Consider the following 56,680-nt stretch of genomic DNA (forward strand, 5'->3'; position numbering starts at 1 on the left):
GTCCAGGTCTGGCCGGCCAGCCAGTGGTTCCAGCTGACGTAGGCATGACGCAGGGTCAGCGCATAGGTGTTGGTCGAGGTCTCGTTGCCGGCCAGCGTGTTGCTGCCGCCACCGAACATGTCCGCCTCGATGTACGCCTTGAGCTTGTCGCCGTTCTCGGTGACGGTATCCATCGAGACGTTGAAGCGCGAGAACTGCGCGTGGAAGTCGGTGTAGCCATCGCCGCCGTCGGCGCCGGCACCGCCCACCGGAATGGAGGCCGGGACGTAGAACAGGCGGCCGGCCGAGCCGTCGGTGATGCGGCCATCGGAGGTGTCGGTGTACATGCCATCGAACTTGATGAAGCCACCGAAGGTGAAGGTGGTGTTCGGCATCGCGCCGGAGACGATGGACTGGGACTGAATCGGCGCCTTGCCGGCTGGGGCCGTGGCCACCGAGGTGCGTACCTGGTCGATCTGGGTCTGGGCCTGGGTGACCTGGCCCTGGGTCTGGGTCAACTGCGACTGCTGCTGTTGCTGCGCATTGAGCAGCGCCTGGACCTGTGCCTCGAGCTGGGCCACACGGGCCTCCAGTTCCTTTTCTTTCTTGGTGTCAGCCAATGCAACGCCAGGCAGCAGCAAGGCGATCGTCAACGCAGCCGTCAGCGGCCGGCGCGACATCGAAGCGATGCGTGTGGTCATGTCCCTTCTCTCCCAGGAAGTCCGCGTCGTACACGGTTGGAACGTCCTTTCCCCGAGGACGTGGGCGCAGACTGCGCGTGCCCCATGACCGCAACCATTCGTCTTTGGTCGAAACGCGTCTCACTTTAAGACCAAGGTCTAACGGGCTTGCTGCGTTGCGCAAACCACTGATCGGTCAAACTTGTGGACGACGAAAAGGCTGGCCGGACCCCACCCCGGCTTGTCCATATCCACCGTGTTGAGAAGGAGGTAGTTCCATGTCCGATCTGTACCCCGTCGATCCCGCATTCGCCAAGCAGGCGCTGGTGGATGCCGACACGTATGCGCGGGATTACCGCGCCTCGGTCGAGGATCCGGAGGCGTTCTGGTCCAAGGCCGCCCAGCGGCTGGACTGGATGAAGCAGCCCACTCAGATCAAGGACGTGAGCTACGACCTGGAAGACTTCCGCATCAAGTGGTTCGCCGATGGCGAGCTCAATGCCAGCGTCAACTGCCTGGACCGGCAGCTGGACAAGCATGGCGACAAGATCGCGCTGCTGTTTGAGCCGGACAGTCCGGATTCGGAAAGTTACGGGGTGACCTACCGCGAACTGCACGCACGCGTGTGCAAGCTGGCCAACGCGCTGCGCAGCCTGGGCGTGGTCAAGGGCGACCGGGTCACCATCTATTTGCCGATGATCCCCGATGCGGCCGTGGCGATGTTGGCCTGCGCGCGCATCGGCGCGGTGCACTCGGTGGTGTTCGGCGGCTTTGCGCCCAATTCCATCGCCGACCGGGTGATCGACTGTGGCAGCAAGCTGATCATCACCGCCGACGAGGGCCTGCGTGGCTCCAAGAAGATCCCGCTGAAAAGCAACGTCGATGCCGCGCTCAAGCTGCCGGGCACCAACAGCGTGGAGACCGTCTTGGTGGTCAAGCACACCGGCGGCGCGGTGGACATGCAGGCCCCGCGCGACCGCTGGTTTCATGACGTGGTCGACAGCCAGCCGGCGACCTGCGAGCCGGAGCGCATGAACGCCGAGGATCCGCTGTTCATCCTGTACACCTCTGGCTCGACCGGCAAGCCCAAGGGCGTGCTGCACACCACCGGCGGCTACCTGCTGTGGGCGGCGTACACGCATGAGGTGGTGTTCGACCTCAAGCCCGACGACATCTACTGGTGCACGGCCGACGTGGGCTGGGTCACCGGCCACAGCTACATCGTCTACGGGCCACTGGCCAATGGCGCCACCTCGCTGATCTTCGAGGGCGTGCCCAACTATCCGGACAACTCGCGTTTCTGGCAGGTCGTGGACAAGCACCAGGTCACCCTGTTCTACACCGCACCGACCGCGATCCGCGCCCTGATGCGCGACGGCGAGGCGCCGGTCAAGAAAACCTCGCGCAAGTCCCTGCGCCTGCTGGGCACGGTCGGCGAGCCGATCAACCCGGAAGCCTGGCGCTGGTACTACGAGGTGGTCGGCGACAGTCGCTGCCCGATCGTGGACACCTGGTGGCAGACCGAGACCGGGGGCCACATGATCACCCCGCTGCCCGGCGCCACCGCGCTCAAGCCCGGCTCGGCCACGGTGCCGTTCTTCGGCGTGCAGCCGGCGCTGGTCGATGCCAATGGCGCCGAGCTGGAGGGCGAGGCCGAGGGCAACCTGGTGATCAAGGACTCCTGGCCGGGCCAGATGCGCACGGTCTACGGCGACCACCAGCGCTTCATCGACACCTACTTCCGCACCTATCCGGGCACCTACTTCACCGGTGACGGCTGCCGCCGCGATGCCGACGGCTACTACTGGATCACCGGGCGCGTGGACGATGTGATTAACGTCTCCGGCCACCGCATCGGCACGGCCGAGGTGGAAAGCGCGCTGGTCTCCCACCCCAAGGTGGCCGAGGCGGCCGTGGTGGGCTTCCCGCACGACATCAAGGGCCAGGGCATCTACGCCTACGTCACCCTGGTGGCCGGCGAGCAGCCCAGCGAGGACCTGCACAAGGCGTTGATCGCCCACGTGCGCAAGGAAATCGGGCCGATCGCCTCGCCCGACCACCTGCAGTGGGCGCCGGGCCTGCCCAAGACCCGCTCGGGCAAGATCATGCGTCGCATCCTGCGCAAGATCGCCGAGAACGCACCGGATCAGCTGGGCGACACCTCGACCCTGGCCGATCCTTCGGTGGTGGATTCGCTGGTGTCCGAGCGCAAGGTCCAGTAGGGGGCATGGGCACCGTGGCCAGTGACGCGTCGAAAGCCGATCGCCTGGTCTGGCACTATGCCAGCCGGGCCACGTACGAATCCCCGGCGCATGCGCGCGACGGGGAGACGCACCGGCCCGACCCCCACACCACGATCCCCGCTTCCATGACCACACTGCTGATTGCCGACGACCATCCTCTGTTCCGGGAAGCCCTGCGCGGCGCCGTCCAGCGCGTGCTGCCCGGCGTGCACCTGCACGAGGCCGACAGCGTCGATGCACTGTACACCCTGGTGGAGGCCAATCCCGATGCGGACCTGCTGCTGCTGGACCTCAACATGCCCGGCGCACACGGCTTCAACGCCTTGGTCCACCTGCGTGCCCTGCATCCGCAGCTGCCCGTGGTGGTGGTGTCCGCGCGCGAGGAGCCGGCGGTCATGCGCCGGGCCCTGGACCACGGCGCGATGGGCTTCATTCCCAAGTCGGTCGATTCGGACACCATCGGCGAGGCCATCGGCCAGGTGCTCGACGGGGAGCGCTGGGCACCCGAGGAGGCGCACAACGCGCCGGCCATCGGCCGCGACGAACACGAAGTCGCCCAGCGCCTGCGCGACCTGACGCCCCAGCAGTTCCGCGTGCTGCAGATGCTGGGCGCCGGCCGATTGAACAAGCAGATCGCCTACGACCTGGGCGTGTCCGAAGCCACCATCAAGGCGCACGTCACCGCGATCCTGCGCAAGCTGGGCGTCACCAATCGCACCCAGGCCGTGCTGATGGCCGGGCGCCTGTCGGTGGATCCCGATGGCCTGATCCCGCCCCCGGAAGACCAGGAATAAGCGTTCCTCGGTGGGAGCCGCCATGGCGGCGATGATGCCCTCCCGGAAACGCCCTTCGCCGCCGTGGCGGCTCCCACGAGGTCTGTGGCATGGATGATGCCGCCACCTACGCCGCGCTGATCGACGAGGCCTTCGCCGACTACCACGCGCGCTTTGCGCACATCACCCGGTGCTTTGCGGGCACCGAGGCCGGGAACACGCCTGTGGGAGCCGCCATGGCGGCGATGACGCCTTCCCGAAAACGCCCTTCGCCGCCGTGGCGGCTCCCACGAGGTCTGTGGCATGGATGATGCCGCCACCTACGCCGCGCTGATCGACGAAGCCTTCGCCGACTACCACGCGCGCTTTGCGCACATCACCCAGTGCTTTACGGGTACAGAGGCCGGGAACACGCCTGTGGGAGCCGCCATGGCGGCGATGACGCCTTCCCGGAAACGCCCCTCGACGCCATGGCGGCTCCTACGAGGTCTGTGGCATGGATGATGCCGCCACCTACGCCGCGCTGATCGACGAAGCCTTCGCCGACTACCACGCGCGCTTTGCGCACATCACCGGGCGCGCGAAGCTGCGCTTTGCGCAGCGCGACTGGAATGGCGCGCGCGACGATGCGGTCGAGCGCATCGCGCTCTACGACGCCTGTGTGGACGAATGCCGGCTGCGCCTGCAGGCGGTGATGGGCCCGCGCGCATTCGACCGCACGCTATGGCATGCCATCCGCGAGCGCTACGCGACGCTGATCGACGCGCAGATCGACCGCGAGTTGTACAAGACCTTCTACAACACGCTGACCCGGCGCTTCTTCCGCACCCAGGGCGTGGATGCGCAGGTGGAGTTCGTGGCGCTGGACATCGCGCCCACCGAGGCCATCACCCATCCGGTCGCGCGGCACAACTATCTGGTCTCGCAGACCCGGCCGGTGGACACCTTCGCCCGGCTGCTGGGCGACTACGTGTTCGCCGTGCCCTATGCGCACCAGGCGCGCTGCGCGGCCGCCATCGCCGTGCGCCTGCACGACGACCTGGCCGGCTGGGGCGAGCCGGTGCGCGCGGTGGAGCTGCTGGACACGGTGTTCTATCGCGAACGCCGCGCCTACCTGGTCGGCCGGGTGCTGGGCGAGACGCGCTTTGCGCCGTGCATGATCGCGCTGATCCACGACGAGGCCGGCCTGCGCGTGGACGCGGTGCTGACCCGGCGCGCGGACGTGGCCCAGTTGTTCGGCATCTCGCGCAGCTACTTCCACGCCGACCTGCCCACGGTTGGCGATGCGGTGGTCTTCCTGCGCACCTTGCTGCCGCACAAGCCCATCGATGAGCTGTACACCGTGCTGGGCCGCGCCAAGCAGGGCAAGACCGAGCGCTTCCGCACCTTCTATCATCACTTTGGCGATCACCCTGGCGAGCAGCTGGTCCAGGCCGAGGGCACGCCCGGACTGGTAATGGCGGTATTCACCCTGCCCAGCTATCCGTTGGTGTTCAAGCTGATCCGCGACCGCTTCGCCGAGACCAAGCAGGTCACCCGGCAGGAGGTGCAGGAGCGCTATGCCCTGGTGTTCAACCGTGACCGGGTGGGGCGCTTGCTCGACGCGCAGCCGTATCGCGCGCTGCGCTTCCCGGTCGCGCGCTTCGCCCCGGCGCTGCTGGCCGAACTGCGCGACACCTGCGCTGGCAGCCTGACCTTCGAAGGGGACGATGTGATCATCGCCCTGTGCTACGTGCAGCGCCGGCTGCGCCCACTCAACCTGTACCTGCGCGAGCAGCCGGCCGAGGCCGCGCGCGCGGCGGCGCTGGACTACGGCCAGGCCATCGTGGACATGGCCCGCAACAACATCTTCCCTGGCGACATGCTGCTGAAGAACTTCGGCGTCTCGCGCCACGGCCGGGTGGTGTTCTACGACTACGACGAGGTGCGGCTGATCACCGACTGCCAGTTCCGCGACTGGCCCCAGGCGCAGAGCTACGAGGAGCAGATGGCCGACGAGCCCTGGTTCCATGTCGCTCCGGGCGACGTGTTCCCCGAGCGCTTCGTCCAGTTCATGGGCTTGCCCGCCGCGCTGGCCCAGGCCGTGCGCGCGGTGCATGGGCAGCTGTTCGACCCGGCCTGGTGGCGCGAATTGCAAGCCGCGCTGGCGCAGGACCGCTATCCCGACACCCCTCCCTATCCGCCCTCGCTGCGCGTGGCCTGAACGCCGCGCACACCTGCCATACGCCGCCACAAAAAAGTGGTTGACGCCTTCTGGATGCAGGCACAGACTGCCGCCCGCCCGGCGCAGCCACAGCGCGTCGGTTCCTTTGGTGAAGCGCCCTTCCTCATGCCCAGCGACCCTTCCAGTCGATCTTGTCTGCCGTCAACGGTGGCTGCGCGCTGAGTCCTGATCGGGTTCGGCCAGGCGGCCGTTGCGGCTGCCCAACCAGGCCGTTCCGATGAACCTGAAGCACTTCTCCTTCAAGACCACCGATGCGGTGGCCGCCCAGCTGGACGCGCTGCGTCCGCTCAACACCGCCGACGTGGTCGAGCGGCTCAACAAGCTCAAGCCCGCCCTGGCCGACGCGACCTTCGCCCGCCTGTCCGACGCGCGCGCGATCAATGTGCTCGAGGCGCCCGAGCTGCTGCGCGGCCCGCAGCTGCTGCAGGCCCTGCAGCGCCCGCGCCGGGCGCGCGTGCTCGAAGGCATGGCCGACGACCGCGCCGCCGACCTGGTCCAGGCGCTGGAGTTGACCGACCAGGCCGCAGCCCTGGCCGACTTGGCCGCGCGCGCGCCGGCCAGTGCGCACGCGGTGCAGAAGCTGATGCGCTACCGCCCGCGCACCGCCGGCGCGCTGATGACCACCGAGTACGTCGGGGTGCCGGCCGACTGGACCGTGGCCCAGACCCTGGACCACGTGCGCGAGGTCGAGCGCAAGCGCGAGACCGTGTATGCCATCTACGTGCTGGCTCCCGGCAGCGACGTCCTGCAGCAGGTCGTGACCCTGCGCCGGCTGATCACCGGCCAGCCTGGCGACAACATCCTCACCGTGGCCCAGGTCAATCCGCCGGTCACCGTCTCGCCGCTGACAGACCAGCAGGAAGTCGCGCGCCTGATCCGCCGCCACGATCTGCTCTCGCTGGCCGTGGTCGACGATGCGCGCCGCATGCTGGGCATCGTCACCGTGGACGACATCATCGACACGATGATGGAGGAAGGCACCGAGGACGCGCACAAGTTCGGCGGCCTGGAGGCGCTGGACGCGCCGTACATGCAGATCGGCTTCTGGCGGATGATCCGCAAGCGCGCGGGCTGGCTGTGCGCGCTGTTCCTGGGCGAGATGCTCACCGCCAGCGCGATGCAGCACTTCGAGGGCGAACTGGACAAGGCGCTGGTGCTGACCTTGTTCATCCCGCTGATCATGAGTTCGGGCGGCAATTCCGGCTCGCAGGCGACCTCGCTGCTAATCCGCGCCCTGGCCCTGGGCGAGCTGCGCCTGCGTGACTGGTGGAGGGTGGCCCTGCGCGAGCTGCCCACCGGCATGCTGCTCGGCGCGATCCTGGGCGTGATCGCCATCCTGCGCGTGGTGGCCTGGCAGCGGCTGGGAATCTACGACTACGGCCCGCACTGGCCGCTGGTGGCCCTGACCGTGGGTGCGGCGCTGGTGGGCATCGTGACCTTCGGCTCGCTGACCGGCTCGATGCTGCCGTTCGCGCTGCAGCGGCTGCGCTTCGACCCGGCCAGCGCCTCGGCACCGTTCGTGGCTACCCTGGTGGATGTCACCGGGCTGGTCATCTACTTCAGCATCGCTCTGCTGATCCTGAGCGGGACGCTGTTGTAGGCCACCGCCGTCGATGGAAGCCGCTATTGGTGGAGATGGGAGCGGCGGTGGGAGCCGCCATGGCGGCGAGGGGCTTGACTGGTAAGGCCTCATCGCCGCCATGGCGGCTCCCACCGCGGCTAGCTGGGTTCCGATGAGCTCTACCAGGCCTGCGCTCGCGCAGCGCGTCATGCGAGGGCATCGCCCCGCCGTGTAACGTGTGGGGCGATGTCCCGCTTCCAGATCGCCGCTGCCATCGCATGAGCACCTACCGCCTCAAGTCCGTGTTCGCGCCGACCTCGATCGCCATCGTCGGCGGCAGCCCGCGCGATCGCTCGGCCGGGCGGGCGGTGGTGCGCAACCTGCGCGCGGCGGGGTTCCCTGGGCGGATCGCTTGGATCAATGCGCGCTACAAGCGCATCGACGAGGTGGACACCGTCCCGCGGCTGTCCGACCTGGACTACGTGCCGGATCTGGTGATCGTCACCGCCCCGGCGCGGACCGTGCCCAAGGTCGTGGCCACCGCGGCCGAGCGCGGCGTGGCCGCCGCGATCATCCTCACCGCCGGCCTGGGCCAAGGCCCCGGCTCGCTGGCCGAAGCCACCGAGCGTGCCGCGCGCGCGCATGGCCTGCGCCTCCTCGGGCCGCATTGCCTGGGCGTGATCGCCCCGCACGCCAGGCTCAACGCCAGCATCGCTGCACACACCCCACTACCCGGCGACCTGGCGCTGATTTCCGAGTCCTCGGCCATTGCCGCGGCGCTGGTGGAATGGGGTGTCGCGCATCAGGTCGGGTTCTCCGCGGTGGTCTCGCTCGGCGACGCGCTCGATGTGGATTTCAGCGACCTGCTGGACCACTTCGCCACCGACTACCGCACCCGCGCGATCCTGCTCTACGTCGAATCCATCCGCGACGCGCGCAAGTTCATGTCCGCCGCGCGTGCGGCCGCGCGCGGCAAGCCGGTGGTGGTGGTCAAGTCCGGACGCGGGCGCGAAACGGGCGGCACGACCCACACCCAGACCCTGGCCCGCCCCGACGCGGTGTACGACGCCGCCTTCCGACGCGCCGGCCTGCTGCGCGTGGGCGCGCTGGACGAGCTGTTCGCCGCCGCCCAGACCCTGGGCCGACTGGGCACCTTTCCTGGCCGGCGCCTGGCGATCCTGTCCAACGGCGGCGGCGTGGGCGCCCTGGCCCGCGACCAGCTCGGCGCCCTCGGGGGCACCCTGGCCGGGCTGTCGGAGGCCACCGTGGCGCGCCTGGACCAGGCCCTGCCGGACTGGTCGCGCGAGAACCCGGTGGACATCGTGGTCGACGCCGACGGTGAGCGCTACGCGGCCGCGGTCGAGGCCCTGCTCGCCGACGCGGAGAACGACGCGGTGCTGGTGGTCAACGTCCCCACCGCCTTCACCTCCTCGGCCGATGCGGCGCAGGCGCTGACCCAGGTCGTGGGCCAGCGCCCCCGCCACAGCCGGGCCAAGCCGGTGCTGGCCGTGTGGCTGGGCGGTGGCGAGGCCGCCCTGACCACGCTCAACGCCGCGCACATTCCCAACTATGCGACCGAAGCCGACGCGGTGGCCGGCTTCATGCACCTGGTGCGCTATCGCGAGGCCCAGACCGCGCTGATGGAGACGCCGCCCAGCCTGCCGCAGGATTTCGTGGTGGATGTCGGCGCCGCCCGCGCCATCGTCGAGGCGGCGCTGGCCGATGGCCGTCAGTGGCTGGACCCGATTGCCGCCACCGGCGTGCTGCGCGCCTACGGCATCCCCACCGCGCGTATCTGGGCCGCGGCCGACGCCGAGGCCGCGGTGAAGCTGGCCCAGCCATTGCTGGACGAAGGCCTGCCGGTCGCGGTCAAGGTGCTCTCGGCGGACATCCCCCACAAGTCCGACGTGGACGGGGTGCGCCTGAACCTGGTCTCGGCCGAGGCGGTGCATGCGGCCACCACCGCGCTGATCGAGCGCGCGCGCCGGCTGCGCCCGGAGGCGCGCATCGACGGCGTTGTGGTCCAGCCCACGGTGCTGCGCCCCAAGTCGCGCGAGCTGATCGCCGGCATCGCCGACGATGCGGTGTTCGGCCCGGTGATCGTGTTCGGCCGCGGTGGCACGGCGGTGGAGGTGATCGACGATGTGGCCCTGGCCCTGCCGCCACTGGATCTACGCCTGGCCCACGAGCTGATCGGCCGCACCCGGGTCTCGCGCATCCTCAAGGCCTACCGCGACGTGCCCGCCGCCGACGAGCGTGCCGTGGCACTGGTCCTGGTCAAGCTGGCCCAGCTGGCCGCCGACATTCCCGAGATCCGCGAGCTGGACATCAATCCGCTGCTGGCCGACGCCAGCGGCGTGGTCGCGGTGGACGCGCGCATCGCCGTGGCGCCCTCGCGCCAGCTGCACAAGGGTCGCGGGCATCCGCGTCTGTCGATCTTCCCCTATCCCAAGGAATGGGAGCGCCACATCACCCTGTCCGACGGCAGCGAGACCTTCGTGCGGCCGGTGCGGCCGGAGGACGACGCGCTGTTCCGCGCGTTCTTCGCCCGGGTCACCGACGAGGACCTGCGCCTGCGCTTCTTCCAGTCGGTCAAGCATTTCAGCCACGAGTTCATCGCGCGCCTGACCCAGCTGGACTACGCGCGTTCCATCGCCCTGGTGGCCATCGACCCGGGCAACGGCGAGATGCTCGGCGCGGTACGCCTGCTGGCCGACGCCGACTACGACCGCGGCGAGTACGGCATCCTGATCCGCTCGGACCTCAAGGGCGCCGGCCTGGGCTGGCAGCTGATGCGGATCATGATCGACTACGCGCACTGGCAGGGGCTGCGTCAGGTCGAGGGCCAGGTCCTGCGCGAGAACCGCACCATGCTGGCCATGTGCCGGCAGCTGGGCTTCACCCTCAAGCCCGACCCGGACGATGCCTCCATCACCAACGTGACCCTGCCGATCCACAGCGCCCGGGGGCAGCCCTGAGCGGCAAAACGGGCCCGGGGTCACCTTCCGGACACTGGCCCCTGTCGCGGTGCATCAACCGCGCGTTAGGCTCGACCCATGCGCCGTCGGCGCGGACTGGGCAACAGGGGGCGTCACGTGGTGCGGGTCGCGATCGTAGGCTCTGATCTTCAAACCGAAGTGGCGCTGATGCGCCGCCTGCAGCGCATTGCCGCCCTGCCCGCCAACGGCCTGACGCTGGTCCACGACCTGGACGACTGCGATCTGTTGGTGCTGCGCGAGGTGCCGGCGGCGCTGCCGACCGACACGCGCCTGGCCCAGGTGCGGTCCGACCGACCGCTGTGGCTGGTCGATGCCGGCGGACGCTTGTCCGACCCGAGCCAGGGAACGGCACCCCTACACGAGCAGGCAATCCGACAGGCGCTGCAGACCCTGCACGCCCCGCATGCCGAGACCAGCCGCACCCCGGCCGGCCCCACGCGCCCCTTCGCCGAGCAGATCCGCGAGCAACTCCGTGCCCGGTCCGCACAGGCGGTGCTGTCCCTGGATGGCGTGGACGTGCTGCATCTGGATTTCGTCGCGGGCCAGGCCGTACCACTGCACAGCGCGCGCCAAGCGGTGGACATCGTGCCGGGATTGCTCGGGCCGGGCTTCGACCGGCTGCTGCTGCGGGAGACATCGACCGCACCGGCCGATCAGGATCCGAGCATGGCGCTGACCCCGCTGCTGTGGCAAACGGCGCTGCGCATGCGCATGGTGCCGCAGCTGATCGCGCCGCTGACCGAGGCCACCACGCTGCGCATGCGCCAGTGGCCAGATTTCCGCGTGCTGGCCCATCGCCATGACGACTTCCGGCTGTGCACGCTGCTGCTCAAGCAGGCCAGTACCGCCAGCGAGGCGGCGGCACAGCTGAAGATGGACACCGGCGCGGCACGCGCCTTCTTCAACGCCGCCTACCTCAGCGGCCACGCCGTGCTCGAGGGCGAGGCGGACGCGCTTGGCGATGCCGCGGCCGATGCGCCCATGCCCCCGCCGCCCACCACCACGCGCCTGTCGCGGCTATGGCAGCGCCTGTCGCGGCTATGGCAGCGCCTGCGCGGCGGTGCCCGCCGTCGCGCCAGCGACTGAGCGCTCGGCTGCGCAGCGCAGGGTGCTGATGGCGGCTTGCCGAACGGCGCAGCAGCGGCGCGGTTGGTCTCGTTGGGCATGCCGACGGTAGAGACGTGGCGGGCGTAGGCAAATGGCAAGAAGCGCCTGACGCCATGCCCCCGGCGGGAAAGCGCCGCCGGCGTCTGCAGACATGCTTCTGCAACCCGCTGCAGCGACGCGACGCCACCCCAGCTCACGACACCTGACCGCCCCAGGCATTCACTTTGGTCTACTTCCACCGGCGGGCGCTTGGCGGGACATTTCGTTTCCGTCCAGCTCGGGAGCATCGCCTTGAACATCTCCGCCTTGTCGCGCTGGAGCGGGCTCTTGCTGCTCCTCGCCTCGACCTGGGCCGCGCATGCCGCGGATGTGCCCGACCCGCGCGTGCCGCTCAACGGCGTGCAGGTGCCGCTGTCGGCCTATGCCTCGCCCGAGGCGCGCGAGCGCCTCCAGGCCATGCTCGATGCGCACGCGCGCGGCGAGGGCCCCGGCAAGGACATCGCCGCGGCGCGCGCGTTCTACGACGCGCAGAACAGCGACCGCGTCGCGCGCATGCGCAAGCGATGGCCGGTGCGCACCAGCGAGGCGCGCTTCGACGGCGTGCTGGCCGACGTGGCCGAGCCGGCCGACGGCATCGCGCCGGCCAACAAGGCGCGTGTGCTGATCAATCTGCATGGGGGCGCGTTCCTGTGGGGCGCGCGCAGCGGTGCGCTGGCCGAGGCCATTCCCATCGCCGGCGTCGGCAGGATCAAGGTGGTCTCGGTGGATTACCGGCAGGGGCCGGAGCACCGCTTCCCGGCGGCCAGCGAGGATGTGGAAACCGTCTACCGCGCGCTGCTGCGCGACCATCGCCCGCAGGACATCGGGATCTACGGTTGCTCGGCCGGCGGCTATCTCACCGCACAGGTGGTGGCGCGCCTGATTTCGAAGAAGCTGCCGCTGCCCGGCGCGGTCGGCACCTTCTGCGGATCGGTGGCCGCGCCCGATGGCGACTCCATCTACACCTCGGCCGCGCTGGAAGGGCAGCAGGTGCCGGCCGGCCCGCCCAGGCTCTCGGACTATCCCTATTTCCGCGGCGCCGACCTGTCCGACCCGCTGGTGTTCCCGGCCAACTCGCAGGCCATCCTCGCCCGCTTCCCGCCCACACTGCTGATCAGCGGCAGCCGCGACTTCGCCTTGAGCTCGGTCCTGCGCAGCCATGCGCTGCTCGACGCGGCCGGCGTGGACGCCGAGCTGCACGTGTGGGACGGCATGTGGCATGCGTTCTTCGTCGACCCCGAGCTGCCCGAGTCGCAGCAGGCCTACGCGGTGATCTGGCGCTTTTTCGATCGTCATCTTGGCCACGCATCGGTCGCTGCCCGCCAGGCGCGCTAGGACTTGCCCGTCGCGCCGAGCGATGGGTATGGGAACTCCCGGCGCATGGGGCCAGTTGCCGCAGGGTGCACGGGACGCGCGGCTGCGGGCCCATCCCCGGCAGCGCCGAACTCCCGCCGAGCCCGCTCGGAATCGTGCGGACACGCGCATCGCCTCGGCCAGCGTGGGTTTAACGCGCGGCTGCTAGCGTGGGCGGGTGATCCTTGCCGGCCCACTGGTCAGACGGCCCTCACCGCGCAACGGACACGCACTACAAGGTCCGTCGCCATGAAATCCATCGCCGTTGCCTCGCTGTTGCTGCTCTGCGCCCCGCTTGCCGCGCTGGCCCAGACCCAGCCGCTGAATCTCAAGCTCAAGGACGACACGCGCTTTTCCGGCGCGGGCGATCCGCCAGGCACCTATTACGGCGACCACAGCGGCCCGGCCGTGGAAGCCGACCCGGCCAGTCCCGCTTCGGAACTGGACGATGGCAAGGCCCACCTGCATGGCACGTTCACCACCGGGGTCGGGTATTCCAAGGGTTACGGCAGCAGCACCTACAACGCCGCCGACCTCAGCGTGGCCAAGGCCTTCACCAGCGACGAAGGGCGTACCAGCGTCATGCGCATGGACATCCACGTCAGCAAAAGCGACGGTCCCTTCGGCGGCGGCCCCTATGAGGGCTACTACGGGCGGCCTTACCCGGGCCCGCGCTCGGCCTCGGGCGCGGCGATGCATTGGTCGGCACAAGACGAGGCCCCGTGACAATGTGGACAGATCGGCCCCGATCTGAACGCCCCGCTCAGCCTGGACGTTGACCCAGCGCGCGCCGCGCCGCGACAATCGATGACAGAAGGGGAGTAGCTCCCACGCGCTGAGATCGTCATGACGGGCCCTGTGCCCCGGTCCAGCGGCAACCGCGCCGTGATCCACGGCCGGCTGTGAGCGAGACCTTCGCCGCAACGGCGAAGGTGTGTGCCCCGGAACTTCCCCTTGGAAGACCTCCTCCGCGCAGACTGGCGCCCTCGCGTTCCCCCTTGGCTTACGCGTGGAGAAACGACATGCAGACGATTGCAAACCCCTGGCTCTGGGGCGGATTCGTGGTGGTGGTGATCGCCGCCCTGCTGGCCGACCTGGTGCTGATGCGCCACGGCGGGCCGCACAAGGTCACCTTCAAGGAGGCGGTGTGGTGGTCGCTGGGCTGGGTCGCCCTGGCGTTGGCCTTCAACGGCGGGCTGTGGTGGTACCTGCGCGAGGCGATGGACATCGCCAGTGCCAATCGCATCGGTCTGGAATTCCTGACCGGCTACTTGGTCGAGAAGTCCCTGGCGGTAGACAACATCTTCGTCTTCCTGATGGTGATGAGCTACTTCGCCGTGCCCGAGGAGCAGCGCCAGCGGGTGCTGGTGATCGGCGTGCTGGGCGCCATCGTGCTGCGCGCGGTCATGATCTTCGCCGGCGCGGCGCTGCTCAACCAGTTCCACTGGCTGCTGTACGTGTTCGGCGCGTTCCTGCTGTTCACCGGCATCAAGATGTGGTTCTCGGCCGGCAGTGAGCCGGACCTGGAAACCAATCCGGCGCTGAAATTCATGCGCAAGCACCTGCGCCTGACCGATGGCTACGAAGGCAACGCGCTGTCGGTCGTACGCGATGGCCGGCGTTGGTTCACCCCGATGTTCGCGGTGCTGATCCTGATCGCGGTGACCGATGTGATCTTCGCGGTGGACTCGATCCCGGCGATCTTCGCCATCACCACCGACCCGTTCATCGTGCTGACCTCCAATGTGTTCGCGGTGCTGGGCCTGCGCGCGATGTTCTTCCTGCTGGCCGGCATGGCCGACCGCTTCCACCTGCTGCCCTACGGGCTGGCGGTGATCCTGGTCTACATCGGCACCAAGATGCTGGTCATCGACCTGGTCAAGATCCCGGTGCTGGTCTCGCTGGGCGTGGTGTTCGGCATCCTTGCCATCACCGTGTGGCTGAGCCTGGCAAGGCCGCCAAAGCCTGCATCGGAAAACTGAAAGCGGGTTTGATGCACACGCATCGCGTTGCGACGTTCCATGGACGGGAACGTCGCAACGCTTGTTTTCGGCCCGGGCTGCCGCCATCGAAGCGGGCATGGACGCCTACCATCCCGATGATCCGCGCCACGATGCGGCTGCCCAGGCGCGCGCCGACCGGCGGCGCCTGCTGCGTGCGTTCAATGCGGCGCTGGCCTTCGTGGCGGTGCTGGTCCTGGCGTACTCGGCGCAAGGCAGCTTCGACTGGCGCCCTTATGCCATCGCGCCGCACAGCGCGCAGGGACTGATCGGCATCCTTACCGCGCCGCTGCTGCACGGTTCGGTCGAGCACATCACCTCCAACGCGATCGCCTTGCTGATGCTGGGCACGCTGGCGGGCAGCGTGTATCCCAAGGCCACCTTGCGCGCGATTCCGCTGTTGTGGCTGGGCGCGGGCCTGGGGGCATGGTGGCTGGGCCAGGCCGGGACGCGCCATCTGGGCGCCAGCGGCCTGGGTCACGGGCTGATGTTCCTGGTGATCGGGTTGGGGGTGCTGCGCCGCGACCGCGCCGCGATCGCCACCGGCTTCATCGCCTTCCTGTTCTATGGCGGCATGCTGTTGACGGTGCTGCCGCGCGAACCGGGGGTGTCCTGGCAGGCCCATCTGGGGGGCGCGGTGGCCGGGCTGCTGGCGGCCTGGTGGTTCCGTCGCGCCGACCCGCGCCTGCCACGCAAGCGCTACAGCTGGGAGCTGGAGGAAGAACAGGTGCTGGCCGACGAGGCCGACATGCTGGAACCGCCCTCGCCACGCGACGTGCCCGTGCTGTGGGAACGCCCGACACCGCCGCGTGGCGTGGTGCTGCCGTTTCCTGCGCCGACCGCGCCGCGGCACGCGCCGGATGACAGACCACCGCGACTGGACTGACATGGCTTGGCAGACTGCGTGCAACCCGCGCACGATGCGGGGCGCATCTTCCTGTCGCGCAGAGCGCGTCTCAATCCATCTTGGGGATTCGACTGCTTTCCGGGCGGCTCATCGGCAGGGCTCCAGCGGAGCAAGCTCCGCTCTCCATGACATGCGATGGCAGGAGCCTGTCAGGAAGCGCACAACACCCTCTAGACTTGCCGGCGTGCTTCTTGCCGGTCTTTGACGATGATGCTCCGCTACCTGGGCTGGATTGCGGCCCTGCTGATCCTGGTCCTCAGCGTGATGCTGGCGATGCATTGGCCAGGATGGTGGTGGGTCGCCGCCATAGCCGCCGCGCCCAGCGTGCTGGGACTGGTCGACGTACTGCAGCGGAACAGCACCTTGCGCCGCAACTATCCGGTGCTGGCCCATTTCCGCTATGGACTGGAGTCGATCGGGCCGGAGATCCGCCAGTACTTCGTGCAGAGCGACCTGGACGATGTGCCGTTCTCGCGCCAGCAGCGCGCGCTGGTCTATCGCCGGGCCAAGAACGTCATGGACGTGGTGCCCTTCGGCACGCTGCGCAGCACCTACGCCCCGGAATACGAATGGATCAACCATTCGCTGGCGACCACCGACGTGCACCACCACGATTTCCGCGTGACCATCGGCGCGGGTCGACCCAAGCCGTACTCGGCCAGCGTGTTCAACATTTCGGCGATGAGCTTTGGCGCGCTGTCAGCCAACGCGATCCGCGCGCTCAACACCGGCGCGGCGCGTGGCGGCTTCTACCATGACACCGGGGAAGGAGCGATCTCGCCCTACCACCGCGAGGGCGGTGGCGACCTGGTGTGGGAGATCGGCTCGGGCTACTTCGGCTGCCGCGACGCGCACGGCCAGTTCGACGCGGAGAAGTTCACCGCCAATGCCACCCTCGAACAGGTGCGCATGATCGAGATCAAGCTCTCACAGGGGGCCAAGCCCGGCCACGGTGGGGTGCTGCCGGCAGCCAAGGTGACCCAGGAAATCGCGGACACGCGTGGCGTCGCGCTCGGCCAGGACTGCGTGTCGCCCTCACGTCACTCGGCGTTTTCCACGCCGCTGGAGCTGCTGCAGTTCGTCTCGCGCCTGCGCGAGCTGTCCGGTGGCAAACCGGTGGGCTTCAAGCTGGCCATCGGCCACCCATGGGAATGGTTCGGCATCGCCAAGGCCATGCACGAAAGCGGCCTGCTGCCGGATTTCATCGTGGTCGACGGGGCCGAGGGCGGCACCGGTGCGGCGCCAATGGAGTTCGTCGACCACATGGGCGTGCCGATGCAGGAAGCGCTCATGCTGGTCCACAACACCTTGGTGGGCCTGTCGCTGCGCGAGCAGGTCAAGGTCGGCGCGGCCGGCAAGGTCACCAGCGCCTTCGACATCGCCCGGACCCTGGCCATGGGCGCGGACTGGTGCAACGCCGCGCGCGGCTTCATGTTCTCGCTGGGCTGCATCCAGTCGCTGAGCTGTCACACCGACCGCTGCCCGACCGGGGTGGCCACGCAGAACCCCGCGCGCTGGCGCCACCTGGACGTGCCGGACAAGGCCACGCGCGTGCACCAGTACCACACCAACACCTTGCGCGCGCTGGCCGAACTGCTGGGCGCGGCCGGGCTGGAAGACCCCGCCGAACTGGGCCCGGAGCACATCGTGCGTCGCGTGTCGGCCGTGGAGATCCGCGCGCTGTCGTCGCTGTACCGTTTCCTGGCGCCCGGCGATCTGCTGGGCGGCAACCTGCCCGAACACTCGGTGTTCCAGCAGTTCTGGCCCGATGCGCGCGCCGACTCGTTCCAGGCCCCGGCCCGCATCCGCGACCTGCGCCTGAGCAAGTCGCGTTGAACCCATCGACCTCCCTCCCGGCACGCCCGTTGTCCCTGCCCCGCCAATCCTCGCCCCACCACCGGAGATCCCCCCTGTGACCGCAGCCTTGCGCGCGGCCGTGCTGGCCGTTGTCCTGATCGCCCTGTCCGCCTGCACCAGCACGCCGCCGCCAGCGGCGGCCCCGGCACGACCGATCAAGTTGATCGGCTATGTGACCAACGGCAAGACCCTGCCGCCGATCAGCGCGCGCAAGCTGGACGTGATCAACTTCGCCTTCGCCGTGGTCGATGCGCAGCATCGCGTGCACCTGCCCGATGCCGACGGCCCACGCACGTTGGACGGGCTGGTCAAGCTGCGCGGCGACAACCCCGAGCTGAAGATCGTGCTGTCCATCGGCGGCTGGAGCGCGGGACATTTCTCCGAGGCGGCCGCCACGGCGCAGTCACGCCAGGTGTTCACCGACACGGCCATGGCCCTGCTGCGCGCCCATGACCTGGACGGCCTGGACATCGACTGGGAGTACCCGACCCTGGACGATGCCGGCATCAGCGCCAGCCCCGACGACACCGCCAACTTCGCCGCGTTGCTGGGCCGGCTGCGCGAGGCGCTGGACGCCGAAGGCCGCGCGCGTGGGCGCCACTACGTGCTGAGCATCGCCGCGGCCGAGGGCCGCTTCGCCTCCGGCCTGGACCTGCCGCGGATCACGCCGCTGCTGGACTGGATCAACCTGATGACCTACGACTTCCACGGCAGCCTGACCCCAACCACTGGCCATGCCGCTGGCCTGGGCGCCTCGACGCTGGACCCGGCCCATGCGCGCAACGGCATCGCCGCGGTGCAGGACTTCCTCGACGCCGGCGTGCCGGCCGCCAAGCTCAACGTGGGCATGGCGTTCTACGGGCGCCGCTTCGGCGAGGTGGAGCCGGCCCAGCACGGGCTCTACCAGCGCTTCGCCAGCGATGGCGGCTTCATCTCCTACCGGGAGATCGTGCAGGGTCGGCTGACCGAACACGGATTCACCCGCTACTGGGATCCGGACGCACAGGCGGCGTGGCTGTGGAACCCAACCACCCGGCAGATGATCAGCTACGACGACCCACAGGCGCTGCGCGCCAAGGTGCGCTACGTGCGCGCGCATGGCCTGGGCGGGCTGATGTACTGGGAATACCGCGAGGACGACGGCGAGGCCCTGCTGGACGTGGTCCGCCAGGCCATCGACCAGCCGGCACCCTAGCGACCGGACACTCCGGCAAGGTCGGCCTCGGCCTCACGCCCCCCTGAACGGAGGCCCGGTAGGGTAGGCCGCCGCCCGGCCGCTCCCGGAGCCCCCTTTGGCCCTTTTCGAAACCCTGGTCGTGCTGCTGTTCGGCGCCGCGCTGCTTTCGCAGCTGGCGCGGCGACTCGGCCTGCCCTATCCGACCCTGGTCGCGGTCGCCGGCACCGCGGCCGCGGCGCTGCCATGGGTGCCGCAAGTGGGCATCGACCCGCGCCTGGCCCTGGTGCTGTTCATCGCCCCTGCCCTGCTATCGGCCGCCTATGACACCTCGCCCCACGAGCTGCGGCACAACTGGTTGCCGCTGACGGCGCTGGCGGTGTTCGCCGTGCTGCTGACCACGTTAGCGGTCGCCGCGCTGGCCGTGCATCTGGCCCAGCTACCGCTGGCCGCCGCCATTGCGCTGGGCGCGGTGGTGGCGCCGCCGGATGCCGCCGCCGCGCAGGCGGTGCTGGGCCGGATGAACCTGCCGCGCCGCACGATGGTGATCCTGCAGGGCGAAAGCCTGTTCAACGATGCCATCGCGCTGGTGCTGTTCGGTGGCGCGGTGGCGGTGATGCAGGGCACCGAGCATCCGGTACTGTTCGGCGCCACCCTGCTGCTGGAAGTCCCTGGCGGCGTGTTGCTGGGCCTGGCGGTGGGCTGGGTGTATGCGCGGGCGGGCCGGCTGTGGTCGGGCAGCCAGAGCGCGACGATCTTCGAGTTCACCGGCACGTTCCTGGTGTGGATGGCCGCCGATCGGCTGCACGTCTCGCCGGTGCTGGCGGTGGTGGCCTACGCGATGCTGCTGGCGCGCTCGGCGCCGCAGCGCCAGCGCGTGCGCGACCGCATGCACTCCTATCCCATCTGGGATTCGGCGGTGTTCGTGCTCAACGTCATCGCCTTCCTGCTGATCGGCCTGCAGGCCCGCGGCATCGTCGCCGACCTGCCGCGCCCGCAGCTGTGGAAAGCGCTGGGCACGGCCGGGGCGGTGCTCGGCGCGGTAGTCGCCGTGCGACTGGTGTGGGTGCTGGTCTACCCGGCCCTGCTGCGACGTTTGATCCGCAGCCATACCGACGAAGGACACGGCAAGACCCGGGTGCGGCTGGTGGTCGCCTGGTCAGGCATGCGCGGCGTGCTGACCCTGGCCACCGCGTTGTCGCTGCCGCATGCGTTCCCTGGCCGCGACCTGATCGTGCTGTGCGCCCTGGCCGTGGTCTTGGGCACGGTGATCCTGCAGGGGGCCACGCTGGGCGCGCTGATCCGCTGGCTGCGGATCCCGGGCGACTCCACCACCGATCGCGCCATCGATCAGGCGCGCACGCACATGGAACAGGCCGGGCGAGAGGAACTAGAACGCATGGTCGCCGACCACAAACATCCAGAAGCCCTGCGGCGGGTGCGCGACTGGTACCGCACCCGTCCCGACCCGGCCGAAATCACCGCCAAGCGGACCCTGGTCCAGGCCGAGCGCCGCGCACTGAACGACCTGCATGCGCGAGGCGACCTGCCGGAAGACGCCTTCCAGTCCCTGCAACAGGAGTTGGACCTACGCGAACTGAGCCTGTCCGAGCCCGGCGCGCGCCGCATCGAGGAGGTCTGAAGGCCGAACGCCACGTGATCGCGGCGCTTGGACCCTCAGTTATAGACTTCCTCGATGTCGCTCACCTTGCCATCGTGGAAGATGATCTGGATGGTCTTGCGCGGCTGGTAGTACTCCCAGCGCTCGCCGACGTTGGCGCTGTAGTCGTTCTCCAGCTGGACCACGCGATCCGGCTTGCCAGCCACCTGCATCACCCGGCCCGCACCGTCGCCGGTGGTGACCAGCTTGTTGCCGAAACGCACGCTGCCCTGCGCCATCGCCGCGCCAGCCAGCAGGCACAGCGCCAAACCCAGCAGCATCCTGTTCATTGCGCATCTCCCTGCGATGTGTCGTGACCGGACCATCATGCGCCAGATCTCGCCGCAGAACCACGCCGGCAACGGGCGAGGTCCGGCGCGATTCCACCTGGCCGGATCAGGCCTTGGCCGGCAGCGCGGGCGCGGCGGTCGGCCGGCCCAGCGGGTCCAGGGCGATCATCACGAAACGGCCGCGCGTGCACAGCTTGCGCTCGCCGCTCAGCAGGTCCTCGGTGATCACTTCCACGTCCACGTTCATCGAGCTGCGGCCGACCTTGACGATGGTCGCGATGACCTCCACCAGGTCGCCCTTGCGGATGGGCTGGTTGAAGTCCACCTGCTCCGAGCGCGCGGTGACCACCGTGGTGCGCGCATAGCGCGAGGCCACGATGAAGGCAGCCATGTCCATCCAGGCCAGCGCCTGGCCACCGAACAGGGTCCCCAGATGATTGGTGTGGTCGGGAAAGACCATGTGCAGCAGGCGGGCTTCGGTCGGGCGCGGCTCGCCAGCGGGGACTTCGGACATCGGTGGGGCTCCTGGTGGGGTGGGACGCCCCATTGTCACCCAGGCTCAGCTGGCGCAGGCCTAGGCCGGCGCGGCGGCCGTGCCCGCCGGGGCCACCAGCACGCGGTTTCGACCTTGGCGCTTGGCCCGGTAGAGCGCGTCGTCGGCACGCCGCAACAGATCGGTCGGCGACTCGCCCGGCTCCAGCCAGGCCACGCCGACCGAGCAGGTCACCGTCAGGCTCCGCCCATCGATGGCCAGCGGACGCGCACCGACCGCGTCGTGCAAGGCCTGCAGGCGCTGCGACGCAGGGGCCACCAGGCCGGGCATGACCGCGAGCAGTTCTTCGCCGCCATAGCGCCCGACCGTGTCCGACCCGCGCATGTTGCGCGCCAGGCGATCGGCCACGCCGGAGAGCACCGCGTCGCCGACCAGATGGCCATGCGTGTCGTTGACCAGCTTGAAGTGGTCCAGGTCCAGCAGCGCGATCGCCAGCGGCAGGCCCGCGCTGTGCGCACGTGCAGCCTCCAGCGCCAGCTGTTCGAGAATGGAGGTGCGGTTGCGCAGGCCGGTCAGGCCATCATGCGTGGCCTGCTCGTGCAGGGCGGCGCGAGCCAGTTCCAGCGCGCGCTTGTCGGCCTCCAGCTCGGCGGTACGCGCTGCCACCAGCCTTTCCAAGGCGCGCTTGCGCGCCATGATCGCGCGCATGCGCCAGTGCCAGACCGCCGCGATCACCCCGGCAAACAGCGCCAGCCACGCGAGCAGCGCCGGCGCGCTGCGCCACCATGGCGGGCGCAACTTGAAGGCGAAACTCGCCACCGGGGACTGTGTGCGGCGGGCCAGGTTGATCGCCTGCACCTCGATCACCTGCTCGCCATCGCCCAGGGCGGGAAAGTCCAGGGTGCGCGAGCTGGTCTCGATCCACGCATCCTGGCGCCCGCGCAGGCGATAGCGGAAACGCAGCAGGTCCGGCCCTGCCATGCTGCCGGGCGTGGACAGGGTCACGCGCACCGGCAGCTGGCCCCAAGGCAGGGTGGCGCCCGGCGTCACGCCAGCACCGCCCCGCTCGACCCGCGCGATGCGCAGGGTCACCGGGCGCTGCGCAAGTAGCCTGTCCGGTTGCAGGAGATGGCTCACGCCGCGCGAACTGCCGACCCAGACCGAACCATCGGCGTCCTCGAAGAACGCGCCTTCGGAGATGTCCTCGCTGATCAGGCCATCGGTCTCGCTCAGGCCGGTCCAGTGGCCGTTCTCCAGCACGTTCACCCCGGAACTGCCCCCGACCCACAGCCGACCCTGGCGGTCGTGGCGAATGAAATACGGCAGCGAATCGCGCAGCAGCGGGTCGTCGACCGCGGTGAGCTGCAAGGTGTCGTCGTCGCGCATTGGGCCGCGGAACAGGCCGGCATCGTCCACCGCCGCCCACAGCACCCCGTCGCGGCCGATGGAGAGTTTGTCGAACAGCAGGTTGGGCATCTTTCCGCTGATCCGGATCGGGATGACGGTCTGCCCATCCAGCCGCATCAGCCCGCTCTTGCCGGCAAACCACAGGCGCCCGCGCGCATCCTCGGCCACGTCGCCGAAGCTGACCTGCGGCAGGTCGGTGAAACGACGCGGCTGCGGATGGGCCGGGTCGTCGATGACGTACACCCCTTCGGTGGTACACAGCCACAACCGCCCACGCCGGTCGAACAGCATCCTGCGCAAGCGGTGCGGCAGCGTCGTCACGATCGTCACTTGCCCGTGCGCCAGGCGCAGCAGGTCGCCTCGGTACAGCGCGACCCACACCGCACCGTCCGGCCCCAGGGTCAGGCCGAACACGTCGCGGACCGGCGTCTGCAGCGCGGTTGCGACCGGCTCGATGGTCGCAGCGCCAGGCGCCAGGCGATAGATGCCGCGCTCGTTGCCAAACAGCATGCCGCCCTGCCGGTCACGGACCAGCGCCCAGTTCGGCAGGCCCTTCAAGCCATTGGCAGCGCTCCAGTTCTGGATGGCGCTGTAGCCGCGCCAGCGCAGGATCCCAAGGCCGCCGTAGGACACCCACAGCGCACCATCGGCACTGGCGAGCATGGCATTGGGCGGCATGTCGGGCAGGCCGTTGCGGGTGTCCAGCGTGTCCCAGCCAGCGCCGTTCCAGCGCAGGATGCCGCCGTCGCTGCGGGTCAACAGGCGGCCCAGGCTGTCTTCGGCCAGGTCCAGATGGCGGGTGGTGGTGGCCATCACGGCCGGTGCGGGGGCGGGATGGTCGACGAAGCGGACCGCCCCGGGCGCCAGCGACAGCACATGCAGCGGGCTGCGCGCCCACAACACGCCGTGCCGATCGCGCAGGAACGTGGTCCAGGCATCCTGGGGCACGCCATCGTCGACGGTGTAGACGCGCAAGGTGCCATCGGGGCCGCGTCGGCAGATCGTCTGCCCGCATCCCAGCCACAGCGTGCCCTGGTCCTGGTAGACCGCGCCCAGGTCTCCCAGCTCGGGCCAGCGCTGCGCGATCTCGGGCGTGAACAGCGCCGTGGCGCGCCAGCCGCCCCCGGGCGCGGCGCCGATGCGCCAGGCGCTTCCCTTGCTCAGCGCCACCGCGCCGTCGTCGAAAGCGGCCACCATGTGACCGGGGGCGAAGGGCATGGGCGCGCCCTGCGGATCGGTGATCCGCGCGGCCGCCTGGCCATCCCAGAAATACAGGTTGCCGGCCGTGGTCACCCACAGCCCATTGCCAAGGGGAGTGGGCGCGGCGTTCATCACATAGGCGTCGTCCAGCCCGGCGTCCGCACCCACCCGTTCGAAGCGCTCACCCTCGTAGCGATACAGGCCGCCGTAGGTGCAGGCCCAGACATTGCCGCGCGCATCGTCCACCAGGCAGTCGGCGCCCAGGCTGCGCAGGCCTTCGGCGGTGCCATAGGTGCGCAGTGAGGCGACCTGCGCCAACGCCGGTCCGCTCGCCAGCAGGCATAGCGCGATCGCGGCCGCGCGCCGGAGGCGATCGATGGCGGTGGCACGCGCCGGGGCGCGAGGGCAACGCATGACGGGCATGCAAGGTCCGGAAGGACGGATGTCTTTCCTCTAACGGCCCACCACGAGCGGACTTGAGCGCGGCAGTTCGCGCAAGCCGATGATTTGGCGGCCCTTCCCCTGTTCAGCTACGCCAGCCGCGCCTGGTCAGAACGCGTGGTCGAAGCCCACCTCGCCCTGCACGCCGACCTGGTAGGACGACACCCGGCGCTCGAAGAAGTTGGTCAGCTCCTGCACGTCCTGCAGCTCCATGAAAGGCAGCGGGTTGCGCACGTTGTACTTGCGCGCCATGCCCAGCTTGGCGAAGTGGTTGTCGGCGCAGTGCTGCAGGTACTGGCGCATGTCGCGGGTGGAGATGCCCGCCACGCCGCCAGACAGCACGTCCTCGGCGAACTGCAGCTCGCACTCGATCGCCTCTTCGAGCATGGCGTAGACCTGCTGTTTCATTTCATCGTCGAACAGGTCCGGCTCTTCCTCGCGCACCACGCGCACGCCCTCGAAGGCGAAGTTCATGTGGCAGCTCTCGTCGCGGAACACCCAGTTGGTGCCGCTAGCCAAGCCCGGCAGCAACCCGCGCGAACGGAAGTAGTACACGTAGGCGAAGGCGGCGAAGAAGAACAGGCCCTCGATGCAGGCGGCAAAGCAGATCTGGTTGAGCAGGAACTGACGGCGGTGTGCGCGCGTCTCCAGCTTGCGCAGGTCCTGGATGGTGTCCATCCACTTGAAGCAGAAGTCCGCCTTCTTCTTGATCGAGGGGATGTTGTCGACCGCGGCGAAGGCCTTGGCACGCTCGCCCGGGTCCGGCAGGTAGTTGTCCAGCAAGGTCAGGTAGAACTGCACGTGCAGCGCTTCTTCGTAGAGCTGGCGCGACAGGTACATGCGCGCTTCGGGCGCGTTGAGGTGCTGGTACAGGTTGAGCACCAGGTTGTTGGACACGATCGAATCGCCGGTGGCGAAGAAGGCGACCAGGCGGTGGATCAGGTGACGATCGGCCGGGGTCATCTTGTCGTGCAGGTCGGTGATGTCGATCTGGAAGTTGATCTCGTCCACCGTCCAGCTGTTCCTGATGGCGTCGCGGTACATGTCATAGAACTGCGGATAGCGCATCGGGCGCAGGGTCAGTTCAAAACCGGGATCGAGCAGCATCTGGCGGGGTTGGGCGGACATGGCAATCTCGTGATCGTTGGCGGCCCCGCCTTGTGGGCAGGGCCGCGATGAAAAGGAAGGTCCGCGCCGCACGCGGACCGCTGGCACTTCCCTGTGCCGGGAATATCCGTATTCCTTGCGTCCAGGTCGAAGGACTTACTGGCAGGCCTCGCAGGCCTCCGGGTTTTCCAGCGAGCAGCTCACCGCCTCGGTCGGCGTGTAGGCCGGCTTGGGGGCTTCGCTGGCGCCCTGGCTGAGGGTGGCCTTGGCGATGCGCGTGGCCGGGCGCGAGCGCAGGTAGTAGGTGGTCTTGATGCCGCGCTTCCACGCGTACATGTACATGGACGAGAGCGCGCCGATGTTGGGGCTTTCCATGAACAGGTTGAGCGAGGCGGACTGGTCGATGAAGGCGCCGCGCTCGGCGGCCATGTCGATCAGCGAACGCATCGGCAGCTCCCACGCGGTGCGGTAGACCAGGCGCAAAGCCTCGGGGATCTGCGCCACGCCCTGGATCGAACCTTCGGCCAGCTTGATCGCATCGCGCATCTCCGGGGTCCACAGGCCCAGCTTCTTCAGCTCGTCCACCAGGTAGCGGTTGACCTGCAGGAAGTCGCCAGACAGCGTCTCGCGCTTGAACAGGTTGGACACCTGCGGCTCCACGCACTCGTAGCAGCCGGCGATGGAGGCGATGGTCGCGGTCGGGGCGATGGCGATCAGCAGCGAGTTGCGCAGGCCGTGCTGCTGGATGCGCGCACGCAGCGCGTCCCAGCGCGCGGCGTCCTCGGGCACCACGCCCCAGGCGTCGAACTGCAGCTCACCCTGCGCGGCGCGGGTATCGGCGAAGGACGGATGCTTGCCGCGCTCGATGGCCAGCTCGCACGAGGTCTCCAGCGCGTGGAAGTAGATGGTCTCGGCGATCTTCTTGCTGATCGCGCGGGCCTCGGCGCTGTCGAAGGCCAGGCGCTTTTTGAAGAACACGTCCTGCAGGCCCATGCAGCCCAGGCCGACCGGGCGCCAGCGCAGGTTGCCGCGGCGCGCGGTCTCGATCGGGTAGAAGTTCAGATCGATCACCCGGTCCAGCTGGCGCACGGCCAGGCGCACGGTCTCGGCCAGCTTCTCGTAGTCGAAGTCGCCGTACTCGTCGAAGTGGCGCCCCAGGTTGATCGAGCCCAGGTTGCACACCGCGGTCTCCTCGGCCGAGGTGATCTCCAGGATCTCGGTGCACAGGTTGGACAGGTGGATCACGTTGCCCGCGCGCAGGGTCTGGTTGGACGCGGCGTTGCACTTGTCCTTGAAGGTCATCCAGCCGTTGCCGGTCTCGGCCAGGGTGCGCATCATCCGCGCATACAGCTTGCGCGCCGGCACCTGCTTGACCGCCTTGCCCTGGGTCTCGGCCTGCAGGTAGGCCTGCTCGAAGGCCTGGCCGTACAGGTCGGTCAGCTCCGGGGTGACCTTGGGATCGAACAACGACCACGGCTGGTCGGCTTCCACGCGGGCCATGAACAGGTCCGGCACCCAGTTGGCCAGGTTGAGGTTGTGGGTGCGGCGGGCGTCGTCACCGGCGTTGTCGCGCAGCTCCAGGAAGTCCTCGATGTCCGCGTGCCAGGTCTCCAGGTACACGCAAGCCGCACCCTTGCGCTTGCCGCCCTGGTTGACCGCCGCCACCGATGAATCCAGCGTCTTGAGCCACGGCACGATGCCGTTGGAATGGCCGTTGGTGGACTTGATCAGCGAGCCGCGCGCGCGTACCCGGCTATAGCTCACCCCGATGCCACCGGAGAACTTGGACAGCTGGGCGATGTCGCCGTAGCGCGCGTAGATCGATTCCAGCGAATCGCGCGGCGAATCCAGCAGGAAGCAGCTGGACAGCTGCTCGTGGGTGGTGCCGGAATTGAACAGCGTGGGCGAAGACGGCAGGTAGTCCAGGTGCCCCATGCGCTGGTAAAGCGCCAGCGCCTCGGGCACGTCCTCGCTCAGCGCACTGGCGATGCGCAGGAAGAACTGCTGCGGGGTCTCGATCACCTTGCGGGTATGCGGGTGGCGCAGCAGGTAGCGGTCGTACAGGGTGCGCAGGCCGAAGTACTCGAACTCGCGGTCCAGGTTGGCATCGATCGCGTCGTTGAGCTTGCGCGCGTTGGTCTGCACGAAGCCGAGCAGGCGGTCGTTGATCAGGCCGACCTCGTGGCCGCGGCCGATCGACTGGGAAAACGCATGGATTTCCTGCCCGGAGACTTCCTTGCCGATGAAGTTGGCCAGCAGGCGCGCGGCCAGGCGGCCGTACTCGGGCTCTTCGCCGATCAGCAGCGCGGCGGTGCGGATGGACAGCTCGTCCAGCTCCTGGGTGGTGGCCCCATCGTACAAACCGGAGATGGTGCGGGTGGCCACGCGCATCGGGTCCACCGCGTGCAGGCCTTCGGCGCAGCGCTGGATGGCGCGCACGATCTTGTTGAGGTCCACCGCCTCGTCCGAGCCGTTGCGCTTGGTCACGCGCATGACCGTGGCAGTGGGCGGCGAAGTCAGCGAAAAGGCGGCATCGGCCGGGCGCGCGGCCACGGCGGCATCGGTCTGGGTCACGGTTGTGGTCTCCATGCGTGGTGCACGTCCCGCCCCCGTCCCTCGACAGGCTTGGAGCGGCGTTGGGGTTCGAGCATGGGAAGGCGGCGTCGCAAAACCCGCGACCGCGCGAACATGCGTGGTCGGGCCTGCTTCACCAGCCATCTCCCCCTCGGAGACTCCGCGGCCGGCACCGCGCGATGTGCTTGCGCGCGGTTTGTCGGCAGGTCTTCGGACTCATGGGCGCGAAGGCGTCTGGCCTTCTCCTAATCCGCCGCTTCCCAAGGCCGAAAGGCCTCAGTGCTGTGTGGCGGGGTCGTTCCCAAATACCGCTGCGGGGCAGTGCCGGAGTGGGCCGTCATGGCCGCACCGGCTTCCCTTTTCATCCGGGGAGTAGCGTTCCCCGGAACCGACGACCCCAAGATAGTGGGGTGGGTTCACCCCGTCAACGCCAAATATTGTGGATAACCTGTGGGAGAACGCGGCCAATACCAATGCCGGCGCGGGTTTGCGCGTCTTTACGGGAGACGACTGCGGTTGACGCGCCCTTGGCGCGCGGTGCCTGATGGTCGTCAGGCACCTCACCCCCGGGCGACGGCACCCGGCGCGCCCCTGCGCCCCCGCCCCTTTCCAGAGCGCCTGTTTCCATGCATGACGACGCCTTCCCGCGCGGCCCTTCGACCCTGCGTCGCGCCACGCCCTTCCTGCTCGCGCTGGTCGCGGTGCTGCTGGCCGGATGGGCGGTGCAGGCCGTGCTGGTGCGCTGGGACGAGGACGCTGGCCTGCGCCAAGCCCTGCGCGATGGCCTGATGTGCGCCGCCGCCACGGCCCTGGGTGCCCTGCCCGTGTTGGGCATCCGCCGCCTGCCGCAGCGCCTGGCCGACGGCCTGATGGGCTTCGGCGCCGGGGTGATGCTGGCGGCCACGGCGTTCTCACTGATCGTGCCGGGGCTAGACGCCGCACGCGACCAGGGCTTTGCCGGGATCGGCGCCGGGGCGGTGATCAGTGCCGGCATCGTGCTGGGCGTGGGCATGATGCTGCTGATGGACCGCGCCGTGCCGCACGCGCACCTGGACCAGCAGGGCCGCACCACCCGCCAGGTCAGCGGCCGGCTGGCCCAGTGGCTGCCGCCGCAGGTGATGCTGTTCGTCTTCGCCATCACCCTGCACAACATCCCCGAGGGCATGGCCGTGGGCGTGGCCTCCGGCTCGGGCATGCAGGGTGCGGACACCTTCAGCCTGGCCATCGCCCTGCAGGACATTCCCGAGGGCCTGGTGATCGCCCTGTCGCTGGCCACCGCCGGGGTACATCGCGGGCGGGCGGTCCTGATCGGCATGCTCTCGGGCCTGGTCGAGCCCGTCGGCGCGGTGCTCGCCGCGCTGGCGGTCAGCGCGTTCTCCACGCTGCTGCCCTGGGGGCTGGCCTTCGCCGCCGGGGCAATGCTGTTCGCGGTCAGCCACGAGGTCATCCCCGAGTCGCATCGCAATGGCCACGAGACCTGGGCCACCGTCGGCCTGACCCTGGGCTTCTGCCTGATGATGGTGATGGATACCGGGCTGGGCTGATCAACGCCCCGGTTTCAGGGCATGCCCTAGCCCGGCGGCCCGAAGACCGTCAGCCATACCTCCCGCACCGAACGCGCGCGGCGCAGGTCGGCGAACATCTCGACCCAGGCGTGGAAGGCGATCCGCACCGGGTTGTGGCTGCGTACCGGCTCGACCAGCCCGTAGCGCAGCGGCACCTCGGGCAGCGCGCGGCGGAAGCTGCCGAACATCCGGTCGAACACGATCAGCACCCCGCCGTAATTGCAGTCCAGGTACTCCGGGTTGCTGGCGTGGTGCACGCGGTGGTGCGCGGGGGTGTTGAACACGTATTCGAACCAGCGCGGCAGCGTGCCGATCAGTTCGGTGTGCAGCCAGAACTGGTAGGTCAGGTTGAGCGCCAATGCGCCCACCACCACCGGCACCGGAAAGCCCAGCCACACCAGCGGGGCGAAGCACACCGCCGCGGCGGTGATCTGCCCGGTCCAGCCCAGCCGATAGGCCGACGCCAGCGTGTACTGGTTGGGCGAATGGTGCACGGCGTGGTTGAGCCAGAACCAACGGATGCGATGGTCGGCCCGGTGCATCCAGTAGTAGCAGAACTCCACGCCCACGAAGAGCGCCAGCCACTGCCACCATGCGTCCATGGCCAGGCTCGCCACGCGCCACTTGGCCACGGCCAACAGCACCACCCCGACCAGCCCGCCCTGCAGCACACGGCCGATCAATCCGCGCACTACCGCATCGGCCAGCGAGGCCCAGTACGACTTCCAGTCGTACGCGTGGCCGCGGCGGATGCGCAACCAGGCCTCGATGGCGGCCAGGAGCGGCAGGATCAACGGGATGACCAGCAACCAGCGCGGGGAAGCCAGACTCAGCATGACGCGTCCCTCGGAAGGCGGGCGCGTCCTTGCGCCGTGTCAGGGTTCATTGACCGGCCTGGCGCTGCTTGAACTTCTGGCCGACCGCCTGCAGCTCGGCTTTCGACAGGCGACCGTCACCGTCGGTGTCGATCCGGTCGAAGCCACGCTTGAGCCGTGGCAGGTCGGCCACTTCACTGCGCTCCAGGTAGCCATCGTGGTTGGCGTCGGCCTCGGCCAGGCGCTGGACGACCTGCTCGGCGCTGGGCACGGCCTGGGTCTGGGCCTGGGCCAGGACCGCCACGGCCACCAGCGCCGCGGCGAGCGGGGTGCGGACAACGAGGGCATTGGGTTTCATTGAAAGACTCCTTGCGGCAAGGCCGCGGTCATCGGACCGGACCGCGTGGTGAGTTGATCGGGAACCAAGGCGGGAATTCAGTGGCAGGCGATCACTTCACCCGCGGCATTGGTGCAGGTACCGGTATGGGTCAGCTGGCCGTTGCTGTAGCTGGTCGAGCCGGCATAGCTGTTGCCGTTGGCGCCGGTGGCGTTGGTGTCGCGGCCACCGGAATAGGTGCCGTCGGCGTTCTTGGTGAAGCCGCCGGTCGAGCTGGCGCTGGCGCCGTTGGCGCCCTGGACCGACGCGCTGCTGGCGTGGCTGGCATTGCCGGCACCGTCGCGGCTGGTGCTGGAGCTGCGGCCTGCCGAGCCGTAGGCGTTCTGCACCGAGGCGCTGCTGGTCCGGCCGGCGCTGCCGTCGGCGTTGCGATAGCCATTGGCCTGGGCACTGGCCGTGCCGCCATAGACGGTGCTGGCGCTGGCCGAACGGCTGGCGGCGGCGTTGCCGTTGCCATCGCTCGTGAAATCGCGGCGGCGGGCGTAGCTGCCATTGACGCCACTGCCCGAGGCCTGGGTCTGGGCGGTACGTGCCCCGTTGTGGTTGCTCATCGAATGGGTGCGGGTGCGCTCGCGCGCACCGGCCTCGGCGACGGTGCCGGCAAACAGCGTGGTGACGGTCAGGGCGGACAACAGCAGGGCGGACTTGGAAGCGTGCATGGCGAAAACTCCTTGTCGTGGAAATCGCGCGGCAGCGGGATGCGTCGCGGTGAAGCCACGGTAGGCGCGCCCGCCCGGCAGGGTGTTTCGCAGGTGCCAGCAGATGTTTCAGGAGCGGTCGGTTGAAACATCTGCTTACAAGCCCGGCGCTGGCCGCATTTACGGCGCCCGGGACCGGGCGCGATAGTGCGGCACATGAACGAGATCACCGCCAAGCTGCTGCTGGTCGACGACGACCCCCGCCTGCGCGACCTGCTGCTGCGCTACCTGGAGGGCCAGGGTTTCGCGGTCAAGGGCGTGGGCGACGGCGCGCAGATGCGCCAGGCCCTGGACCGGGGCCACTTCGACCTGATCGTGCTGGACCTGATGCTGCCGGGCGAGGACGGCCTGGAGCTGTGCCGGCGCCTGCGCGGCCAGGGCGACACCACGCCGGTGGTGATGCTCACCGCCAAGGGCGATGAGATCGACCGCATCGTCGGGCTGGAGATCGGCGCGGACGACTATCTGCCCAAGCCGGTCAACCCGCGCGAACTGCTGGCGCGGATCCGTTCGGTCCTGCGCCGCACCCAGTCCATGCCGGGCGCGCCACGGGCCGACGGGGGCGTGGTGGCCTTCGGCGCGTGGCGCCTGGACCTGGGCACCCGCCAGCTCAGCCGCGACGGCGTGCCGGTGAAACTGACCACCGGCGAGTTCGCGGTGCTGTCGGTCCTGGCCCGGCACCCGCGCCAGCCGCTCTCGCGCGACAGGCTGATGAGCCTGGCGCGCGGGCGCGAGCACGAGGCCTTCGAGCGCAGCATGGATGTGACCATCGCCCGGCTGCGCAAGCTACTGGAAGACGATCCGCGCCACCCGGCCATCGTGCAGACGGTGTGGGGCGTGGGCTATGTCTTCGTCCCGCCCGAGGCGGTGGCATGACCGGTCCACGCAGCATGTTCGCCCAGTTGGCGCTGGTGATCGGCCTGGTCCTGGCCGGGGCCTGCGTGCTGGTGGTGGCGCTGGGCCGGGAGATGGCCGTCCGTCCGGCCGCCGACCAGCTGGCGCGGGCGATGCGCGGCTTCGCCGGGATCGCAGAGGAACTGGACCGCACCAGCTCGCACGAAGCCACGCTGCGATACCTGCGCGATGCCGGGCTGGACGTGCGCCAGCGTCCGCCGCCCGCCGCCACGCTGCGCTGGGCGCCGTTCCTGCGCGGCCTGCACAGCCGCTCGCAGGAATTGCTGGGACCCGATCACCGCGTGGTGCTGGCACACGAGCCCACCGGCGACCGGATGTGGATGCAATTGCACACCCAGCCGCAGGTGTGGGTGGCGTTCTCGGCTGGCCCGCTGCGCGTGGGGCGCCGACTTTCCATCGCCGTATTGGTGGGCTGCGCGCTGCTGACGTGGCTGGCGGCGGCCTACTTCGCCCAGCGTCTGGTCGCGCCCCTGCGCACCCTGGCCAACGCCGCGCCGGGGCTGGTGCGGGGCGAGACTCCCCCAACGCTGGAGGTCGGCGGCACGCGCGAGGTGCGCGAACTGGCCCAGGCGCTGACCCAGGCCAGCCGCGAGGCCCGCGCAGCCGCCGAGGAGCGTGCGGTGATGCTGGCCGGCATCTCCCACGACCTGCGCACGCCGCTGACGCGGGTGCAGTTCGCCGCCGAGCTACTGCCGGACACCGACCCGGAGCTGCGCGCCGGCATCAGCCGCGACATCGGCGAGATCGACGCGATCCTTTCCCAATTCATTGCCTATGCGCGCGATGGCCGCGACGAGGCGGCCGAGCCGCTGGACCTGGCCGAGGTCTGCCGCAGCGTGCTCGACGCCGCACCTGGGCACTGGGACATCCAGTGCCCGGAGACCGCGCCCCTGCGCGGCCGCCCGATCGCGGTGCGACGCGCGGTGGAGAATCTGGTGGTCAACGCCGCCCGGCATGGCGCTGCGCCCTTCTCGCTGCGCCTGGTCGAGGCCTGTGGCGCCTGGCAGGTCACCGTGTGCGACCACGGCATGGGCATGACGCCCGAACAGGCCGAGCGTGCGCTGCAGCCCTTCGTCCACGACCCCGCCGCTGGCGGCAGCGGCCTGGGGTTGGCCATCGTCGACCGCGTCGCCCGTCAGCACGACGGCAGCCTGGCGCTGCTGCCCAATACCCCGCACGGCCTGCGTGCGGTCCTGCGCCTGCGAGGCGCGTGAACCCCTGGACTCGACGACCATGCGCGCTGCCCACCTTGCCGGCCTGACCCTATTACTGCTTGTCCCTGCCCTGTTGCTGGCCCAGACCCGGGGCGAACGGCTCGGCGAGCGCCTGCGCGAACGCCTGGCTGAGCGCCAGACCGAGGCCGCCGGCCCGGCGGCCCTGCCGGCCGGCGCGCGCGTCCTGCGCGACATCGGCTACGGCCCGGACGCGGCCCAGCGCTACGACGTCTACGCCCCGGCCGGCGCGCGCAACCTGCCGATCCTGGTCATGGTCCACGGCGGCGCCTGGCGCACCGGCGACAAGGACAATCCGGGGCTGGCCACGCCCAAGGCCGCGTACTGGCTGCCGCGCGGCTACGTGCTGGTGGTCATCAACTACCGCCTGCTGCCCGCCGCCGCGCCGGCCGTCCAGGCGCGCGATGTCGCCGCTGCCATCGCCCACCTGCAGCGCCATGCCAGCGAATGGGGCGGCGACCCGGCGCGCACGGTGTTGATGGGGCATTCGGCCGGCGCGCATCTGGTGGCGCTGCTCGGTGCGGATGTCGACGCACTGCGCGAGGCCGGCGCGCAGCGTCCACGCGCGGTCATCGCCTTGGACAGTGCGGCGATGAACGTGGTGCAGATCATGCAGGCGCGCCATTTCCCACTGTACGACCGCGCCTTCGGCGACGACGCACAGGCCTGGACCGCGGTCTCGCCCTGGCACCACCTGTCCACCGCCTCGCTGCCGATGCTGGCGGTGTGTTCCTCGCGCCGCGACGACAGCTGCGCGCAGGCACGCGGCCTGGCGCAGCGTGCACAGCACTTTGGCATTGCCATCCAGGTGCTGCCCGAGGATCTGTCGCACATGGAGATCAATCGCACCCTGGGCGAAGCGTCCGACTACACCCGCGCGGTCGACGCCTATCTGGCCAATGCGGTGAGGTGAGGCGCGCCACGCGCGCTTCCCACACCTGACGGCGTTGCCAGCGCGCACCCTGCGGCGCGAGGTGCGCCGGTGTCACGCCATGTCGGCGCGTGGCTTGTTGGATATTTGAGAATCATTTACATTTGAGCGCTGTAGGCAGCCATCCCGGTGCCTGCCTTCGTGGTCGCCAACGACCACCGCCAGCCCGCTGCCTGGGCCAGCCTCCCACTCATCGCATCGCCGTGCGCTCGCCATTGCAGCGCGCGTCGCGCCTGCCTGTGCCTTCGAGGAATCCATGTCCACCGCTGCCGTTTCGCGTGCGCCCGTCGCGCCAATCCACTCCCCGCTCACCATCGCCCTGCTGCTGGCGCTGGGCCTGTGCGCCCCGCTCGCGCACGCCGCCGACGGCGAGACCGACGCCGAGGATCAGGCGCGCCGCCACGCACCCAAGACGCTGGACAACGTGCAGGTCACCGGTACGCGCGCAGTGCCGTCCACCACCACGCGCCTGCCGCTCAGCATCCAGGACACGCCACAGTCGGTGAGCGTGATCGGCCAGCAGCGGCTGGAGGACGAATCGATGTTCAGCATCAACGATGTGATGCGCAACATCACCGGGGTCAACGTGTCCTTCTACGACACCCAGCGCCCGCTGTATTTCGCGCGTGGCTTTCAGATCACCGATTTCCAGGTCGACAGCCTGCCGACCTACAGCGGCTCGACCAACCAGGAATACGACACCGCCTTCTACGACCGCATCGAAGTGATCCGGGGCGCCAACGGCCTGCTCAGCGGCGCCGGCATTCCCTCGGCCACGGTCAACCTGCTGCGCAAGCGCCCGGGCCGGGACTTCGATGCGTCGGTGACCGCCAGCGTCGGCAGCTGGGACTTCCGCCGCACGCAGGCCGACATCACCCTGCCGCTGAGTGCCGACGGTCGCTTCCGTAGCCGCTGGGTCGGTGCGTGGACCGATCGCGATTACTACTACGACCGCTACGAGGAAAACAAAAAGGCCGGCATGGCTGTGCTGGAAGGTGACCTGACCGACAGCACCACCGTCACCGTCGGCTACCAGCTCCAGGACAACAACCCGACCGGTTCGACCTGGGGCACGGTGCCCTTCTTCAGCTCCGACGGCGCCGATGCCAAGGTCTCGCGCTCGACCAACTTCTCACCGGCGTGGACGCGCTGGCAGCGCAAGACCAGCACCGCCTTCGCGAATCTGGAGCAGCGCTTCGGCGAGGACTGGCGGCTGAAGGTCAACTACGCCCACACCACCGGCGAGGTGCAGAGCCTGCGCGTGTACGGCAGCGGCTATCCCGATCCGGTGACAGGCGCAGGCACCTATCTGCAGGTCGGCGCGGGCGAGACCAACGACAGCCGCGATGCGGTCGATGTGTACCTGTCGGGCAAGTTCACGCTGTTCGGCCGGACCCATGACGTGGTGGTTGGGGGCAGCTGGCAGGACCTGCAGTCCACCGCGCCGGGCACCGCACTGGTGTATCCGGACGACTGGAAGACGATTGCCACGCCATACGGCGATGCGATCGGCTTTAACGTGCCCGACCTGTATCACTGGGACGGCGCCGCCGGCACGGTCACCTACCGCCACACCGGCGCCTGGCGCCAGGCCCGCACCAGCCAGCGCGGTGTCTACGCCTCGGCGCGTCTGCACCTGGCCGAGCCGCTGTCGCTGATCGCCGGCGCGCGATTGAGTTCATGGGAGACACGCACCCGCGCCTACGACACGTCCGGCAGCTATACCGACACCAGCGGCCGTTACAAGGTCAGCGACGAAGTCACGCCCTACGTGGGCGTGGTCTACGACATCGTCCCGGACGTGTCGGTCTACGCCAGCTACACCGAGATCTTCAATCCGCAGAACTACCGGGACAAGAACAACAACCTGCTCGCGCCGGTGGAAGGCTCCAACCTGGAGGCTGGCCTCAAGGCGCAGCTGTTCGAGGGCCGCGCGCTGGCTACCGCCGCGGTGTTCGAAGCCAAGCAGGACAACTACGCGGTGCTGGACACCACCCAGCCGCCCAACACGCTGCCGGACGGCAGCTCGGCCTACGTGGGCATCAACGGCACCAAGAGCCGGGGCTGGGAAGTGGATTTCAACGGCGAGCTGCGACCGGGCTGGACGCTCAACGCCGGCTATACCCACGTCAAGGTGACACGCGCACCGACCGATGCCATCTACGCCAATCTGCCCGAGGACTACCTGCAGCTGTCCACGCAGTGGCGCCTGCCGGGCACGTGGGATCGCCTGAGTCTGGGCGGCGGCGTGAGCTGGCAGAACAAGGTGCAGGGTTTCAACATCGAGCGGCCCAATGGCGATGACACCACCACGCCGGTCACCGTGACCCAGAGCGCCTACACGCTGGTCCACCTCAACGCCAACCTGCGCATCAACGACCAGTGGACCGCGACCCTGTCGGTGCGCAATGCGCTGGACAAGACCTACTGGGCCAACCTGGACTACAACAACTACGGGGAACCGCGCTTCGTATCGGCCAGCCTGCGCTGGCGATTCTGAGGGCGGAGCGCGCCGGACGTGGCGAGGACGCTCAGCGCGCCAGGGCCGCCTGCAGCAGCGGCAAGCCCTGGACCGCGGTGAGCGGCCAGTGCGCATCCACCGTCTCGCTCAGCGCGCTGCGGGCCGGATTGAGTTCGACCACGTAAGCGCCCTGGCGCCGGGCCAGCGCCGGCAGCGAGGCCGCCGGCTGTACCAGCCCGGAGGTGCCGACCACCAGCATCACCGCGCAACGCGTGGCGGCGACGGCGCGCTGCCAGGCGTCTTCCGGCAGGCTTTCGCCGAACCACACCACGCCTGGCCGCACATCGCCCTGGCAATACACGCAGGACGGCGGCGCGGCGCGCAGTGGGGCGGCCTCCGGCGTCAGCGGTTCCAGCAGGGCGTCATGGCCACGCCCACAGTCGAAGCAGCGCAACGCGAACAGGCTGCCGTGGACGTGCGCGGCCACCGTGCTACCGGCGCGTTCGTGCAGGTCGTCGACGTTCTGGGTGACCAGTTGCATGTCCACCGCATCCGCCATCCGCGCCAGCGCCAAGTGGCCCGCGTTGGGCCGGGCATTCGCGACGAGCGCCATGCGCCACCGGTACCACCCCCACACCAGGGCGCGGTCGGTGCGCCATGCGGTCTCGGTGGCCAGGGTCATCGGATCGAAGCGCGACCACAGGCTGTCGTGGGTCCCTCGGAAGGTGGGGATGCCGCTTTCGGCGGACATGCCGGCGCCGGTGACCACGGTCACCGCGCCGACCTGACCGATGCGGTGGGCCAGCTCGGTGGCCAGGGCTTGGCTCACTGAGCGGGACAGGGGCTGGCGCGCCCCATCAGCCGCTGCAGGCGCGAGGGCGCCTCGCAGGGGGGCGCCTTGGGCTGGGCCGCGGCGGCCGCGGCGGCGGCGCGTTCGTGACGCAGCTGGGCCAGGCGCGCCTTGATCTGCGGCATCGCTGCCAGCGCGGCCTTCTCACCGGCCAGGATGGCGGCGCTGCGCTGGGTGAAATCGGCCGGGCCGATGTCGCTGACCTGGGGCCGCACCACCACATCGGCGCGAGCCAGCTCCTCGCGCCCGGCGTGCTGACCCATGATGGCGATGGACTGGTTGACGATGCCCAGCATGCCCTCGGGCATGGTCCCGGAGGCCTTGCTGGAGATGTCCACGGCAATCACGAAGTCCGCGCCCAGCTGTTTGGCCGCGTCCACGGGCACCGGGCTGACCACCCCGCCGTCGACGTAGTGGTACTTGCCGATGCTCACCGGCTCGAACACCCCCGGGATGCTGCTGGACGCACGCACCGCCTGGCCTGTGTCGCCGTAGTTGAAGAACGTGCGCTGACCGTCCTCCAGACGGGTGGAGACGGCGACGAAGGGTTTCTTCAACTTTTGCATCGGGGTGTCATGCACCTGCGCATCCACGTAGTCCTGCAGCGCGCGGCCCTGCACCAGGCCGCCGGAGAACAGGCGCACATCGCGGATGGAGGATTCGTCCAGGGCCACGGCCTTCTCCTGCAGCTGGAACACATCCATGCCGCTGGCGTAGAGCGCGCCGACCACGCTGCCGGCGCTGGTGCCGGCCACCACGTCGGGTTTGATCCCGTTGGCCTCCAACATCTTGATCACGCCGATATGGGCAAAGCCCTTGGCCGCCCCGCCGCCCAGGGCCAGGCCGATCACCACCGGCTTGGCCGTCACCGAAGGCGGCGGCACCACGGTGGTGGTCGGTGGCGGGGTCTTGACCTGGGGACCGCCACAGGCCGAGAGCAGGGTGACGCACGCGGTGAGCAGCAGGCAGGTCAGGCGCGAAGCAGGCATGGCACGAAAGGCTGGGTGAAAGCGCTCAGCTTAGCCAGCCGAGCCCAAACGGGGGGCAACCCGGCGGTTCGCTCAGGGCCCGTCTTCGCCCGCACGGCTGCGTGCCTTGCCCGGACCGATGCCCTCGAGCCGCTTGAAGAACCGCCGGAACGCCGCCTCGCTGCGATAGCCCAGCATCTCGGCCACCGTGGCCACCGACAGGCGTCGGTTGCCCAGCAGGCGCCGGGCCTCGGTGGCGCGCCACTGGGACAGGTACTGCACCGGCGGCAGGCCGACGGTGGCGGTGAACAGCTCGGCGAACGCGGTGCGTGACATGCCGGCCTCGTGCGCCATCGACTGGATCGTCCAGTCCTGGCCTGGATGCGCATGCACTGCGGCCAGCACGCGCGCCAGGCGCACGTCTGTCATCGCCGCCAGCAGGCCACGCGGACGCTCGGTGGCGCGCACGTATTCGCACACGGCCATGGTGAACAGCGAATCGGCCAGCTTGTTCTGCACCATCTGCCGGCCCCAGCGCCGGTCGCGGCTGGTCTCGGCCAGCATCTGCGCCAGTTGCCGGAAGGCGGGGCTGCTCTGCTCGGAACGCACCACGAAGCACGCCGGCAGCGCGCCGAAGATCGGATTGTTGGCGCCGGAGACGAACTCCAGCTCGCCGCACAGCATGTTGGTATCGCCCGGCTCGTCGGCCGGCGGCAGGTGCGGATCGGGCGAGGACGAAAGCAGGTGCTGCACGCCGCTGGGAAAGACGATCAGATCGCCGTGCCGCAGGTGCACCGCGTGTTCCAGCGCCTCGCCGCTGACCCAGCACTCGCCCCGGGTGAGTAGGTGAAACTGGCCAAAGCGCGTGGCCGGCTCGCGCTCGAACCAGGTCCCGCAGAAGCGCACGTCGGCGGTGATCTCCACGCGCATGCGATAGCCGGCCAGCACGGTCTCCAGCACGCTGTCGCGTTCTTCGTCGGTCTGCAGGGCGAGGGGCGCGGACATGGCCGCATCGTAGTCGCTCGACGATGGCCCCGACCATGCCCATTCGTCCGCCCTGACGGTCTGCACGTCCGTACGTGCATGAACATCGTGCCCCACGCGGACGGATGGGCATATCCGCAGAACGCGCGGGAATGGTCCGCCGCCTCGCCTTAGCGCCCAATGCGTCCACCGGCCCACTGCCGGTCACCACCACTTACGAGGACGCCATCATGCGCAACGCTATCGCCACTTCCGGCCTGTCCCTGGCCATCGCCGCCGCCGCCCTGTTCGCCGGCGCACCCGCCGCCCATGCCGCCGAGCACGGCAAGGCCGAAATGGGCCACTGCATGGGCGCAAACGCCTGCAAGGGCCAGGGCGCGTGCAAGAGCGCAGCCAATGCCTGCAAGGGCCAGAACGCCTGCAAGGGCCAGGGCTTCACCGAAGCCACCGCCAAGCAGTGCAACACCGTCGGCGGCAAGTTCGAAAAGCCGATGCCGGCGCCCAAGGCCGAGGAAAAGGCCAACAGCTGACCGTCGCATCGCCGCTCGCGCCCGGCGTGCCGCGCCGGGCCGCGACCGGCCTTCCAAGGAGCGCCACACGATGACTGCCCTGCACGGCTTCGGCCTGGGCCTGCGGCCCCAACACTACGGCGACCTGCTCGCCGGCGATGCCCCGGTGGACTGGCTGGAACTGCTCAGCGAGAACTACATGGTTGCCGGCGGCCGCCCGTTGCACATGCTCGACCAGTTCGCCGAGCGCTGGCCGCTGGCGCTGCACGGCGTGTCGCTCAACATCGGCGGCAGCGATCCGCTGGACCGCGACTATCTCGCTGCGCTGGCCCGGCTGGTGCGCCGCGCACGGCCCCACATCGTCTCCGACCATCTGTGCTGGAGTCGCCACGGCGGCGTGCAGCTGCACGACCTGCTGCCCCTGCCGCAGACCGAGGCGACGGTCCATCACGTCGCCTCGCGCGTGCGTCAGGTGCAGGACGCGCTGGGCACGCAGCTGGTGCTGGAGAACGTGTCCAGCTATGCGCGCTTTGCCGACGACACGCTGGACGAGGCGCAGTTCCTCGCGGCGATCGCCAGCGAGTCGGGCTGCGGGCTGCTGCTGGACGTCAACAACGTCTACGTCAACGCACATAACCACGGCCTGGACGCACAGGCCTATCTGGACACGCTGCCGCGCGATGCCGTGCGCCAGATCCACCTGGCCGGACACAGCGCCGATGCGCTGGGCAGCGGCCTGCTGGTCGACACCCACGACGCGCCGGTGAGCGAAGCGGTGTGGGCGCTGTATGCGCAGGCGCTGCGCCGCTTCGGTCCGGTACCGACCATGATCGAGCGCGACGACCACATTCCTCCGCTGGCCGAGCTGCTGGCCGAGCTCGACATCGCGCGCGGCATCGCAGCCGATGCGCTGCAGGCGCGTGCGGCATGAACGCCTCGCCTGCCTTGCTGGACCATCAGCAGACCTTGCAGGCCTGGCTGCTGCATGGCGACGCCGCCATCGCGCCGCGAATCGACGCCACGCCGGTACGCGGCGAAACCGTGCACGACCGCCTGCGGATCTATCGCGACGCCTATGCGCTGCGCCTGATCGAGGTGCTGGGCCAGGACTTCCCGGTCTTGAAGGCGCTCCTGGGCGAAGCGCGGTTCGACACGCTGGCCCGCGCCTATCTGCAGGCACATCCGTCCACGCAGCCGTCGGTGCGGCATTTCGGCGCGCGCTTTGCCGGCTGGCTCGCCCACCATGACCTCGACGCGGCGGCGGTGGAACTGGCCCGGTTCGAATGGACGCAGGGCGAGGTCTTCGACGCGGCCGACGACCACGCCGTGAGCCTGACCGACATGGCCGCCGTGCCGCCACAGGACTGGCCACGGCTGCGGTTCATGCTGGCCTCGCACCTGCGCTGGCTCACGCTGTCCAGCCATGCGCCGGCGCAGGTCACCGCGCATGCGGCCGGCGACAGCGTGCCAGAAATGCGCGTGGCGACGCCGGCCACCTGGCTGCTGTGGCGCGAAGCCTTCGCCGTGCACTGGCGACGGCTCGACCCCGACGAAGCCGACGCGCTGCAGTCCGTGCGGACTGGTCAGTGCTTCGGCGATCTGTGCACGCAACTCGCGCATGCGCACGGCCCGGAGGCGCCGCTGCGCGCCGCCGGCCTGCTCAAACGCTGGATCCACGACGGCCTGGTGGCGGCGCTACGCGTCATCCCCGCCGATCACGCCCACTGAACTCATCTCCCCCAACAGGAGCCTGCCATGCAATCCACTTCCACCCGCCTGCGCCTCTCCGCGCTGTCCTTCCTGCAGCGCATCGACTGGCTGGGCCCGCTGCTGGTGCGGCTGGTGTTCGGCTATTTCTGGGCCGAGACCGGCTGGGCCAAGCTGCACAACCTGGAGTTCTTCACCGGCCGCTTCATGGAGTGGGGCATCCCGTTCCCCGCCTTCAGCGCCGCGCTGTGCGCCGGCACTGAGTTCATCGGCGGCGTGCTGATCCTGCTCGGACTGGCCACGCGCCTGACCATGATCCCGATGATCATCAACATGCTGGTCGCGCTGATCGTCGTGGTGCTGCCCGGCATCTCCACGCTGGATGAATTCGTCGAACTGGACGAGGTGCTGTACGTCACCGTCTTCGTCTGGCTGCTGACCGCAGGCCCGGGCCGCGCGAGCCTCGACCATCTGATCGCACGGCGCTTGTCAGACAGTCCGCGTATACCCGACGCATCGCTCCCGGCGCGTTGAGGTCTGTACAAAAAGCACAAAGCCGCCTCTCGGCGGCTCTGTGTCATGCATGCGATCGGCGACCTCAGAAGCTGTTGTCGCCGTCCAGGATCCGTCCCAGCCCGCCCAGCACCGAGCCTTCACCGCGGTTCTGGCCTCCGCCCTGCGGAGCGGCCTGCAGCATGCGGCCGGCCATGCGCGAGAACGGCAGCGACTGCAGCCACACCTTGCCCGGCCCGGTGAGGGTGGCCAGGAACACACCTTCGCCGCCGAAGAACATGCTCTTGATGCCGGCCACGCGGCGGATGTCCATGTCCACGCCGCTGTGATAGGCCACCACGCAGCCGGTATCCACGTCGATGCGCTCGCCGGCGGCCAGCTCGCGCTCGACCACGGTGCCCCCGGCATGCACGAACACCCAGCCATCGCCCTCGAGCTTCTGCATGATGAATCCCTCGCCGCCGAACAGGCCGGTGAGGATCTTGCGCTGGAAGGCGATGCCCAGTGACACGCCGCGCGCGCCGGCCAGGAAGCTGTCCTTCTGGCAGATCAGGCGCCCGCCGTGCTCGGAGAGCTTGAGCGGGATCACCGTGCCCGGGTACGGCGCGGCGAAGGCGACCTTGGCCTTGCCCGTGCCGGTGTGGGTGTACACCGTGGTGAACAGGCTCTCGCCGGTGACCAGGCGCTTGCCGGCGCCCAGCAATTTGTCCATGAAGCCACCGCCGGCGCCGCTGGTGCGGCCATCGCCGAACACGGTGTCCATCTGCACGGCGGCGTCCTTGAACATCAGGGCACCGGCCTCGGCCACCGCGCTCTCGCCCGGGTCAAGTTCCACTTCGACGAACTGCATGTCGTGACCGACGATGCGGAAGTCGATCTCGTCGCTGCGCATGCCCGCGCCGGGCGGCGGCGGCACCGGCGCGGGCACGCCCGCACCGCCGAAATCGGGCAACGAACTGGCCGGCTGCCAGCCCGACAGGCCTTCGCGCCAGGCCAGCGCGGACGGATTGGCGCGGGCGAAAGCCTGCGCGGCCGCATCGTCAAACGGGCCCGAGCGGGTCTGCTCGGCGCCGGTGAGGAAGTACCAGCTGCTCATGGGGTCGCTCCAAGGACGGGGAAACAGGGGCCGAGTCTAGCTTGCGGGCATGGCCGGCCGACCCGTGCCCAAGGTCACTGTGTCCTCGCTTGCTGTCCAAGACACAGTTCTGCAACATGGCCCGCGCTCCCTCCCAGGCCCAACGCCATGTCCCGATCGCTTCCGCGCCTGCGTTGTCGCCGCCTGGCCCTGTCCGCTGCCCTGGCCCTGGCGCTGCCGTCCGCGCTGGCCCAGCAGGCGCCCGCCGACACCGAGGCTCCACCTCCCGCCGCCACCCTGGATACGGTCCGAGTCACCGCGCAGCGCCGGGTCGAGAACATCCACGACGTGCCGGTGTCGATCACCGCGCTGAACGCCGAGAAGCTCGGCATCCTGGGATCCGGCGGCAACGACATCCGCTTCCTGTCCGCGCGCGTGCCCAGCCTGAACATCGAGTCCTCCTTCGGCCGGGCCTTTCCGCGCTTCTACATCCGCGGTCTGGGCAACACGGATTTCGACCTCAACGCTTCCCAGCCGGTGTCGCTGGTCTATGACGACGTGGTCCAGGAGAGCCCGCTGCTCAAGGGCTTCCCGGTGTTCGATCTGCAGAGCGTGGAAGTGCTGCGCGGGCCGCAGGGCACGCTGTTCGGACGCAACACCCCGGCCGGCGTGGTCAAGTTCGACTCGGTGCGCCCTTCGCAGGACGCCAGCGGCTACGTCAAGACGGCCGCCGGCAACCTGGGGATGTTCAACTTCGAAGGCGCCTATGGCGGCCCGCTGACCGAGCGCTGGTCCGCCCGCGTTTCCGGCCTGTACCAGCGCAAGGACGACTGGGTCGACAACACCTATGCCGCCGGCCCGGACCGCAGCACCGAAGGCTTCGACGAGTCCGCCGCGCGCGTGCAGTTCCTCTATCAGGGCGATGGCTTGGAAGCCCTGTTCAACCTGCACAAGCGCCACCTCAACGGCACTGCGCGCCTGTTCCGCGCCAACATCATCCAGCAGGGCACCAACGATTTCGTCCCGGGCTTCGACAAGGACACGATGTCCACCGACGGCCTGAACGACTCCGAGCTGGACAGCTGGGGCGGCAGCGCGCGCCTGCGTTGGCAGCTGGGGAGCGTCAACGTCTACGCGATCACCGGCTACGAGACGGTCGACTCGATCAACCGCGGCGACATCGACGGCGGCTATGGCGCGGCCTTCCTGCCGGACTCCGGTCCGGGCGTGATCCCGTTCTCCTCCGAGTCGGCCGACGGCCTGCCGCACCACCGGCAGTGGACCCAGGAGTTCCGTATCGAGTCCAATGAGTGGGGCGCCCTGGACTGGCAGGCGGGCCTGTTCTACTTCGACGAAGACGTGCGTATCGACAGCTTCAACTACGACTCGCTCACCCCGGGCAACCCGCAGGCCGGTCACGCGGTGCAGGCCCAGCGCAACAAGACCTGGGCGGCCTTCGCCTCGGCCGACTACGACGTCACCGAGGCCTTCAAGCTGCGCGGCGGCGTGCGCTACACGCAGGACAGGAAGGACTTCAGCGCCAGCGTGCTGGAGGCCGCGCCGTTCGGCGCCCCGGTCGGCGGTCCCTACCCGGTGCATACCGATGTCGATGACGTGAGCTGGGACCTGTCCGGCGTGTACACCATCAATCCGGACATCAACCTGTATGCGCGCGTGGCCAAGGGCTTTCGCGCCCCGTCCATCCAGGGCCGCCTGCTGTTCGCCTCGGCCGCCGCGCCCAATGGCGGGGTGACCTCGGCCGATTCGGAGAAGGTCATCTCCTACGAGGTCGGCATCAAGGCCGACCTGTGGGACAAGCGCGCGCGCCTGGGTTTCGACGTCTTCCGCTACAACGTGGATGGCCAGCAGCTGATCGCGGTGGGCGGGGAGTCCAATACCGCGCGCCTGCTCAACGCCGACAGGACCATCGGCCAGGGCGCCGAGCTGGACCTGGAGGCGTATGTCACCGACAACCTGCTGATCACCCTGGGCAGCAGCTTCAACGACACCGAGATCGACGACCCGGGCCTGGCGGTGGCGGTGTGCGGCAGCGGCATGTGCACGGTGACCGACCCGACGGTAACCCTCAACGGCGGCACCTATGCGCTGATCGACGGCAATCCGCTGCCGCAGGCGCCGCGCTGGATCCACAACCTCACCGCCCGCTGGAGCCTGCCCATGGGCGAAGGCGCCGGGCTGTATGTCTACACCGACTGGGCATATCGCAGCGAGGTCAATTTCTTCCTGTACCAGGCCGCCGAGTTCCGCGGCAAGGCTTCGCTGGAAGGCGGCCTGCGCATCGCCTACGGCTGGGACTACGGCGATTACGAGATCGCGGTCTTCGGGCGCAACATCACCGATCAGACCCGCATCGTCGGCGCGATCGACTTCGACAACCTGACCGGCTTCATCAACGAGCCGCGCACCTACGGGCTGGAGTTCACCGCTCGCTTCTGAGCGCGTTCAGAACACGGCCTTTGCCCGGCCGCCAGCGACACCATGCGCCGACGCAGCTGCGATGGTTGGCTCACTTGGAGAGGCTGAGGTCCATCCCTGCGTTGACCGAGTGGCTTCCGCCGATGGGCTGACGCTTGTGTGGCGTGAAGTCGTGCCTGGTCCTGCGCACACGATCGTCAGCGGTGCCGCAAGCAGGATCGTCCCAGCGGCAATGGGATCTGCCGGAGGTACATGGCCGCCGCAGCCGCTCCTTGACCGCATCGCTCAAGCCCCAAGATGCCTTCGCGTGGAACATCCTGGATATACACGCCAATCAAGGCATGAAGATCGAGCGCCTCCGGAAGCGCGTAAAAAACAACGCCGCCGCCCCTATTTACAGCGGGCGGCGGCGTGATGCGACGGCGCGGTGGGGATCAGAAGTTCGCGCGGAACTGGGCACCGATGATGCGCGGGTCGTTGATGAACCCGGTCAGGTTGTCAAAGTCGATCGCACCGGTGGCGCGGATCTGGTTGGTGCAGTTGCGGCAGAACACCGAGGCCTCGTACTGGCCACCGTTCCAGTTGTAGCCGATCTTCAGGCCGCCTTCGAACAGCGGCTGGCCGACGAACTCACGCGACTGGTACAGGAAGAAATTGACCTCGCTGCGGTAGGACCAGTCGGTGTAGACGAAGACCTCGCCGTCGTCGCCGACCGGGATGCCATAGCGGGCGTTGACGTTGCCGATCCACTTGGCCGCCTGCGGCAGCGGATTGCCATCGATGTAGGCCAGGCCGTCGGCATTGACCGGATCGGTCACCGTGCACACCCACGGTGAGCAGGTCGAGGTGGCCAGGCCGGGATCCTTGATCTCGGTGTGGTTGTAGCTGCCGTTGAAGCCGAAGCGCAGGTTCTCGGTGGCCAGCAGTTCGAAGTCCAGCTCGGCGCCGTAGGCTTCGCTCTTCTTGGCGTTCATCAGCTGCACGGCGTTGGACGTCCCGCCCACTGCGGTGAGCTGCTGGTCCTTGATGTCCATGCTGTAGATGTCGAAGGCCAACCGGCCGCGGCGATCCCACAGGTTGGCCTTGATGCCCAACTCGTAGGAATCCACGGTCTCAGGACGCGCCACGGTCACCGGCACGCCGGTGGACGGCGGACCGAAGCTGGCCCCGCGATAGCCACGCGCGGCGCGCGCGTAGAGGTTGACCGCATCGGTCAGGGCAAAGGTCGCGCTGACATCGCCGGTGACCTTGGAGCCGCTGGTGTCGCCGCCGATCGGCGGCGGCGAGCTGCGATCCCATTCCAGGATGTCGAAGGTCTTGTGATCGTGCGTGTAGCGGATACCGGCGCGCAGATTGAGCGCATCGGTGGCCTGGTAGTTGAGCGAGGCGAAGGCCGCCCAGGAGGAGGTCTTCTGGCGCGTCAGGTCATAGCCGGTCAGCGCGCCGCCGGCGAGGGTGTCGTAGTCGTAGGCCTCGCCCTGCACGTTGTCGTAGAAGTAGTACAGACCGCCCTGCCAGTTCAGCGGGCCGGCGTAGTTGGATTCGGCGCGCAGCTCCTGGGTGAACTGGTCCAGGGACTTGATGCCACCGGCGGTCTCCACCGAGAACGGAATGAAGCCGGGGCCGGAGGGCTGGGTGGGATCGGTGAACACGCCCGGGCCGTAGCCGCCGTCGATGTCACCGCGGCTGTAGTACTTGGAGATCCCTTCGTAGCCGGTGATCGAGTGGAAGGTCACATCGCCCGAACTGAAGGTCAGGTTGGCGCTGCCGCCATAGGTGGTCAGCTCCTGGGCGTTGTGGCCATCGATGTAGGCCTTGTCCTCGTCGAAGTCATCGACCAGCTGGTTGGTGCCCGGATTGAAGATGTTGGCGCGGAACAGGCGCGCGGTGCCGTTGAGCTTGCGCGCATGAGCATTGAACAGCGCACTGAAGTCATCGCCCGGCTCGAACAGCAGCTGCAGGCGCAGAGCCGAATCGTCATAGCCTTCCAGCTTCTGGCCGGAGATCTGGCTGGTCACCCAGTCATCGCGGTGCTGCTGCAGCAGCGACAGGCGTGCGGCCCAGGTCTGGCTGATCGGCAGGTTGAGCGCGCCTTCCACCGAGGTGGTGGCATGAGTGCCGTAGGACACGCTGGCATAGCCCTGGGTCGAGCCCAGCACCGGGCGGGCCGAGTTGAACTTGACCACGCCGGCCGGGGTATTGCGGCCGAACTGGGTGCCCTGCGGGCCGCGCAGGACTTCCACGCTGGCCAGGTCGAACATCGGGAAGCCCTTCAGGAAGGCGTTCTCGTAGACGATGTCGTCATAGACCAGCGACACCGGCTGGGAGGCGTAGGTGGTGAAGTCGGTGTTGCCGTAGCCACGGATGTAGAAGCGCGGGAACACGCGCCCGTTTGAGGACTCGACGTTCAAGCTGGGCGCCTTGCCGGCCAGCACGCGCACATCCGAGGCGCTGGTAGACAGCGCATCCAGGTAATCCGGGCGCAGCACCGTGGCCGAGACCGGCACCTTCTGGGAGTCCTCGCTGCGGCGGTCGGCGGTCACCTGGACCGAGTCGAGCTGCGCGACGGACGGCGGGGTGGACGCCTGCTGGGCGGACGCACCACCGACGAAGGTGGCACTGACGGCAAGGGCGAGCGCACTGCGGCGCAACGATGAGTGGACAGGCATGGGTGACTCCGCGGGGAAAGTGACGAGCGTGGCCGGGCGTGCTGCCATGCAGCACAATTAACGCAAAATACACTTTCTCGACCACGGTTTGTCAACTTCCCGGAGTCTGTCGTCCCTACCAAGTGGGCGCCTGGCTCAGGCGATGGTGATGCCCCCGGCTTCCAGAGCCCGGCGCGTGGGCGCATCGCCCTCGGGGGTGACCGGCCGGGTCAGCTCCCACAGGAACCGCACGGCAAACCCTTCGGCCATCGCGTCCTGCGCGGTCCACAGCACACAGACATCGCGCGCCAGCCCGCACACGTGGACCTCGGTGATGCCGCGCGCACGCAGCCAGCCGGCCAGCCCGGTCGAGGGCCGCGTGCCGTCCGGGCCGTGGTTTTCGCGGAAGGCGCTGTAGGAATCGACCTGCGCGTGCGTGCCCTTGCGCAGGATCAGGTCCGCCGGCGTCCAGTCCACACGCGGGTCCAGCGCCGCGCCCGGGGTGCCCTGCACACAGTGGTCCGGCCACAGCATCTGCGGCTGGCCGTGCAGGTCGATCACGTCGAACGGATCATGCCCCGGATGCTGCGTGGCGAAGGAAGCATGCGCGCGTGGATGCCAGTCCTGCGTGGCCACGACCGTGCCGTAGGCGCGCGCATCCAGCAGCCGCGCGATGCCCGGCACGATGGCATCGCCCTCGTGGCAGGCCAGCGCACCGCCGGGCATGAAGTCCGGCTGCAGGTCGACCACGATCAGGGCGGTGTCGTGGGGCATGTCGGTCATCGAAGGCGCCAGCTGCGTGGGGAAGCCGCAGCCTAGCCATGCCGGCCATCGGCCTCAAGCCAGCGCCGCTTCGCCTCGCGGCGCCGCGGACGTTAAAACGACACAGGCCCCGCCGGAGGGGGGCCTGCTTGGACGCGTCCGGCGGCTCGATCAGGCGATCGAGGCGCGGTAGATCGACTCGATGGTGGCGTCGAGCACTTCGTTGAACTCCGCATCGCTCTGCTGCGCGCTCAGGCCCTCGGTCAGGGCGCGGCTGAAGCTGGCGATGATGCCGGGGTTCTTGGCCAGCTTGGCGTTGGCCTCGTCACGGCTGTAGCCGCCGGACAGCGCCACGACCTTGAGCACGCTCGGGTGGTCGACCAGCTCCTGGAAGAAGCCGTCGACGCTGGGCAGGGTGAGCTTGAGGATCACCGGGGTGGCCGCGTCGACCTTGTCCAGGCGCTCGAGCAGGCCCTGCTTCATCGTGGCCTCGATCTGCGCCTTGTCGGCGGCCTTGATGTCCACTTCCGGCTCGATGATCGGCACCAGGCCGGCGTCCAGGACCTGCTTGCCCAGCTCGAACTGCTGGTCCAGCACCGCGGCGATGCCCTGCGCGTTGTTGCCCTTGATGACCGAGCGCTCCTTGGTGCCGAACACGCCCTTGGCCTTGGCCTTGGCCAGCAGCTCGGCCAGACCCGGGATGGGCTTGAGCAGCTGCACGCCGTTGGCTTCCTCTTCCAGACCCTTGTCAATCTTGAGGAACGGCACGACCTGCTTGGTGTTCCACAGGTACTGCGCGGCTTCTTCGCCTGCGAAGCGGTCGTCCAGGGTGCGCTCGAAGAGGATGGCGCCGACCACCCGCTCACCGGTGAAGGCCGGGCTGGTGACGATGCGCTCGCGCATCTGGTGGACCAGGGCAAACATCTCGGCGTCGCCCGAATAGGCGGATTCGTCGATGCCATACAGCTTCAGCGCCTTGGGCGTGCTGCCACCGCTCTGGTCGAGCGCAGCGATGAAGCCTTGGCCGGAAGCGATCTTGTCCCGCTGTTCCTGGTTGATTGACACGGTCGGCAAGTCCTGTGGTGAAGGGGGTGACCGAGTTTACGCGGGCCGGGTGTGCATGGCGTTCGTGTAACCGTTACCGGCTCACATCGGCTTCATGCCGGGCCCGCCGGATATCCACGCACTGGGACGCCGCATGGGCGCGGGCCGTTTCTGGCCCGCGCCCACGTGGCATCCGATGCGCAATCCTCAGGCGGCCCGCGCCAGGTCCGCCCGCAGGATGCGCGCGGCCTCGACCATCTGCTCCAGCGCGTGCCGGGTTTCCTCCCAGCCACGGGTCTTGAGCCCGCAGTCCGGGTTAACCCACAACTGGGCATCGCGCAGCACCGCACGCGCCTTGCGCAGCAGGTCCACCATCTCGGCGGTGGAAGGAATCCGCGGGGAATGGATGTCGTAGACGCCCGGACCGATCTCGTTGGGATACGCGAACCGCACGAACGCATCCAGCAGCTCCATGCGCGAGCGCGAGGTTTCGATCGAGATCACGTCCGCATCCATCGCCGCGACCGCGTCGATGATGTCGTTGAACTCCGAGTAGCACATGTGGGTGTGGATCTGGGTCGCATCGCCCACGCCGCTGGCGCAGATACGGAAGGCTTCGACCGCCCAGTCCAGGTAGGTGGCCCATTCGCCGCGGCGCAGCGGCAGGCCTTCGCGGATCGCCGGCTCGTCGATTTGGATGATGCCGATGCCGGCCGCTTCCAGGTCGGTGACCTCATCGCGCAGCGCCAGCGCTATCTGACGACAGGTCGCGCTGCGGGCCTGGTCGTCGCGCACGAACGACCACTGCAGCACCGTCACCGGGCCGGTCAGCATGCCCTTCATCGGCCGCGGCGTCAGTGACTGCGCATACTGCGACCAGCGCACCGTCATCGGTGCCGGGCGCACCACGTCGCCGAAGATGATCGGTGGCTTCACGCAGCGGCTGCCGTAGCTCTGCACCCAGCCCAGCTTGGTGAAGACGAAGCCATCCAGCTGCTCGCCGAAGTACTCGACCATGTCGTTGCGCTCGTATTCGCCATGCACCAGCACGTCGAGCCCGATCTGTTCCTGGAAGCGCACGCAGCGCTCGGTTTCGGCCGCCAGGAAGGCGTCGTACTCGGCGTCGGAGAGCTTGCCGGACTTGTGCCGCGCACGTGCCTGGCGCACGTCCTGGGTCTGCGGAAACGAGCCGATCGTGGTGGTCGGATAGACCGGCAGGTCGAAGGCGGCTTCCTGCACACGGCGGCGCTGCGGATAGGGCGATTGCCGGCGGCTGTCCTGCGGCGTCAGGCGCGCAACGCGCTGGGCGACCTCGGGGCGATGCACGCGCGGCGACTGTCGGCGCGATTCAAGGTGGGCGCGTTGTTCGGCCAGGCCGGCGTCCGCGTCTGGCGCACCGTCCAGGGCATTGGCCAACAGGCGCAGTTCGCCCAGCTTCTGGCGGGCGAAGGACAACCACGGCTTCACTTCTTCATCCAGGGTCTTTTCCTGGTCCAGATCGACCGGGACGTGCAGCAACGAGCAGGACGGAGCCAGCCACAATCGATCGGCACCCAGCTGGCCCTGCGCATAGCGCGCCAGGGTCAGCGCGTTGTCCAGGTTGGTGCGCCAGACGTTGCGGCCATTCACCAGGCCTGCCGAGAGCACCCGCCCGGCGGGCAACGCCTGGAGGACCGCGTCGAGCTGTTCGGGTGCGCGCACCAGATCCACGTGCAGGCCGTCGACGGGCAGTTCGGCGGCGAGCACGAGGTTGTCGCCAAGCGCGCCAAAGTAGGTGCTGAGCATCAGCTTGGGTCGCGTGGCCTGCGCCAGTCGTGCGTAGGCCTCACGCAACGCGTCTTGGACCTGCGTCGTCAGGTCCAGGGTCAGGATCGGCTCATCGATCTGGACCCACTCCGCGCCGGCGGCGTGCAGGTGCGAGAGCAGCGCGGCGTAGGCCGGCAGCAGGCCGTCGAGGAGCGCGAAACGGTCGCTGCCATCCACCGTCTTGGACAGATGCAGGAAGCTCACCGGCCCCAGCAGGACCGGGCGGGTGTTGAAGCCGGCAGCCTTGGCTTCCAGGAATTCGGCGACCGGCTTGTCGCCACGCAGCGCGAAGCGTTGCCCGGCCTGCAGTTCCGGCACCAGGTAGTGGTAGTTGGTGTCGAACCACTTGGTCATCTCCAGCGCCCGCAGGTCGACGCCATCGGTCTGGCGCCCGCGCGCCATGGCGAAATAGGCGCCAAGCGGGTCGGACTCGGCCAGGGCGCGGTAGCGCTGCGGGATCGCGTCGAACAGGAAGGCGGTGTCCAGCACCTGGTCGTAGAGCGAAAAATCGTTGCTGGGCAACAGGTCGGCGCCGGCCTCGCGCTGCAGGTGCCAGTGCCTGAGTCGCAGCTCGCGTGCGGTAGCCTGCAGCGTGTCCGCGCTGTCCTCGCCCTTCCAGTGGCGTTCAAGGGCGTGCTTGAGTTCCCGGCGTGGCCCGATGCGGGGAAAGCCGAGGTTGGTGACGATGGTCATGTGGATGGATCCTCATTGCGTGTGGGCATTGAGGAACGAAGGAACCGCGCGCCACGCGTCCGGACTTCCGGCTGCGACGTGCCACGCCAGCGACCTTCGCCCCCGCGGGCGAACCGGATCCACTACGCGAAACACGCACGCTCACCCCGTCCCGCCCGCGGTCGACTGCAGGGAGCGGAGTGCCCGTGCCGCTCCCGCGAGCGGTGCCAGGTCGAAACGGAAGACCGGTCTGGGTCTTCCGGCCGGGGCCGGTCTTCGGGCTCATGGACACGGCGTGGGACGCGCCACCTACTGTCCGCCGCTTCCCGGTGTCGCGTTGAAGCGACACCAGTGCTGTTGGCGGGGTTCGTTTCCAATAACCGCTGCGGGGCAGCTCCGGAATGGGCGCCCTCAGGCGCCTTCACCGGATTCCCGTTTAATTCATCGCTTCATGGGGATGAAGCGATGAAACCTTCGGCCCGCGCACAGTATGCGGAGCGGCGGTTTGCGTCAAGCCGTGGAGGGGTCAGGACGCTGGACATGAAGCCTTGCCCGCGATCTGCAACCATGAGGGTTTTCCTGCGTGGGTTCGGCCGATGTCCCTGGTGTTTCTGGCCTTAGGCGCGTTGCTGACGGCCGTGCTGTTCCGCTTGCGCTGGAGGCGCACGGCACGCGTCGTCGCAAGCTGCTGGGTGATCGTGTTCTGGCTGCTGGGCAACGGCTTACTGGCCGGCTGGATCGTGGCCATGACCCAGGCCGGTCAACGTGACCCGGTCCGACTCGCCTGGGCACCGGATTCGGTCATCATCGTGCTCGGCATGGGCATGCAGAAATTGCCGCACGAAGGCGGCATCGAGCCACAGTCGCTGGCCTATAGCCGGATTCTGCGTGCGGTCCAGCTCTACGAGAGCTGCAAGGCGAGCACGCGGGGCTGCCGGGTGCTGATTTCCGGAGGCGATCCCGCCGGATTGGGCAACACCGAAGCGCAACTCTACGGCTCGCTGCTGCGCGAGGCCGGCGTGCCCGCCTCGGCACTGCTGGAGGAAAGCGCTTCACGCAATACCTGGGAGAACGCGAAGTTCACTTCCCATCTGCTGTCAGAGGTTCCTCACGGCCCGCTGGTGCTGGTCACCTCCGGCCTGCATATGCGACGCAGCCTGCTGTACTTCGCCCATTTCGGCCTCCACCCCACCCCGGCGCGCAGCGACTACACCGCGCCGTTCTCGTCCTGGCTGCCCAACAGCTACAACCTGCTCATCACCGACCTGGCCTGTGTCGAGTGGCTGGGGATCGCCCGTTACCACTGGTACAACTTCCTGGGCAGGAACGACGCTCCGGTGAAGGCGATCCCCGATCCAGTCCAGCATCCGCTGGATCGCCCGGTCACGCTGCCGCCGGCGCAATAGCGTGCGCATGGCGCGCGGGGCACGCTATGCGCTGCGCTGACACGCGCCAAGCTTCCCCATGGTTGAGTTCAGGCATCTGCCGAGGGACTGCGGCGTCACTCTGACAGTACGTTCAATGCTACCGGTCACAGCGTCCTGCAGCGCATTAGTTCAAGGTGCGTGCGTGACATTTAGGCAGTTTCGCCGAACTTGAGCGGAGTTGGGTGCCTCTTGGTCTTTGTCAGCCAGAAGGGCGGCTCACACAAGACACTGACTCGGTGCAGCTTTTGAGGAGCCCCTCCGGTCTACGCGGGCTGCGCGCCTTGTCGACCTGCCAGCCTTGATGACACGCTGTATCCGCAGATCTGAAGGCTTTCCTTTGTGCGGAGTGGCGTGGGATCTGGTCGAGCGTTGGCCGGCGTCGGTAAGCGCTCTGGCTCAGGCTTGAAGCGTTCGAAGTTTTCACGAACACGCCTCGGCATTCTGCCTTCGCCGATGTTCTGCGTTTGCTGGTTGACGGGTCGCTCTGTGCCTACGACGCAACCGTAGGACTGAAAAGTCCGCCTGCGTCGCCCGATTGGGTTCCCATGCTGCGTCTGGCGCCGTATGTCCTGACCACGCGCGCGTTGATGGGGCAGTCGCGCAGATGAGAGGTTTCTGCGATTTGCCGCGCAGCGGGTGCTGTATGGCACGGCGTTGGGGATTAAGTCGCACGGCGCCGTTGGGCGTTTGTCGGGTTGCGGACGGACAAAGAAAAACCCCCCAGATCTTTCGATCTGAGGGGTTTTAGGTGTAAGGCCCTGGCGATGACCTACTCTTGCATGGCTTAAGCCACACTACCATCGGCGCAACTGCGTTTCACTTCCGTGTTCGGGATGGGAACGGGTGGGACCACAGCGCTAATTTCACCAGGGAGACGGTTGGAGCGTCGCCATCCAAACAACGGATGAGGCGCACAGTCTCGCGTAGTTACTTGTGATGTAGGGAGTGTATAGATGGCATCGACGTGTTGTCGAGGCTAAGTGTGTGGTGCATCGGCGTATGCCGAAGCCACTTGAGGTTATATGGTCAAGCCGCACGGATCATTAGTATCAGTTAGCTCAACGCCTTACAGCGCTTACACACCTGACCTATCAACCACCTAGTCTTGATGGTTCCTTTAGGGGACTTGTGTCCCGGGAGATCTCATCTTGAGGCGCGCTTCCCGCTTAGATGCTTTCAGCGGTTATCGCTTCCGAACATAGCTACCCGGCAGTGCCACTGGCGTGACAACCGGAACACCAGAGGTTCGTCCACTCCGGTCCTCTCGTACTAGGAGCAGCCCCTCTCAAATCTCCAACGCCCATGGCAGATAGGGACCGAACTGTCTCACGACGTTCTGAACCCAGCTCGCGTACCACTTTAAATGGCGAACAGCCATACCCTTGGGACCGACTACAGCCCCAGGATGTGATGAGCCGACATCGAGGTGCCAAACACCGCCGTCGATATGAACTCTTGGGCGGTATCAGCCTGTTATCCCCGGAGTACCTTTTATCCGTTGAGCGATGGCCCTTCCATACAGAACCACCGGATCACTAAGACCTACTTTCGTACCTGCTTGATCCGTCGATCTTGCAGTCAAGCACGCTTATGCCTTTGCACACAGTGCGCGATGTCCGACCGCGCTGAGCGTACCTTCGTGCTCCTCCGTTACTCTTTGGGAGGAGACCGCCCCAGTCAAACTACCCACCATACATGGTCCCCGATCCGGATAACGGACCTAGGTTAGAACGTCAAGCACATCAGGGTGGTATTTCAAGGATGGCTCCACTGCAGCTAGCGCCACAGTTTCATAGCCTCCCACCTATCCTACACAGACGAACTCAACGTTCAATGTAAAGCTATAGTAAAGGTTCACGGGGTCTTTCCGTCTTGCCACGGGAACGCTGCATCTTCACAGCGATTTCAATTTCACTGAGTCTCGGGTGGAGACAGCGCCGCTGTCGTTACGCCATTCGTGCAGGTCGGAACTTACCCGACAAGGAATTTCGCTACCTTAGGACCGTTATAGTTACGGCCGCCGTTTACTGGGGCTTCGATCAAGAGCTTCGCCTTGCGGCTGACCCCATCAATTAACCTTCCAGCACCGGGCAGGCGTCACACCCTATACGTCCACTTACGTGTTTGCAGAGTGCTGTGTTTTTGATAAACAGTCGCAGCGGCCTGGTCACTTCGGCCTCCCCCAGCTATTCACCAG

At 68.4% G+C, this 56,680-nt stretch carries 43 protein-coding genes, 2 rRNA genes and 2 riboswitches (2 of these 47 cut by a window edge); of the genes, 26 read left to right on the forward strand and 19 right to left on the reverse strand.

The window, feature by feature from the left end:
• Positions 1 to 680, reverse strand: the 5' portion of a protein-coding gene (locus PJ250_RS06560; protein WP_271647782.1) for a DcaP family trimeric outer membrane transporter. Its footprint begins 715 nt before the window's first position; only the first 680 of its 1,395 coding nucleotides appear in the window; its start codon is at positions 678 to 680; its stop codon lies off the left edge, out of view.
• Positions 681 to 937: 257 nt separating this feature from the next.
• Here PJ250_RS06560 and acs point away from each other — a divergent pair, with 257 nt between their 5' ends.
• The 15 genes from acs (at position 938) to PJ250_RS06635 (ending at position 20,538) form a co-directional block, all read left to right on the forward strand.
• Positions 938 to 2,881 (forward strand): acetate--CoA ligase, encoded by a 1,944-nt coding sequence (gene acs / locus PJ250_RS06565; RefSeq protein ID WP_271647783.1) that lies wholly within the window; start codon positions 938 to 940, stop codon positions 2,879 to 2,881.
• 146 nt (positions 2,882 to 3,027) lie between these two features.
• Entirely contained in the window at positions 3,028 to 3,696 is a 669-nt protein-coding gene (locus PJ250_RS06570; protein ID WP_271647784.1) for a response regulator transcription factor, read from the forward strand.
• Positions 3,697 to 3,785: 89 nt separating this feature from the next.
• The gene (locus PJ250_RS06575) at positions 3,786 to 3,986 is read left to right on the forward strand and encodes a hypothetical protein (protein ID WP_271647785.1); all 201 of its coding nucleotides are present in this window, start codon (positions 3,786 to 3,788) and stop codon (positions 3,984 to 3,986) included.
• Positions 3,979 to 4,179, forward strand: coding sequence for a hypothetical protein (locus PJ250_RS06580; RefSeq protein WP_271647786.1), 201 nt, complete (start codon positions 3,979 to 3,981; stop codon positions 4,177 to 4,179). Before PJ250_RS06575 ends, PJ250_RS06580 begins: the two co-directional genes overlap by 8 nt.
• Positions 4,172 to 5,878 (forward strand): bifunctional isocitrate dehydrogenase kinase/phosphatase, encoded by a 1,707-nt coding sequence (aceK, locus tag PJ250_RS06585; protein ID WP_271647787.1) that lies wholly within the window; start codon positions 4,172 to 4,174, stop codon positions 5,876 to 5,878. Before PJ250_RS06580 ends, aceK begins: the two co-directional genes overlap by 8 nt.
• A gap of 238 nt (positions 5,879 to 6,116) precedes the next feature.
• Positions 6,117 to 7,499, forward strand: coding sequence for a magnesium transporter (gene mgtE / locus PJ250_RS06590; RefSeq protein ID WP_271647788.1), 1,383 nt, complete (start codon positions 6,117 to 6,119; stop codon positions 7,497 to 7,499).
• Between the two features lie 239 nt (positions 7,500 to 7,738).
• A complete protein-coding gene (locus PJ250_RS06595) occupies positions 7,739 to 10,438 on the forward strand; it encodes a bifunctional acetate--CoA ligase family protein/GNAT family N-acetyltransferase (RefSeq protein ID WP_271647789.1) in 2,700 nt (899 codons plus the stop codon).
• Between the two features lie 168 nt (positions 10,439 to 10,606).
• Positions 10,607 to 11,545: a hypothetical protein gene (locus tag PJ250_RS06600; protein ID WP_271647790.1), complete on the forward strand. Its 939-nt coding sequence runs from the start codon at positions 10,607 to 10,609 to the stop codon at positions 11,543 to 11,545.
• Between the two features lie 312 nt (positions 11,546 to 11,857).
• The gene (locus PJ250_RS06605) at positions 11,858 to 12,940 is read left to right on the forward strand and encodes an alpha/beta hydrolase (RefSeq protein ID WP_271647791.1); all 1,083 of its coding nucleotides are present in this window, start codon (positions 11,858 to 11,860) and stop codon (positions 12,938 to 12,940) included.
• 267 nt (positions 12,941 to 13,207) lie between these two features.
• Positions 13,208 to 13,684, forward strand: coding sequence for a hypothetical protein (locus tag PJ250_RS06610; RefSeq protein WP_271647792.1), 477 nt, complete (start codon positions 13,208 to 13,210; stop codon positions 13,682 to 13,684).
• Between the two features lie 296 nt (positions 13,685 to 13,980).
• The gene (locus PJ250_RS06615; RefSeq protein ID WP_271647793.1) at positions 13,981 to 14,940 is read left to right on the forward strand and encodes a TerC family protein; all 960 of its coding nucleotides are present in this window, start codon (positions 13,981 to 13,983) and stop codon (positions 14,938 to 14,940) included.
• A gap of 97 nt (positions 14,941 to 15,037) precedes the next feature.
• The gene (locus PJ250_RS06620) at positions 15,038 to 15,844 is read left to right on the forward strand and encodes a rhomboid family intramembrane serine protease (protein WP_271647794.1); all 807 of its coding nucleotides are present in this window, start codon (positions 15,038 to 15,040) and stop codon (positions 15,842 to 15,844) included.
• A gap of 231 nt (positions 15,845 to 16,075) precedes the next feature.
• The gene (locus tag PJ250_RS06625; RefSeq protein ID WP_271648560.1) at positions 16,076 to 17,701 is read left to right on the forward strand and encodes an FMN-binding glutamate synthase family protein; all 1,626 of its coding nucleotides are present in this window, start codon (positions 16,076 to 16,078) and stop codon (positions 17,699 to 17,701) included.
• A gap of 76 nt (positions 17,702 to 17,777) precedes the next feature.
• Complete coding sequence (locus tag PJ250_RS06630; protein ID WP_271647795.1) at positions 17,778 to 18,917, forward strand: glycoside hydrolase family 18 protein; 1,140 nt, start codon at positions 17,778 to 17,780, stop codon at positions 18,915 to 18,917.
• Between the two features lie 97 nt (positions 18,918 to 19,014).
• Positions 19,015 to 20,538 (forward strand): cation:proton antiporter, encoded by a 1,524-nt coding sequence (locus PJ250_RS06635; RefSeq protein WP_271647796.1) that lies wholly within the window; start codon positions 19,015 to 19,017, stop codon positions 20,536 to 20,538.
• A gap of 35 nt (positions 20,539 to 20,573) precedes the next feature.
• Here PJ250_RS06635 and PJ250_RS06640 read toward each other — a convergent pair whose 3' ends face one another.
• From PJ250_RS06640 to PJ250_RS06660, 5 genes are all read right to left on the reverse strand, one after another.
• The gene (locus tag PJ250_RS06640) at positions 20,574 to 20,846 is read right to left on the reverse strand and encodes a DUF2845 domain-containing protein (protein ID WP_271647797.1); all 273 of its coding nucleotides are present in this window, start codon (positions 20,844 to 20,846) and stop codon (positions 20,574 to 20,576) included.
• A 106-nt stretch (positions 20,847 to 20,952) separates the two neighbouring features.
• The gene (locus tag PJ250_RS06645) at positions 20,953 to 21,360 is read right to left on the reverse strand and encodes an acyl-CoA thioesterase (protein ID WP_271647798.1); all 408 of its coding nucleotides are present in this window, start codon (positions 21,358 to 21,360) and stop codon (positions 20,953 to 20,955) included.
• Between the two features lie 60 nt (positions 21,361 to 21,420).
• Positions 21,421 to 24,360, reverse strand: a complete 2,940-nt coding sequence (locus tag PJ250_RS06650; protein WP_271647799.1) for a ligand-binding sensor domain-containing diguanylate cyclase — start codon at positions 24,358 to 24,360, stop codon at positions 21,421 to 21,423.
• A gap of 135 nt (positions 24,361 to 24,495) precedes the next feature.
• The gene (locus tag PJ250_RS06655; protein WP_271647800.1) at positions 24,496 to 25,515 is read right to left on the reverse strand and encodes a ribonucleotide-diphosphate reductase subunit beta; all 1,020 of its coding nucleotides are present in this window, start codon (positions 25,513 to 25,515) and stop codon (positions 24,496 to 24,498) included.
• Between the two features lie 135 nt (positions 25,516 to 25,650).
• On the reverse strand, positions 25,651 to 28,083 hold the full coding sequence (locus PJ250_RS06660; protein ID WP_271647801.1) for a ribonucleoside-diphosphate reductase subunit alpha: 2,433 nt from the start codon (positions 28,081 to 28,083) through the stop codon (positions 25,651 to 25,653).
• Between the two features lie 168 nt (positions 28,084 to 28,251).
• Positions 28,252 to 28,476, reverse strand: a riboswitch (cobalamin riboswitch).
• Positions 28,477 to 28,694: 218 nt separating this feature from the next.
• On the opposite strand from PJ250_RS06660, the gene PJ250_RS06665 reads away from it, so the two are divergent.
• Positions 28,695 to 29,612 carry a ZIP family metal transporter gene (locus PJ250_RS06665; RefSeq protein WP_271647802.1) on the forward strand — a complete coding sequence of 306 codons (918 nt, stop codon included), beginning with the start codon at positions 28,695 to 28,697 and terminating at the stop codon, positions 29,610 to 29,612.
• A 26-nt stretch (positions 29,613 to 29,638) separates the two neighbouring features.
• Here the strand turns inward: PJ250_RS06665 and PJ250_RS06670 are convergent, their stop codons facing one another.
• From PJ250_RS06670 to PJ250_RS06680, 3 genes are all read right to left on the reverse strand, one after another.
• The gene (locus tag PJ250_RS06670) at positions 29,639 to 30,469 is read right to left on the reverse strand and encodes a sterol desaturase family protein (protein WP_271647803.1); all 831 of its coding nucleotides are present in this window, start codon (positions 30,467 to 30,469) and stop codon (positions 29,639 to 29,641) included.
• A gap of 46 nt (positions 30,470 to 30,515) precedes the next feature.
• The gene (locus PJ250_RS06675) at positions 30,516 to 30,806 is read right to left on the reverse strand and encodes an EF-hand domain-containing protein (protein ID WP_271647804.1); all 291 of its coding nucleotides are present in this window, start codon (positions 30,804 to 30,806) and stop codon (positions 30,516 to 30,518) included.
• 77 nt (positions 30,807 to 30,883) lie between these two features.
• A complete protein-coding gene (locus tag PJ250_RS06680) occupies positions 30,884 to 31,504 on the reverse strand; it encodes a hypothetical protein (RefSeq protein WP_271647805.1) in 621 nt (206 codons plus the stop codon).
• Between the two features lie 195 nt (positions 31,505 to 31,699).
• On the opposite strand from PJ250_RS06680, the gene ompR reads away from it, so the two are divergent.
• The 4 genes from ompR (at position 31,700) to PJ250_RS06700 (ending at position 37,121) form a co-directional block, all read left to right on the forward strand.
• Complete coding sequence (gene ompR, locus PJ250_RS06685) at positions 31,700 to 32,419, forward strand: osmolarity response regulator transcription factor OmpR (protein ID WP_271647807.1); 720 nt, start codon at positions 31,700 to 31,702, stop codon at positions 32,417 to 32,419.
• The gene (locus tag PJ250_RS06690) at positions 32,416 to 33,672 is read left to right on the forward strand and encodes an ATP-binding protein (protein ID WP_271647808.1); all 1,257 of its coding nucleotides are present in this window, start codon (positions 32,416 to 32,418) and stop codon (positions 33,670 to 33,672) included. The genes ompR and PJ250_RS06690 overlap by 4 nt, the downstream gene beginning before the upstream one ends.
• A gap of 19 nt (positions 33,673 to 33,691) precedes the next feature.
• Complete coding sequence (locus PJ250_RS06695; protein WP_271647809.1) at positions 33,692 to 34,603, forward strand: alpha/beta hydrolase; 912 nt, start codon at positions 33,692 to 33,694, stop codon at positions 34,601 to 34,603.
• Positions 34,604 to 34,877: 274 nt separating this feature from the next.
• Positions 34,878 to 37,121 (forward strand): TonB-dependent siderophore receptor, encoded by a 2,244-nt coding sequence (locus tag PJ250_RS06700; protein ID WP_271647810.1) that lies wholly within the window; start codon positions 34,878 to 34,880, stop codon positions 37,119 to 37,121.
• A gap of 31 nt (positions 37,122 to 37,152) precedes the next feature.
• Here the strand turns inward: PJ250_RS06700 and PJ250_RS06705 are convergent, their stop codons facing one another.
• The 3 genes from PJ250_RS06705 to PJ250_RS06715 form a co-directional block, all read right to left on the reverse strand.
• Complete coding sequence (locus PJ250_RS06705; RefSeq protein WP_271647811.1) at positions 37,153 to 37,911, reverse strand: SIR2 family NAD-dependent protein deacylase; 759 nt, start codon at positions 37,909 to 37,911, stop codon at positions 37,153 to 37,155.
• The gene (locus PJ250_RS06710) at positions 37,908 to 38,921 is read right to left on the reverse strand and encodes a patatin-like phospholipase family protein (RefSeq protein ID WP_271647812.1); all 1,014 of its coding nucleotides are present in this window, start codon (positions 38,919 to 38,921) and stop codon (positions 37,908 to 37,910) included. The genes PJ250_RS06705 and PJ250_RS06710 overlap by 4 nt, the downstream gene beginning before the upstream one ends.
• Positions 38,922 to 38,993: 72 nt before the next feature.
• On the reverse strand, positions 38,994 to 39,905 hold the full coding sequence (locus PJ250_RS06715) for an AraC family transcriptional regulator (protein ID WP_271647814.1): 912 nt from the start codon (positions 39,903 to 39,905) through the stop codon (positions 38,994 to 38,996).
• Positions 39,906 to 40,114: 209 nt separating this feature from the next.
• Here PJ250_RS06715 and PJ250_RS06720 point away from each other — a divergent pair, with 209 nt between their 5' ends.
• The 4 genes from PJ250_RS06720 (at position 40,115) to PJ250_RS06735 (ending at position 42,634) form a co-directional block, all read left to right on the forward strand.
• Complete coding sequence (locus PJ250_RS06720) at positions 40,115 to 40,414, forward strand: BufA2 family periplasmic bufferin-type metallophore (RefSeq protein WP_271647815.1); 300 nt, start codon at positions 40,115 to 40,117, stop codon at positions 40,412 to 40,414.
• A 70-nt stretch (positions 40,415 to 40,484) separates the two neighbouring features.
• Positions 40,485 to 41,324 carry an MNIO family bufferin maturase gene (locus PJ250_RS06725; RefSeq protein ID WP_271647817.1) on the forward strand — a complete coding sequence of 280 codons (840 nt, stop codon included), beginning with the start codon at positions 40,485 to 40,487 and terminating at the stop codon, positions 41,322 to 41,324.
• Entirely contained in the window at positions 41,321 to 42,121 is an 801-nt protein-coding gene (locus tag PJ250_RS06730; protein WP_271647818.1) for an HvfC/BufC N-terminal domain-containing protein, read from the forward strand. Before PJ250_RS06725 ends, PJ250_RS06730 begins: the two co-directional genes overlap by 4 nt.
• A 27-nt stretch (positions 42,122 to 42,148) precedes the next feature.
• Positions 42,149 to 42,634: a DoxX family protein gene (locus PJ250_RS06735; protein ID WP_271647819.1), complete on the forward strand. Its 486-nt coding sequence runs from the start codon at positions 42,149 to 42,151 to the stop codon at positions 42,632 to 42,634.
• A 64-nt stretch (positions 42,635 to 42,698) separates the two neighbouring features.
• On the opposite strand, the gene PJ250_RS06740 is transcribed toward PJ250_RS06735, so the two are convergent.
• Complete coding sequence (locus PJ250_RS06740) at positions 42,699 to 43,709, reverse strand: TIGR00266 family protein (protein WP_271647820.1); 1,011 nt, start codon at positions 43,707 to 43,709, stop codon at positions 42,699 to 42,701.
• A gap of 147 nt (positions 43,710 to 43,856) precedes the next feature.
• Between PJ250_RS06740 and PJ250_RS06745 the strand changes: the two genes are divergently transcribed.
• Positions 43,857 to 46,145 carry a TonB-dependent receptor gene (locus PJ250_RS06745; protein ID WP_271647821.1) on the forward strand — a complete coding sequence of 763 codons (2,289 nt, stop codon included), beginning with the start codon at positions 43,857 to 43,859 and terminating at the stop codon, positions 46,143 to 46,145.
• Between the two features lie 413 nt (positions 46,146 to 46,558).
• Here the strand turns inward: PJ250_RS06745 and PJ250_RS06750 are convergent, their stop codons facing one another.
• The 4 genes from PJ250_RS06750 to metE form a co-directional block, all read right to left on the reverse strand.
• Positions 46,559 to 48,793: a TonB-dependent receptor gene (locus PJ250_RS06750; RefSeq protein WP_271647822.1), complete on the reverse strand. Its 2,235-nt coding sequence runs from the start codon at positions 48,791 to 48,793 to the stop codon at positions 46,559 to 46,561.
• 135 nt (positions 48,794 to 48,928) lie between these two features.
• Positions 48,929 to 49,555, reverse strand: coding sequence for a nicotinamidase (locus tag PJ250_RS06755; protein WP_271647823.1), 627 nt, complete (start codon positions 49,553 to 49,555; stop codon positions 48,929 to 48,931).
• Between the two features lie 150 nt (positions 49,556 to 49,705).
• Complete coding sequence (locus PJ250_RS06760) at positions 49,706 to 50,593, reverse strand: fructose bisphosphate aldolase (RefSeq protein ID WP_343228712.1); 888 nt, start codon at positions 50,591 to 50,593, stop codon at positions 49,706 to 49,708.
• A 192-nt stretch (positions 50,594 to 50,785) separates the two neighbouring features.
• Positions 50,786 to 53,077, reverse strand: a complete 2,292-nt coding sequence (gene metE, locus PJ250_RS06765; protein WP_271647825.1) for a 5-methyltetrahydropteroyltriglutamate--homocysteine S-methyltransferase — start codon at positions 53,075 to 53,077, stop codon at positions 50,786 to 50,788.
• A 228-nt stretch (positions 53,078 to 53,305) separates the two neighbouring features.
• Positions 53,306 to 53,547, reverse strand: a riboswitch (cobalamin riboswitch).
• 105 nt (positions 53,548 to 53,652) lie between these two features.
• Between metE and PJ250_RS06770 the strand changes: the two genes are divergently transcribed.
• Positions 53,653 to 54,462, forward strand: a complete 810-nt coding sequence (locus PJ250_RS06770; RefSeq protein ID WP_271647826.1) for a YdcF family protein — start codon at positions 53,653 to 53,655, stop codon at positions 54,460 to 54,462.
• Positions 54,463 to 55,239: 777 nt separating this feature from the next.
• Here PJ250_RS06770 and rrf read toward each other — a convergent pair.
• Together rrf and PJ250_RS06780 are read right to left on the reverse strand one after the other, a co-directional pair.
• A 5S ribosomal RNA gene (rrf, locus tag PJ250_RS06775) occupies positions 55,240 to 55,354 on the reverse strand.
• A 151-nt stretch (positions 55,355 to 55,505) separates the two neighbouring features.
• Positions 55,506 to 56,680: ribosomal RNA gene (locus PJ250_RS06780) — 23S ribosomal RNA — on the reverse strand; it runs 1,691 nt beyond the window's last position.

It is taken from the genome of Pseudoxanthomonas sp. JBR18 (assembly GCF_028198165.1).
GTDB lineage: Bacteria > Pseudomonadota > Gammaproteobacteria > Xanthomonadales > Xanthomonadaceae > Pseudoxanthomonas_A.

Coding starts and splice junctions, on each gene's coding strand:
- PJ250_RS06625 (WP_271648560.1), top strand. CDS start 16,076: ATGCTCCGCTACCTGGGCTGGATTGCGGCCCTGCTGATCCTGGTCCTC.
- PJ250_RS06710 (WP_271647812.1), bottom strand. CDS start 38,921: ATGCCTGCTTCGCGCCTGACCTGCCTGCTGCTCACCGCGTGCGTCACC.
- PJ250_RS06690 (WP_271647808.1), top strand. CDS start 32,416: ATGACCGGTCCACGCAGCATGTTCGCCCAGTTGGCGCTGGTGATCGGC.
- PJ250_RS06730 (WP_271647818.1), top strand. CDS start 41,321: ATGAACGCCTCGCCTGCCTTGCTGGACCATCAGCAGACCTTGCAGGCC.
- PJ250_RS06575 (WP_271647785.1), top strand. CDS start 3,786: ATGGATGATGCCGCCACCTACGCCGCGCTGATCGACGAGGCCTTCGCC.
- PJ250_RS06725 (WP_271647817.1), top strand. CDS start 40,485: ATGACTGCCCTGCACGGCTTCGGCCTGGGCCTGCGGCCCCAACACTAC.
- PJ250_RS06615 (WP_271647793.1), top strand. CDS start 13,981: ATGCAGACGATTGCAAACCCCTGGCTCTGGGGCGGATTCGTGGTGGTG.
- PJ250_RS06700 (WP_271647810.1), top strand. CDS start 34,878: ATGTCCACCGCTGCCGTTTCGCGTGCGCCCGTCGCGCCAATCCACTCC.
- aceK (WP_271647787.1), top strand. CDS start 4,172: ATGGATGATGCCGCCACCTACGCCGCGCTGATCGACGAAGCCTTCGCC.
- PJ250_RS06655 (WP_271647800.1), bottom strand. CDS start 25,515: ATGTCCGCCCAACCCCGCCAGATGCTGCTCGATCCCGGTTTTGAACTG.
- PJ250_RS06660 (WP_271647801.1), bottom strand. CDS start 28,083: ATGGAGACCACAACCGTGACCCAGACCGATGCCGCCGTGGCCGCGCGC.
- PJ250_RS06620 (WP_271647794.1), top strand. CDS start 15,038: ATGGACGCCTACCATCCCGATGATCCGCGCCACGATGCGGCTGCCCAG.
- PJ250_RS06580 (WP_271647786.1), top strand. CDS start 3,979: ATGGATGATGCCGCCACCTACGCCGCGCTGATCGACGAAGCCTTCGCC.
- PJ250_RS06695 (WP_271647809.1), top strand. CDS start 33,692: ATGCGCGCTGCCCACCTTGCCGGCCTGACCCTATTACTGCTTGTCCCT.
- PJ250_RS06720 (WP_271647815.1), top strand. CDS start 40,115: ATGCGCAACGCTATCGCCACTTCCGGCCTGTCCCTGGCCATCGCCGCC.
- PJ250_RS06680 (WP_271647805.1), bottom strand. CDS start 31,504: ATGCACGCTTCCAAGTCCGCCCTGCTGTTGTCCGCCCTGACCGTCACC.
- PJ250_RS06570 (WP_271647784.1), top strand. CDS start 3,028: ATGACCACACTGCTGATTGCCGACGACCATCCTCTGTTCCGGGAAGCC.
- metE (WP_271647825.1), bottom strand. CDS start 53,077: ATGACCATCGTCACCAACCTCGGCTTTCCCCGCATCGGGCCACGCCGG.
- PJ250_RS06675 (WP_271647804.1), bottom strand. CDS start 30,806: ATGAAACCCAATGCCCTCGTTGTCCGCACCCCGCTCGCCGCGGCGCTG.
- acs (WP_271647783.1), top strand. CDS start 938: ATGTCCGATCTGTACCCCGTCGATCCCGCATTCGCCAAGCAGGCGCTG.
- PJ250_RS06745 (WP_271647821.1), top strand. CDS start 43,857: ATGTCCCGATCGCTTCCGCGCCTGCGTTGTCGCCGCCTGGCCCTGTCC.
- PJ250_RS06750 (WP_271647822.1), bottom strand. CDS start 48,793: ATGCCTGTCCACTCATCGTTGCGCCGCAGTGCGCTCGCCCTTGCCGTC.
- PJ250_RS06645 (WP_271647798.1), bottom strand. CDS start 21,360: ATGTCCGAAGTCCCCGCTGGCGAGCCGCGCCCGACCGAAGCCCGCCTG.
- ompR (WP_271647807.1), top strand. CDS start 31,700: ATGAACGAGATCACCGCCAAGCTGCTGCTGGTCGACGACGACCCCCGC.
- PJ250_RS06755 (WP_271647823.1), bottom strand. CDS start 49,555: ATGACCGACATGCCCCACGACACCGCCCTGATCGTGGTCGACCTGCAG.
- PJ250_RS06715 (WP_271647814.1), bottom strand. CDS start 39,905: ATGTCCGCGCCCCTCGCCCTGCAGACCGACGAAGAACGCGACAGCGTG.
- PJ250_RS06735 (WP_271647819.1), top strand. CDS start 42,149: ATGCAATCCACTTCCACCCGCCTGCGCCTCTCCGCGCTGTCCTTCCTG.
- PJ250_RS06610 (WP_271647792.1), top strand. CDS start 13,208: ATGAAATCCATCGCCGTTGCCTCGCTGTTGCTGCTCTGCGCCCCGCTT.
- PJ250_RS06665 (WP_271647802.1), top strand. CDS start 28,695: ATGCATGACGACGCCTTCCCGCGCGGCCCTTCGACCCTGCGTCGCGCC.
- PJ250_RS06650 (WP_271647799.1), bottom strand. CDS start 24,360: ATGCGTTGCCCTCGCGCCCCGGCGCGTGCCACCGCCATCGATCGCCTC.
- PJ250_RS06600 (WP_271647790.1), top strand. CDS start 10,607: ATGCGCCGCCTGCAGCGCATTGCCGCCCTGCCCGCCAACGGCCTGACG.
- PJ250_RS06595 (WP_271647789.1), top strand. CDS start 7,739: ATGAGCACCTACCGCCTCAAGTCCGTGTTCGCGCCGACCTCGATCGCC.
- PJ250_RS06770 (WP_271647826.1), top strand. CDS start 53,653: ATGTCCCTGGTGTTTCTGGCCTTAGGCGCGTTGCTGACGGCCGTGCTG.
- PJ250_RS06670 (WP_271647803.1), bottom strand. CDS start 30,469: ATGCTGAGTCTGGCTTCCCCGCGCTGGTTGCTGGTCATCCCGTTGATC.
- PJ250_RS06740 (WP_271647820.1), bottom strand. CDS start 43,709: ATGAGCAGCTGGTACTTCCTCACCGGCGCCGAGCAGACCCGCTCGGGC.
- PJ250_RS06640 (WP_271647797.1), bottom strand. CDS start 20,846: ATGAACAGGATGCTGCTGGGTTTGGCGCTGTGCCTGCTGGCTGGCGCG.
- mgtE (WP_271647788.1), top strand. CDS start 6,117: ATGAACCTGAAGCACTTCTCCTTCAAGACCACCGATGCGGTGGCCGCC.